At 67.6% G+C, this 54,455-nt stretch carries 54 protein-coding genes and 1 tRNA gene (2 of these 55 running past the window's edge); 27 read left to right on the forward strand and 28 right to left on the reverse strand.

Features of this window, described 5'->3' with window-relative positions:
• Positions 1-398, reverse strand: the 5' end (the start) of a protein-coding gene (adh, locus tag MKI84_RS05625) for an aldehyde dehydrogenase (protein ID WP_241617284.1). 1,120 nt of this gene lie to the left of the window's left edge; the window shows 398 of its 1,518 coding nt (coding positions 1-398); the start codon lies at positions 396-398; its stop codon lies beyond the left edge, outside the window.
• A 237-nt stretch (positions 399-635) separates the two neighbouring features.
• Between adh and MKI84_RS05630 the strand changes: the two genes are divergently transcribed.
• Positions 636-2,528, forward strand: a complete 1,893-nt coding sequence (locus MKI84_RS05630; RefSeq protein ID WP_241617285.1) for a sigma-54-dependent Fis family transcriptional regulator — start codon at positions 636-638, stop codon at positions 2,526-2,528.
• On the opposite strand, the gene mnhG is transcribed toward MKI84_RS05630, so the two are convergent.
• The 6 genes from mnhG to MKI84_RS05660 are packed head-to-tail and all read right to left on the reverse strand — an operon-like array spanning position 2,525 to position 8,579.
• Positions 2,525-2,911 carry a monovalent cation/H(+) antiporter subunit G gene (gene mnhG / locus MKI84_RS05635; RefSeq protein WP_241617288.1) on the reverse strand — a complete coding sequence of 129 codons (387 nt, stop codon included), beginning with the start codon at positions 2,909-2,911 and terminating at the stop codon, positions 2,525-2,527. The two genes, MKI84_RS05630 and mnhG, sit on opposite strands and share 4 nt — an antisense overlap.
• A complete protein-coding gene (locus MKI84_RS05640) occupies positions 2,908-3,189 on the reverse strand; it encodes a K+/H+ antiporter subunit F (RefSeq protein ID WP_241617290.1) in 282 nt (93 codons plus the stop codon). Before MKI84_RS05640 ends, mnhG begins: the two co-directional genes overlap by 4 nt.
• Positions 3,186-3,686, reverse strand: a complete 501-nt coding sequence (locus MKI84_RS05645; RefSeq protein WP_241617292.1) for a Na+/H+ antiporter subunit E — start codon at positions 3,684-3,686, stop codon at positions 3,186-3,188. The genes MKI84_RS05640 and MKI84_RS05645 overlap by 4 nt, the downstream gene beginning before the upstream one ends.
• 10 nt (positions 3,687-3,696) lie before the next feature.
• The gene (locus MKI84_RS05650; protein WP_241617295.1) at positions 3,697-5,331 is read right to left on the reverse strand and encodes a monovalent cation/H+ antiporter subunit D; all 1,635 of its coding nucleotides are present in this window, start codon (positions 5,329-5,331) and stop codon (positions 3,697-3,699) included.
• A 3-nt stretch (positions 5,332-5,334) separates the two neighbouring features.
• Positions 5,335-5,673, reverse strand: a complete 339-nt coding sequence (locus tag MKI84_RS05655; RefSeq protein ID WP_241617297.1) for a Na+/H+ antiporter subunit C — start codon at positions 5,671-5,673, stop codon at positions 5,335-5,337.
• Positions 5,673-8,579 (reverse strand): monovalent cation/H+ antiporter subunit A, encoded by a 2,907-nt coding sequence (locus MKI84_RS05660; RefSeq protein ID WP_241617299.1) that lies wholly within the window; start codon positions 8,577-8,579, stop codon positions 5,673-5,675. The genes MKI84_RS05655 and MKI84_RS05660 overlap by 1 nt, the downstream gene beginning before the upstream one ends.
• Before the next feature lie 88 nt (positions 8,580-8,667).
• Here MKI84_RS05660 and MKI84_RS05665 point away from each other — a divergent pair, with 88 nt between their 5' ends.
• Positions 8,668-8,895: a helix-turn-helix domain-containing protein gene (locus tag MKI84_RS05665; RefSeq protein WP_241617301.1), complete on the forward strand. Its 228-nt coding sequence runs from the start codon at positions 8,668-8,670 to the stop codon at positions 8,893-8,895.
• 62 nt (positions 8,896-8,957) lie between these two features.
• On the opposite strand, the gene MKI84_RS05670 is transcribed toward MKI84_RS05665, so the two are convergent.
• Positions 8,958-9,242, reverse strand: a complete 285-nt coding sequence (locus MKI84_RS05670) for an HdeA/HdeB family chaperone (RefSeq protein ID WP_241617303.1) — start codon at positions 9,240-9,242, stop codon at positions 8,958-8,960.
• A gap of 139 nt (positions 9,243-9,381) precedes the next feature.
• Here MKI84_RS05670 and MKI84_RS05675 point away from each other — a divergent pair, with 139 nt between their 5' ends.
• On the forward strand, positions 9,382-10,452 hold the full coding sequence (locus MKI84_RS05675; RefSeq protein ID WP_241617305.1) for an Lnb N-terminal periplasmic domain-containing protein: 1,071 nt from the start codon (positions 9,382-9,384) through the stop codon (positions 10,450-10,452).
• 222 nt (positions 10,453-10,674) lie between these two features.
• On the opposite strand, the gene MKI84_RS05680 is transcribed toward MKI84_RS05675, so the two are convergent.
• Positions 10,675-11,709 (reverse strand): glutamine synthetase beta-grasp domain-containing protein, encoded by a 1,035-nt coding sequence (locus MKI84_RS05680; RefSeq protein WP_241617307.1) that lies wholly within the window; start codon positions 11,707-11,709, stop codon positions 10,675-10,677.
• A 481-nt stretch (positions 11,710-12,190) separates the two neighbouring features.
• Here MKI84_RS05680 and MKI84_RS05685 point away from each other — a divergent pair, with 481 nt between their 5' ends.
• Positions 12,191-12,397 (forward strand): DUF2735 domain-containing protein, encoded by a 207-nt coding sequence (locus MKI84_RS05685; protein WP_241617309.1) that lies wholly within the window; start codon positions 12,191-12,193, stop codon positions 12,395-12,397.
• Positions 12,398-12,614: 217 nt separating this feature from the next.
• On the forward strand, positions 12,615-13,877 hold the full coding sequence (locus tag MKI84_RS05690; protein WP_241617312.1) for a serine hydroxymethyltransferase: 1,263 nt from the start codon (positions 12,615-12,617) through the stop codon (positions 13,875-13,877).
• Positions 13,878-13,898: 21 nt separating this feature from the next.
• Here the strand turns inward: MKI84_RS05690 and MKI84_RS05695 are convergent, their stop codons facing one another.
• Positions 13,899-14,759 carry an SHOCT domain-containing protein gene (locus MKI84_RS05695; protein WP_241617314.1) on the reverse strand — a complete coding sequence of 287 codons (861 nt, stop codon included), beginning with the start codon at positions 14,757-14,759 and terminating at the stop codon, positions 13,899-13,901.
• 227 nt (positions 14,760-14,986) lie between these two features.
• On the opposite strand from MKI84_RS05695, the gene MKI84_RS05700 reads away from it, so the two are divergent.
• The 4 genes from MKI84_RS05700 (at position 14,987) to MKI84_RS05715 (ending at position 17,440) form a co-directional block, all read left to right on the forward strand.
• A complete protein-coding gene (locus MKI84_RS05700; RefSeq protein WP_241617317.1) occupies positions 14,987-15,619 on the forward strand; it encodes a LemA family protein in 633 nt (210 codons plus the stop codon).
• Between the two features lie 11 nt (positions 15,620-15,630).
• Complete coding sequence (locus MKI84_RS05705; protein WP_241617319.1) at positions 15,631-16,434, forward strand: TPM domain-containing protein; 804 nt, start codon at positions 15,631-15,633, stop codon at positions 16,432-16,434.
• Between the two features lie 4 nt (positions 16,435-16,438).
• A complete protein-coding gene (locus MKI84_RS05710; RefSeq protein ID WP_241617321.1) occupies positions 16,439-17,050 on the forward strand; it encodes a TPM domain-containing protein in 612 nt (203 codons plus the stop codon).
• Between the two features lie 135 nt (positions 17,051-17,185).
• Positions 17,186-17,440 (forward strand): DUF2188 domain-containing protein, encoded by a 255-nt coding sequence (locus MKI84_RS05715; protein ID WP_241617323.1) that lies wholly within the window; start codon positions 17,186-17,188, stop codon positions 17,438-17,440.
• 135 nt (positions 17,441-17,575) lie between these two features.
• Here the strand turns inward: MKI84_RS05715 and MKI84_RS05720 are convergent.
• Positions 17,576-17,651: transfer RNA gene (locus MKI84_RS05720), tRNA-Ile, on the reverse strand.
• A 227-nt stretch (positions 17,652-17,878) separates the two neighbouring features.
• On the opposite strand from MKI84_RS05720, the gene MKI84_RS05725 reads away from it, so the two are divergent.
• Positions 17,879-18,604 carry an SIMPL domain-containing protein gene (locus tag MKI84_RS05725; protein WP_241617325.1) on the forward strand — a complete coding sequence of 242 codons (726 nt, stop codon included), beginning with the start codon at positions 17,879-17,881 and terminating at the stop codon, positions 18,602-18,604.
• 55 nt (positions 18,605-18,659) lie between these two features.
• On the opposite strand, the gene MKI84_RS05730 is transcribed toward MKI84_RS05725, so the two are convergent.
• A complete protein-coding gene (locus tag MKI84_RS05730) occupies positions 18,660-19,565 on the reverse strand; it encodes a diacylglycerol/lipid kinase family protein (RefSeq protein WP_241617327.1) in 906 nt (301 codons plus the stop codon).
• 145 nt (positions 19,566-19,710) lie between these two features.
• On the opposite strand from MKI84_RS05730, the gene MKI84_RS05735 reads away from it, so the two are divergent.
• The gene (locus tag MKI84_RS05735; protein WP_241617329.1) at positions 19,711-20,130 is read left to right on the forward strand and encodes a hypothetical protein; all 420 of its coding nucleotides are present in this window, start codon (positions 19,711-19,713) and stop codon (positions 20,128-20,130) included.
• Between the two features lie 70 nt (positions 20,131-20,200).
• On the opposite strand, the gene MKI84_RS05740 is transcribed toward MKI84_RS05735, so the two are convergent.
• Together MKI84_RS05740 and MKI84_RS05745 are read right to left on the reverse strand one after the other, a co-directional pair.
• The gene (locus tag MKI84_RS05740) at positions 20,201-21,568 is read right to left on the reverse strand and encodes a TrbL/VirB6 family protein (RefSeq protein ID WP_241617331.1); all 1,368 of its coding nucleotides are present in this window, start codon (positions 21,566-21,568) and stop codon (positions 20,201-20,203) included.
• 211 nt (positions 21,569-21,779) lie between these two features.
• Positions 21,780-22,742, reverse strand: a complete 963-nt coding sequence (locus MKI84_RS05745) for a tetratricopeptide repeat protein (protein WP_241617334.1) — start codon at positions 22,740-22,742, stop codon at positions 21,780-21,782.
• Positions 22,743-23,069: 327 nt separating this feature from the next.
• On the opposite strand from MKI84_RS05745, the gene MKI84_RS05750 reads away from it, so the two are divergent.
• The 3 genes from MKI84_RS05750 (at position 23,070) to MKI84_RS05760 (ending at position 26,540) form a co-directional block, all read left to right on the forward strand.
• Positions 23,070-25,301 carry a TonB-dependent receptor gene (locus MKI84_RS05750; protein ID WP_241617336.1) on the forward strand — a complete coding sequence of 744 codons (2,232 nt, stop codon included), beginning with the start codon at positions 23,070-23,072 and terminating at the stop codon, positions 25,299-25,301.
• 106 nt (positions 25,302-25,407) lie between these two features.
• Positions 25,408-26,091 (forward strand): Fe2+-dependent dioxygenase, encoded by a 684-nt coding sequence (locus MKI84_RS05755; RefSeq protein WP_241617338.1) that lies wholly within the window; start codon positions 25,408-25,410, stop codon positions 26,089-26,091.
• An 86-nt stretch (positions 26,092-26,177) separates the two neighbouring features.
• The gene (locus tag MKI84_RS05760; RefSeq protein ID WP_241617340.1) at positions 26,178-26,540 is read left to right on the forward strand and encodes a DMT family protein; all 363 of its coding nucleotides are present in this window, start codon (positions 26,178-26,180) and stop codon (positions 26,538-26,540) included.
• A gap of 6 nt (positions 26,541-26,546) precedes the next feature.
• Here the strand turns inward: MKI84_RS05760 and MKI84_RS05765 are convergent, their stop codons facing one another.
• The 3 genes from MKI84_RS05765 to MKI84_RS05775 form a co-directional block, all read right to left on the reverse strand.
• Complete coding sequence (locus tag MKI84_RS05765; protein WP_425353794.1) at positions 26,547-27,704, reverse strand: PQQ-dependent sugar dehydrogenase; 1,158 nt, start codon at positions 27,702-27,704, stop codon at positions 26,547-26,549.
• 163 nt (positions 27,705-27,867) lie between these two features.
• Positions 27,868-28,176 carry a hypothetical protein gene (locus MKI84_RS05770; protein WP_241617342.1) on the reverse strand — a complete coding sequence of 103 codons (309 nt, stop codon included), beginning with the start codon at positions 28,174-28,176 and terminating at the stop codon, positions 27,868-27,870.
• Positions 28,177-28,314: 138 nt separating this feature from the next.
• Positions 28,315-28,956, reverse strand: coding sequence for a glutathione S-transferase family protein (locus MKI84_RS05775; protein ID WP_241617343.1), 642 nt, complete (start codon positions 28,954-28,956; stop codon positions 28,315-28,317).
• A gap of 150 nt (positions 28,957-29,106) precedes the next feature.
• On the opposite strand from MKI84_RS05775, the gene MKI84_RS05780 reads away from it, so the two are divergent.
• The 4 genes from MKI84_RS05780 (at position 29,107) to MKI84_RS05795 (ending at position 32,916) form a co-directional block, all read left to right on the forward strand.
• Positions 29,107-30,309, forward strand: a complete 1,203-nt coding sequence (locus MKI84_RS05780) for a pyridoxal phosphate-dependent aminotransferase (protein WP_241617345.1) — start codon at positions 29,107-29,109, stop codon at positions 30,307-30,309.
• Between the two features lie 88 nt (positions 30,310-30,397).
• On the forward strand, positions 30,398-30,886 hold the full coding sequence (locus MKI84_RS05785; protein WP_241617348.1) for a DUF992 domain-containing protein: 489 nt from the start codon (positions 30,398-30,400) through the stop codon (positions 30,884-30,886).
• A gap of 144 nt (positions 30,887-31,030) precedes the next feature.
• The gene (msrP, locus tag MKI84_RS05790) at positions 31,031-32,035 is read left to right on the forward strand and encodes a protein-methionine-sulfoxide reductase catalytic subunit MsrP (RefSeq protein ID WP_241617349.1); all 1,005 of its coding nucleotides are present in this window, start codon (positions 31,031-31,033) and stop codon (positions 32,033-32,035) included.
• Positions 32,036-32,373: 338 nt separating this feature from the next.
• The gene (locus MKI84_RS05795; RefSeq protein WP_241617350.1) at positions 32,374-32,916 is read left to right on the forward strand and encodes a DUF2380 domain-containing protein; all 543 of its coding nucleotides are present in this window, start codon (positions 32,374-32,376) and stop codon (positions 32,914-32,916) included.
• A gap of 17 nt (positions 32,917-32,933) precedes the next feature.
• Here the strand turns inward: MKI84_RS05795 and MKI84_RS05800 are convergent, their stop codons facing one another.
• Positions 32,934-33,827 (reverse strand): LysR family transcriptional regulator, encoded by an 894-nt coding sequence (locus MKI84_RS05800; protein ID WP_241617579.1) that lies wholly within the window; start codon positions 33,825-33,827, stop codon positions 32,934-32,936.
• A gap of 47 nt (positions 33,828-33,874) precedes the next feature.
• Positions 33,875-34,861 (reverse strand): thioredoxin-disulfide reductase, encoded by a 987-nt coding sequence (gene trxB / locus MKI84_RS05805; protein WP_241617351.1) that lies wholly within the window; start codon positions 34,859-34,861, stop codon positions 33,875-33,877.
• 297 nt (positions 34,862-35,158) lie between these two features.
• On the opposite strand from trxB, the gene MKI84_RS05810 reads away from it, so the two are divergent.
• From MKI84_RS05810 to MKI84_RS05825, 4 genes are all read left to right on the forward strand, one after another.
• Positions 35,159-35,635 (forward strand): Lrp/AsnC family transcriptional regulator, encoded by a 477-nt coding sequence (locus MKI84_RS05810; RefSeq protein ID WP_241617352.1) that lies wholly within the window; start codon positions 35,159-35,161, stop codon positions 35,633-35,635.
• Positions 35,632-36,537, forward strand: coding sequence for a glycosyltransferase family 8 protein (locus MKI84_RS05815; protein WP_241617353.1), 906 nt, complete (start codon positions 35,632-35,634; stop codon positions 36,535-36,537). The genes MKI84_RS05810 and MKI84_RS05815 overlap by 4 nt, the downstream gene beginning before the upstream one ends.
• 90 nt (positions 36,538-36,627) lie before the next feature.
• Positions 36,628-37,251: a class I SAM-dependent methyltransferase gene (locus MKI84_RS05820; protein ID WP_241617355.1), complete on the forward strand. Its 624-nt coding sequence runs from the start codon at positions 36,628-36,630 to the stop codon at positions 37,249-37,251.
• Complete coding sequence (locus MKI84_RS05825) at positions 37,248-38,303, forward strand: ELM1/GtrOC1 family putative glycosyltransferase (RefSeq protein WP_241617358.1); 1,056 nt, start codon at positions 37,248-37,250, stop codon at positions 38,301-38,303. The genes MKI84_RS05820 and MKI84_RS05825 overlap by 4 nt, the downstream gene beginning before the upstream one ends.
• Here the strand turns inward: MKI84_RS05825 and MKI84_RS05830 are convergent.
• The 7 genes from MKI84_RS05830 to carA form a co-directional block, all read right to left on the reverse strand.
• Positions 38,294-39,358 (reverse strand): glycosyltransferase family 4 protein, encoded by a 1,065-nt coding sequence (locus MKI84_RS05830; protein WP_425353804.1) that lies wholly within the window; start codon positions 39,356-39,358, stop codon positions 38,294-38,296. The two genes, MKI84_RS05825 and MKI84_RS05830, sit on opposite strands and share 10 nt — an antisense overlap.
• Positions 39,359-39,378: 20 nt before the next feature.
• Positions 39,379-39,852 (reverse strand): transcription elongation factor GreA, encoded by a 474-nt coding sequence (gene greA, locus MKI84_RS05835; RefSeq protein WP_241617363.1) that lies wholly within the window; start codon positions 39,850-39,852, stop codon positions 39,379-39,381.
• A 138-nt stretch (positions 39,853-39,990) separates the two neighbouring features.
• The gene (gene carB, locus MKI84_RS05840; protein WP_241617366.1) at positions 39,991-43,323 is read right to left on the reverse strand and encodes a carbamoyl-phosphate synthase large subunit; all 3,333 of its coding nucleotides are present in this window, start codon (positions 43,321-43,323) and stop codon (positions 39,991-39,993) included.
• 189 nt (positions 43,324-43,512) lie between these two features.
• Complete coding sequence (locus MKI84_RS05845; protein ID WP_241617367.1) at positions 43,513-44,010, reverse strand: cupin; 498 nt, start codon at positions 44,008-44,010, stop codon at positions 43,513-43,515.
• Between the two features lie 55 nt (positions 44,011-44,065).
• Complete coding sequence (locus MKI84_RS05850; RefSeq protein WP_241617369.1) at positions 44,066-45,505, reverse strand: UdgX family uracil-DNA binding protein; 1,440 nt, start codon at positions 45,503-45,505, stop codon at positions 44,066-44,068.
• Positions 45,505-46,719 (reverse strand): putative DNA modification/repair radical SAM protein, encoded by a 1,215-nt coding sequence (locus MKI84_RS05855; protein WP_241617372.1) that lies wholly within the window; start codon positions 46,717-46,719, stop codon positions 45,505-45,507. The genes MKI84_RS05850 and MKI84_RS05855 overlap by 1 nt, the downstream gene beginning before the upstream one ends.
• 132 nt (positions 46,720-46,851) lie before the next feature.
• Positions 46,852-48,042 carry a glutamine-hydrolyzing carbamoyl-phosphate synthase small subunit gene (gene carA, locus MKI84_RS05860; RefSeq protein WP_241617374.1) on the reverse strand — a complete coding sequence of 397 codons (1,191 nt, stop codon included), beginning with the start codon at positions 48,040-48,042 and terminating at the stop codon, positions 46,852-46,854.
• 246 nt (positions 48,043-48,288) lie between these two features.
• Here carA and MKI84_RS05865 point away from each other — a divergent pair, with 246 nt between their 5' ends.
• Genes MKI84_RS05865 through MKI84_RS05875 form a run of 3 tightly spaced genes read left to right on the forward strand, consistent with a single transcriptional unit; the run spans position 48,289 to position 49,783 of the window.
• The gene (locus tag MKI84_RS05865; RefSeq protein ID WP_241617376.1) at positions 48,289-48,747 is read left to right on the forward strand and encodes a GatB/YqeY domain-containing protein; all 459 of its coding nucleotides are present in this window, start codon (positions 48,289-48,291) and stop codon (positions 48,745-48,747) included.
• A gap of 14 nt (positions 48,748-48,761) precedes the next feature.
• On the forward strand, positions 48,762-49,481 hold the full coding sequence (locus MKI84_RS05870; protein ID WP_241617378.1) for an AzlC family ABC transporter permease: 720 nt from the start codon (positions 48,762-48,764) through the stop codon (positions 49,479-49,481).
• A complete protein-coding gene (locus MKI84_RS05875) occupies positions 49,478-49,783 on the forward strand; it encodes an AzlD family protein (protein ID WP_241617380.1) in 306 nt (101 codons plus the stop codon). Before MKI84_RS05870 ends, MKI84_RS05875 begins: the two co-directional genes overlap by 4 nt.
• Before the next feature lie 4 nt (positions 49,784-49,787).
• On the opposite strand, the gene MKI84_RS05880 is transcribed toward MKI84_RS05875, so the two are convergent.
• Positions 49,788-50,363, reverse strand: coding sequence for an SRPBCC family protein (locus MKI84_RS05880; protein ID WP_241617382.1), 576 nt, complete (start codon positions 50,361-50,363; stop codon positions 49,788-49,790).
• Positions 50,360-50,698: an ArsR/SmtB family transcription factor gene (locus tag MKI84_RS05885; RefSeq protein WP_425353795.1), complete on the reverse strand. Its 339-nt coding sequence runs from the start codon at positions 50,696-50,698 to the stop codon at positions 50,360-50,362. The genes MKI84_RS05880 and MKI84_RS05885 overlap by 4 nt, the downstream gene beginning before the upstream one ends.
• A gap of 215 nt (positions 50,699-50,913) precedes the next feature.
• Here MKI84_RS05885 and dnaG point away from each other — a divergent pair, with 215 nt between their 5' ends.
• Positions 50,914-52,869: a DNA primase gene (gene dnaG / locus MKI84_RS05890; RefSeq protein ID WP_241617388.1), complete on the forward strand. Its 1,956-nt coding sequence runs from the start codon at positions 50,914-50,916 to the stop codon at positions 52,867-52,869.
• Positions 52,870-53,102: 233 nt separating this feature from the next.
• Positions 53,103-54,455, forward strand: partial view of an RNA polymerase sigma factor RpoD gene (gene rpoD / locus MKI84_RS05895; protein WP_241617391.1) — the 5' portion only. Its footprint extends 645 nt past the window's final position; only the first 1,353 of its 1,998 coding nucleotides appear in the window; its start codon is at positions 53,103-53,105; its stop codon lies off the right edge, out of view.

Below are 54,455 nucleotides of genomic sequence, written 5' to 3' on the forward strand. Positions count from 1 at the left end.
GCGCGGACGGCGCCGGCGAAATAGCGGAAATGGTCGATGGCGAGCGGCATGTCGGCGGCCGTGGTCTCGCGGATCGGCTTGCCATTGTCCCAGGTCTCGGCCAGCGCCAGCAGGTCGAGATTGGCCTCCATCACATCGGCGATCTTGTTGAGGATCAGCGCGCGCTCGGCGGCGGAGGTCTTGCCCCAGGCATCCTTGGCGGCGTGAGCGGCGTCCAGCGCCTTCTCGATGTCCGCGGAATCGGAGCGGGCGATTTCACAGATCTTGCCGCCGGTGACGGGCGAGGTGTTGTCGAAATAGCGCCCGTTCACGGGCTCGACGAACTTGCCGCCGATGAAGTTGCCGTAGCGGGCCTTGAAGGGGGACTGCTTGGTGATGGCGAGTTCAGGCTTGTTCATTGGTTCCTCCCAGGGTGGAGCCCATGAGATTGCACCGCCTGTGCCAGAGCTGTGCGGCGCTGCACAAAATCGTTACTGCAGGACGGGAAGGTGTTGGTATTGCTGGACGTCTCATTCCATTCTGGGATCACTCCACATCATGGGAATGGACGGCGTTCCAAAACTTTGCAACAACTGTCGGAGATAACAACAAGACCTGCGACATGTGTGGCAAATTGCAACACTCGGGAGGATCGCATGCGTCACGAGGACTCTTCGCGCACGGTGCTGGCCGCGCGACGCCAGTTCTTCGAGCATGGACGGCCGGAGGGGCCGCGCATGTCGGCGCTGGTATCGGCGCCGATCCTGCGCTCCTGGCAGCGCTGCGCCGCGCGCGGCCTCGACAATTCGGTGCTGCCGCGTCTGGAGCCGCTCACCGCCCATGAGTTCCTGGAGGCGTCGGAGCGCCACGAGAAGCTGCGGCGGCTGTGCCGGCCGGAGCTGGAAGGGCTCTATGCCGACGCCATGCAGACCGGCTGCGTGGTCGTTCTCACCGATGCCGACGGGCTGATACTCGACGCGCTCGGCCATGCCGACTTCGCCGCGCGCGCGGCGCAGGTGGCGCTGCGGCCGGGTGTCGGCTGGGGCGAGACCTCGACCGGCACCAATGCGGTGGGCACGGCGCTGGTCGAGGGGCGCCCGATCGCGGTGCATGGCGGCGAGCATTATTACGACCCGCACGCCATTCTGAGCTGTTCCGCCGCGCCGATCGTCGACCCTTACGGGCGCACCATCGGCGCGCTCGATCTCTCCGGTCCGGCGGCGGTCGACCATCGCCACGCGCTGGGGCTGGTGCGGCTGGCGGTGGAGCAGATCGAGCATCGCTTCTTCGACGAGGATTTTGCCGGGCGCCGCGTCCTGCGCTTCCAGAGCGACCGCGCCATGCTGGGCACGGCACGCGAGGGCATCATGGTGTTCGAGGACGACCGGCTGGTCGCCGCCAATCGCCATGGCCTGTCGCTGCTGGGCATGGACTGGTCGGCGCTCGGCCTGCGCCGGGCCGGCGAACTGTTCAGCCGGGTGCCGGGCGGTGCCGGCGAGCAGCCGCTGGTCGATGCCAGCGGCCGCGAGCTGTTCTGCCGGATCGACGGCGAGCCGGCCTCCCGCCCGCTGATGCGCGCGCCCGCCCTGATCGGCACCGACGAGGCGCCGCTGCTGCTGCGCGACAGCGACCGGCAGGCGGTGCAGCGCGCGCTGCGCATGGTCGAGGCCAATGTCCCCGTGCTGGTACGCGGCGAGACCGGCACCGGCAAGGAGATGGTCGCCCACGAGATTCACCGCCGCAGCACCCGCGCCGACGGGCCGTTCGTCGCGGTGAACTGCGCGGCGATCCCCGAGACGCTGATCGAGGCGGAGCTGTTCGGCTATGAGGACGGCGCCTTCACCGGCGCGCGGCGCCACGGCCGCAAGGGGCTGCTGCGGCAGGCCGATGGCGGGGTGCTGTTCCTCGACGAGATCGGCGACATGCCGCTGTTCCTGCAGACGCGGCTGCTGCGCGTGCTTCAGGAGCGCGAGGTGTCCCCGCTCGGCGGCGGGCGGCCGGTCAAGGTGGATTTCGCGCTGATCTGCGCCACCCATCGCGACCTCGCCGCGCTGGTGGAGGCCGGGACGTTCCGCTCCGACCTGTATTTCCGCATCGCGCACTACACCATCCAGCTTCCGGCGGTGCGCGAACTGCCGGACCGCATGGCGACGGTGCGCGACCTGTGGCGCCGCATTGCCGGGGACCGGCGGCTGGTGCTGTCGGCGGCCTGCGAACGGCGCCTCGTCGCCTATGGCTGGCCGGGCAATTTCCGCCAGCTGGTCGGCACGCTGCGCGTGCTCGCCGCCATGGCGCTGCCGCATGAGCCGGTGGGCGAGGACATGCTGCCGCCCGATATCGCCATGGGCGGAACGCTTGCTCCGCTTGCGGCGCCAATCGAGCGCGCGGCGGACGGGGAGGGGGAGCCCGAGGACCGCCGGCTCGGCGACATCACGCTCGACGCGATGCGGCAGGCGCTCGATGCCTGCGGCGGCAATGTCTCGAAGGCGGCGCGCCGGCTCGGCGTCAACCGCTCGACCCTGTATCGCCGGCTGCTGAACGAGGGTTAGGTCGTGCCCTCGCCGGGCCCGGCGCCTTCCGGCCGTCGCTTGGGCAGCGGCGGCACATTGGTGCGTCCTTCGGCGTGGTCGCGGTACAGCGCCGCGCGGGCCAGCAGCATGAGCGTCACCGGCGTGGTGATGGTGACGAACAGCGAGATCAGCAATTCGTGCACCATCGGCCGGCTGCGCAGCACGCTGAAGCAGATCATCGAGGCGATGAGGATGCAGCCCGCGCCGAGCGTGGCGCCAAGGCTCGGCGCATGGACGCGGGAATAGAACGAGCGCAGCCGCACCAGCCCGAGCGAGCCGAGGAACGCCACCCCCGCGCCGGCGACGACGAGGAGCGAGACCAGCAGCGCCGCCCAGAGCGGCAGGTCGGGTGCCTGGCTCATTCGATCACCTCGCCGCGCATCAGGAACTTGGAGAGCGCCACCGTGCCGACGAAGCCGAGCAGGCCGATGATGAGCGCCGCCTCGAAATAAAGCGTCGCGCCGCTGCGCATGCCGATGGTGAGCAGCAGCAGCATCGAGTTCACATAGAGCGTGTCGAGCCCGAGGATGCGGTCCTGCGCGCGCGGGCCGCGCAGCAGACGCAGCACCGCGCAGCCCATGGCGAGGCCGAGCAGCAGCTGGGCCAGGGTGAGCGACCAGCCGAGGATGAGCGCGCTCATTCGAAGATCTCCATCAGCAGCCGTTCGTAGCGCTCCTTGATCAGGCGCGTCCATTCCTCCTCGTCGACCAGATCGAGCACATGGAGCAGCAGCGTGCCGGTCGAGGATGTGTAGTTCACCCACAGCGTGCCCGGGGTGCAGGTCAGGATGATCGACAGCACGGCGAGGCCGTAATGGCTGGTCATGTCGAGCTGCACCGTCATGAAGCCGGCGTTCCGGTCGCCGTCGCGCCCGCGCAGGATGATGCGGGCCACGGCGAAATTGGAGCTGAACACGTCGAGGAACACCCGCCAGGCAAGGGTGATCATGGCGCGCGGCCGGCGCAGGCGCACCGGCTCCGGCTGCAGCGCGACCATGGACCAGGCGCCGCCGAACGCCACCAGCGCGCCGAACAGGATCTGCCCCGGCGACACGCTCTGGTTCATCAGCAGCCACATGGCCAGCAGCGCCAGGAACAGCTTTGGGTGCGGCAGGATGCGGGTCAGGATGCGGTTCATGGCGCGGCCCTCACGGTGTCGTGGCCGGGCGCATGGAGCGCGTGGTCGAGGTGCCCAGCACGTCGCTGGCATATTCGCTCGGCCAATGCAGCACCTGCGCGGTGGCTTCCATGTAGCGCATCGCCGGGCCGCCGACCGCCGTCATCGCGACGCACAGGAACAGCAGCGCGCCGACGGGGATCAACTCCACCGCGCGCACCGGTGGCAGCGTGCCTTCAGCCGGCACCCAGAGCGAGCGGATGCCGGTGCGGGTCATCGCGATCAGCGAGGCGAGGCCGGTGCCCACCAGCAGCACGACGAACGCCCAGTGCGCGAACGGAATCGCGCCGGCCTCGTTGATCAGCGCCGAGAGCATGGCGAATTTGGCGATGAAGCCGGAGAGCGGCGGCAGGCCGGCGAGCAGCACGGTGCAGGCGACGAAGGCGCCGCCGAGTATCGCCGTGGTGGCCGGGATCGCGATGCCGATCTCCTCCTCCTCTTCCTCCGCGTCGTCCTCGGCATCGCCGAACACTTCCATGGTCACCGCCAGCACGTCGGCGCCGGCGTCGCGCCCGCGCTCGATCAGCTCGATCAGCAGGAAGAAGGCGGAGAGCGCGAAGGTGGAGCTTGCCAGATAAAACAGCGCGCCGGAAATCACCGCGCTGTTCGAGGTGCCGATGGCGGCCAGCAACGTGCCGGAGGAGGCGAGCACGCTGTAGCCGGCGAGGCGCGACATCGACTGCGAGGCCAGCACCCCGATGCCGCCGAAGGCCAGCGTCGCCATGCCGCCGTAATACAGCCAGGTGATGCCGAAATCGGCGGACGCGCCCGCATCCTCGCCGAAGCACAGCAAAGCGAGGCGCAGGATCACATAGACCCCGACCTTGGTCATGATGGCGAACATCGCCGCCACCGGCGCGCAGGCGGCGGCATAGGTGGTCGGCAGCCAGAAGCTGAGCGGCCACATGCCCGCCTTCACCAGGAAGGCGACGCCCAGCACCGCGGCGCCGGCCTCCACCAGCGTGCGGCTCTGGTCGCCGAGCGCGGGGATGAGGCGGGCGAGATCGGCCATGTTCAGCGTGCCGGTGACGCCGTAGATCAGGCTCACGCCGACCAGGAACAGCGAGGAGGCGACGAGGTTGATCGGGATGTAGTGCAGCCCGGCCTTGACCCGCGCGGTGCCGGAGCCGTGCAGCACCAGGCCGTAGGAGGCGGCGAGCAGCACCTCGAAGAACACGAACAGGTTGAACAGGTCGCCGGTCAGGAACGCGCCGTTGAGGCCGGCGATCAACAGCAGGAACAGCGTGTGGAAGCGCGGCCCCGCCTTGTGCCAGCGCGCCAGCGCATAGGTCATGGCCGAGCAGCCCAGCACCGCCGTCAGCACCAGCATCATGGCGGAGAGCCGGTCCGACACCAGCACGATGCCGAAGGGCGGCGGCCAGCTTCCCAGCGGGTAGACGATGATGGAGGAGATGTCGGTCTCGGGGACGGCATTGGCGAACACCGCCAGCGTGACCGCGATCGCCAGCAGCGCCAGCAGGGTGGTGATGCTCAGCGTCGCCTTGAGCACGCGGCGGCGCTCGTCGAACAGCAGCATCGCGGCCCCGACCGCCAGCGGCAGCAGGATCGGCAGGATGACCAGATGATCGACCAGGGTGCTGCGCATGGTTCAGCTCTCCCTGCCGTCGACATGATCGGTGCCGGTGCGCCCGCGCGCGGCGAGCAGCACGACGAGGAACAGCGCGGTCATGGCGAAGCCGATGACGATGGCGGTGAGTACCAGAGCCTGCGGGATCGGGTCGGCGATCAGGGCCGCGTCGCCGACCGAGCCGGGCTTGAGGATCGGCGGGGAATCGACGCGCAGCCGCCCCATCGAGAAGATGAACAGGTTGACGGCATAGGACAGCAGCGCGAGGCCGACGATCACCTGATAGGTGCGCGGGCGCAGCAGCAGCCACACGCCCGAGCCGGCGAAGATCCCGATGCCGATGGCGAGCACCATTTCCATCACTCGCCCTCCATCGCCCGTGCGCTGCGCGTGGAGCGCAGCGACTGGTGGGCCAGCGCGATCAGGATCAGCACCGTGGCGCCGACCACCAGAGCGAACACGCCGAGATCGAACAGCAGCGCGCTCGCCGCCGGCACCTTGCCGATCACCGGCAGCTCCACATACTGGAAATGCGAGGTGAGGAACGGATAGCCGAACCACCACGAGCCCATGCCAGTGAAGGCCGAGGTGAGCAGGCCGAGCCCCATCCAGCGCAGCGGCAGCACGCGCAGATGATCCTCCACCCAGCGTGTGCCGCTCGCCATGTACTGCACCACGAAGCCGATGGAGAGCGTGATGCCGGCCGCGAAGCCGCCGCCCGGCAGATCATGCCCGCGCATGAACAGGTAGACCGCGAAGGTGCCGATGACCGGGAACAGCCAGAGCATGATCAGGCGCGGGATCAGCAGGTAGTCGCGGATGGTCTCGCCCGGCGCGCGGTCCGGCTCGGCATCGTCGAACGCGTCCTGATAGCGCTGCTGGGCGGGGGTCTCGATGCTCTCCTCCGCCGGGCGGAAGCGGCGCAGCAGGGCGAAGACGGTGAGCGCCACCAGGCACAGCACCACGATCTCGCCCATGGTGTCGAAGCCGCGGAAATCGACCAGGATGACATTGACGATGTTGGTGCCGCCGCCCTCGGTATAGGCGCGCTCGACGAAGAAGCGCGAGACGCTGGTCGGCAGCGGGCGCGTCATCATCGCATAGGCGAGAAAGGACAGCGAGGCGCCCACCGCGACCGCGATGGCGAGGTCGGCATAGCGGCGGAACAGCACGCTCGGCGGCGGGCGCGTCGGGTACACGTCCTCGATGCGCTGCGGCAGCCAGCGCAGGCCGAGCAGCAGCAGCACGGTGGTGACGATCTCCACCAGAAGCTGCGTCACCGCCAGATCCGGCGCCGAGAGCCAGACGAAGGTGATGCATGACACCAGCCCGGCACCGCCGAGCAGCACCAGCGCCGCGAGGCGGTGATATTTGGCCTGATAGGCCGCGCCGATGCCGCAGGCGATGCCGATCGCCCACAGCAGGGCGAAGCCGGGCGGCAGCGGCGTGCCCGCCAGATCACCGGTGCCGACCATGCCGCGCACATAGAAGGGCGACAGGCCGGCGACGACGGCCAGCGCCACCACGAGGCGCATCTGCGGCTGCAGGCGCCGCGTTCCGAGCGCATGCTCCAGCGCGCGGGCCCATTGCCAGGAGATGGTGGCGAGCACCTTCTCGAAGATGCGCTGGCCCTTGAGCTCGCGCACCAGCGGCGGCCCCTCGACCCCGCTGGCGAGATAGCGGCGCAGCAGCATGTACAGGATGATGCCGCCGCACAGGGCGATGACGCTCATGAGCAGCGGCAGGTTAAAGCCGTGCCAGATCGACAGGCTGAAGGGCGGAAGCTCCGGCCCGACCACGGAGCGCGCGGCATTGCGCAGCGGCGAGCCGACGGTGAGGTTCGGCACGATGCCGATCAGCAGGCAGATCAGCACCAGCAGCTCGATCGGAAAGCGCATCCAGTGCGCCGGCTCGTGCGGCTCGCGCGGCAAGTCCTTCGCCGGGGGGCCGAAGAACACGTTGAGGATGAAGCGCAGCGAATAGGTGACGGAGAACACGCCGGCCAGCGTCGCCCAATAGGGCAGGCTGTCATCGAGCAGCGAGCCGGTATGGTCGGCCACCGCCTCGGCGAAGAACATCTCCTTGGACAGGAATCCGTTGAGCAGCGGAACGCCCGCCATGGAGGCCGCCGCCACCATGGCCAGCGTCCCGGTATAGGGCAAGGCGCGGTACAGCCCGCTGAGCTTGCGGATGTCGCGCGTGCCGGTCTCATGGTCGATGATGCCGGCGGCCATGAACAGCGACGCCTTGAAGATGGCGTGGTTCATGGTGTGGAAGATCGCCGCGATCAGCGCCAGCGGGCTGCCGAGCCCGATCATCAGCGTGATCAGCCCGAGATGGCTGATGGTGGAATAGGCGAGCAGGCCCTTGAGGTCCTGCTGGAAGATCGCCGAATAGGCCCCGACCAGCAGGGTCAGCAGCCCGGTCGGCACGATCAGGTAGAACCACAGGTCGGTGCCCGCCATGACCGGCCACAGCCGGATCATGAGGAAGATGCCGGCCTTCACCATGGTCGCGGAGTGCAGATAGGCCGAGACCGGGGTCGGCGCCGCCATGGCGTGGGGCAGCCAGAAATGGAACGGGAACTGCGCGCTCTTGGTGAAGGTGCCGAGCAGGATCAGCACCAGCGCCGGGGCATAGAGGCTGCTCTCGCGGATCAGATCGCCCGAGTTCAGGATTTCATCGAGGTCGTAGCTGCCGACGATCCGGCCGATCAGCAGCGCGCCGACGAACAGGCACAGGCCGCCGGTCGCCGTCACGGTCAGCGCCATGCGCGCGCCGTCGCGGGCGGTGTTGTTGTGGTGCCAGTAGCCGATCAGCAGGAACGAGAACAGGCTGGTGAGTTCCCAGAAGAACACCAGCTGGATCAGATTGCCCGAGAGCACCACGCCGGCCATCGAGCCGGTGAAGGCCAGCAGGAAGGAGAAGAAGCGCGGAACCGGGTCCTCGGAGGACATGTAGTAGCGCGCATAGAGCACAACCAGCGTGCCGATGCCGTAGATCAGTACCGCGAACAGCCAGGCCAGCCCGTCCAGCCGCAGCGTGAAGTCGAGCCCAAGCATGGGCAGCCAGTCGAGCCGCAGCCAGACCGGAACGCCGGCCGGCGCGGCGAAGTACAGCCAGGCGAGAATGGCGCAGCACGTGACGGAGATGCCGCCAGCCAGAATGCCGGCGGTATTGCGCGCATTGGTCGGCAAAAAAACCGCCAGCAGGCTCCCCGCGAACGGCAGGGTCAGCACCACCAGAAGGAGAAAGCCGTCCGACATTCGCGTCAATGTCTCCTTCGGGTGGGTTGATATTGCATGATCTCGACCATTATGGTTGATTTGCCCCGGTCGAAGCAAGGCTCAAGCGATGGATTTGTCGCCCGAACAATGCCGCGCTGCACGCGGTCTTCTGGACTGGACCCAGGAGACGCTGGCGTGCCGTGCCGGGGTTTCCCGCAGCACCGTCCGCGATTTCGAGCGCCATCGGCATGTCCTGCACCGCGGCACCGAAACCCTGCTGGTGCGCACGCTGCAGGAGGCCGGGGTGATGCTGCTGCCGCCGGGCGAATACGGGCCGGGCGTGCGGATACGCTGACGCGGGACCGGCCTGCGGGGCGGGTGCTCCGCAGGGGACTTCTTCCGCCGGAGAGGGCGGGGCTATTCCCCGAACAGTTTGTCGGTCGCGGTGATGAGGCCGATGGTCGGGTTCCTGGCGCAATACTCGCCGAGTTTGCCGGCATTCTCGACGAAGCTGTCGGTGTCGATGACCGGCGGCGCATCGACATCCTTGTAATAGGCGTCGAGCCACGCCAGGGTCAGCATCATCTCGGTCTTGTCGCTGGCCAGGAATTCCTCGCAGGTTTCGGTCGACAGGTCGATCTGGGTGGCGAGGGCGGGCAGAGGCACGAGCAGGCACGCGGCAGCGAGAACCAAGTGCTTCATTGGAGCGTTCCGATCAGGGGCGCGCGCTTCATTGCGCGGACCGCACAATGTGGAAATAGCACAGCTTCCGCGTGCGAGATAAGGACATGTCGCGTCAGCTCGGCGGGCGTCGACGGGGCGGGCGGAAGGACGTGAATTGATGACATCAGCCACCCACGAGCCCGCATCCGCGCCCGCACGGCGCGCAGGACGGCAATGGCCGGGCCGGCTGGGCGCGGCCGTGCTCTGCGTTGCGGCGGTGGCGGTCGCGGCATGGTCGGCGCTGGCGGTGTTCTATCAGGCGCAGGGCGTTGGCCGCGGGCTCGGCTGGGCGCTGGTGGCGCTGGGGAGTGGCGGGGTGATCGCTCTCGCGGTGAGCGGCCGGCGGCTGCGCGCGCTGGGGATGCTGGCGCTGGGCGTGGTGCTGGTGGGCCTGTGGTGGGCGACCATCCGGCCGTCCAATGAGCGCGACTGGGCGCCCGACGTGGCGCGCGGGGTGACGGCGGAATTCGCCGGGCGCGAGGTGACCGTCCACAATATCCGCGATTTCGACTGGCGAACCGAGGACGAGGGCGAGCCGCGCTGGGAAACGCGGCGCTACGATCTCGACGACCTCGCCTCGGTCGACCTGTTCTCTTCCACCTGGGGCAACCCCGCGATTGCCCACACGCTCATCAGCTTCGGCTTTCGCGACGGCCGGCATCTGGTCTTCTCGGCCGAAATCCGCCGCGAGGCGGGCGAATCGTTTTCCGAAATCGGCGGGTTCTTCAAGGAGTTCGAGCTGGTGCTGATCGCCGCCGACGAACGCGACATCATCCGGCTGCGCACCAACCTGCGGCGCGAGGACGTCTCGCTTTTTCCGCTGAACCTGTCGCCGCAGGTGCGGGAGGCGCTGTTCCTGTCCTATCTCGAACTCGGCAACGAACTGGCGGCGCAGCCGCGCTGGTACCAGACCGTGACCACCAACTGCACGACGGTGATCTTCAAGCTGGTGCGCGCGATCGAGCCGGGGCTTCCGCTCGACTGGCGCATCCTGATCTCGGGCTACCTGCCGGATTATCTCTATGAGCGCGGCATCATCGCCGGGGGCGGCACGCTGGATGAGGTAAAGGCGCGGGCGCGGATCGGGGAGCGCGCGCGGGCAGAAGAGGGGGCGGAGGCGGGCGCCGCGGAAGGGCCGGCGGACGGGGCGATGGATTTTTCCGCGCGGATCCGGGCGCCGGCTCGCTGAGAATTGCGGGCGTGCGGGCACGCTCTCCGGCAGTCCGGCAGTCGGGCAGTCCGGCAGTCCGGCAGTCCAGCAGTCCAGCAGTCCAGCAGTCCGGTGGTCTGGCTTGGCGGCGTGCCGGAGATGGACGGCAACCTCCGTGACAAACGAAAACCCCGCCGCAGCTGTGACGCTGCGGCGGGGCTCTGTCGATCCGGCGCGGGGCCGGGCGTCACGTCACACGGCTCACGCCGCGGCGACGGCCTTGGTCGGGACTTCCGAAACGGTCTTCAGGATCTGGGAAGCGATGGCGTAGGGGTCGCCCTGGGAGTTCGGGCGGCGATCCTCAAGATAGCCCTTGTAGTCGTTCTTGATGAACGAATGCGGCACGCGGATCGACGCGCCGCGATCGGCGATGCCGTAGGAGAACTTGTTCCACGGCGCGGTCTCGTGCTTGCCGGTCAGACGCTTGTCGTTGTCCGGGCCGTAGACGGCGATGTGGTCCATCAGGTTCTTGTCGAAGGCCGCCATCAGGGCCTCGAAATAGTCCTTGCCGCCGACCGTGCGCAGATACTCGGTCGAGAAGTTGGCATGCATGCCCGAGCCGTTCCAGTCGGTGTCGCCGAGCGGCTTGCAGTGGAACTCGATGTCCACGCCGTACTTCTCGGTGAGACGGAGCAGCAGGTAGCGGGCCATCCACACTTCGTCAGCGGCCTTCTTGGAGCCCTTGCCGAAAATCTGGAATTCCCACTGGCCCTTCGCGACTTCCGCGTTGATGCCTTCATGGTTGATGCCGGCTTCGAGGCAGAGCTCAAGGTGCTCTTCCACGATCTCGCGGGCCACGTCGCCGACATTCTTGAAACCGACGCCGGTGTAGTAGGGGCCCTGCGGCGCGGGATAGCCGTGCTCGGGGAAGCCGAGCGGGCGGCCGTCCTTGTAGAAGAAGTATTCCTGCTCGAAACCGAACCAGGCGCCTTCGTCGTCAAGGATGGTGGCGCGGGCGTTGGTCGAGTGCGGGGTGACGCCATCGGGCATCATCACTTCGCACATCACCAGCACGCCGTTCTTGCGGGCCGGGTCGGGGTACAGCGCGACCGGCTTCAGAACGCAGTCCGAGCTGTGACCTTCGGCCTGCTGCGTGGACGAGCCGTCGAAGCCCCACAGCGGCAGTTCATCGAGCGAGGGAAAGTGGTCGAATTCCTTGATCTGCGTCTTGCCACGCAGGTTCGGGGTCGGCTTGTAACCGTCGAGCCAGATGTACTCGAGCTTGTATTTGGTCATGTCGGGTCTCTCGTAAGCTGAAGACGCGGGCTCTGGGGGCACGTCGAGGTGGCCCCGCCGAATGCCTGACACCATCTTAAGCACATCCCGTGCCAGCTTGGCCGCGCGCCGCCGCGCAGCTGGCAGGCGGCGGGAACCCGCGGGCGATTTAATCGTTTGGTTGCGAGGGATAGCGCGGGCGGAGCGGTGCGGCACTTTTTATTGGCCCGGCGGCGCGCGGGTGGGCAATGGCGGAGTCCGGGGCTGTCATTGAAATGAACAAAGTGCCCATGAACCGGGCGACGTGATTAAAAATCGGGCGGACTATTGTGAATCTCGAATCGAACCGCGAGATTTTTGTGCGCCTATTTTTTAGCCATTAGCTGACCACATAGCAGGCATTCAGTACGAATTTTCGTGGTTTTGTGCTATTGATCGCAGCAAAACATGTTATATGTGTCCAAACCTGACGCATTCCTGCGCTGCGTGAAAGGAGACAAAAATGAACGAAGCCATTCATGGTGAAGGCGCCAAGATCTATCAGTTCCCGCTCGGCGGCCGCGCCGGCGCGGCCAGCCTGACCAACTCCCGCCCTGAGAGCCGTTTCGCCCGCGAAGTCGCGGCGGTGAAGGCGATGGGCTCGGTGGTCGGCGACAGCTGGTATCACGACGAGGCGATTGCCGACGACAAGCCGCTTCGCAAGAGCTGAACAGCGGACAATGTCGAAAGACCGAGTAACAGCCACAGATCTTGACGGCTGAAGAGGGACGGGGATCATCCACCGTCCCTCTTTGTTTTTGTGCGCCCCGTTTTCGAGCGTCCTGTCCGCGCGCCTGCTGCTTTCGGCGGGCTGACGCCGCCATTCGGCCCGATGTTACAGTGCGGTTCGATCCGCCCGCATCCCGCCGAACTGGAACAGGCCCTCAATGTCGACGCTTCACGAAGGATATTTCTCCACGGGTCTGGACGCCGATCCGGAACTCGCCGCCTCGATTCGCGGCGAACTCGCCCGCCAGCAGGACGGTATCGAGCTGATCGCCTCGGAAAACCTGGTGTCCCGCCTCGTGCTGGAGGCGCAAGGTTCGGTGCTCACCAACAAGACCGTCGAGGGCCTGCCCTATGCGCGCTATTATGGCGGCGCGGAATTCGCGGACGCCATCGAGGCACTGGCGGTGAAGCGGGCGTGCGACCTGTTCGGCTGCCGCTTCGCCAATGTGCAGCCCCATTCCGGCTCCAACGCCAATGCCGGCGTGTTCCTCGGGCTGCTGGAGATCGGCGACACCATTCTCTCCATGGACACGGCGGCGGGCGGGCATATCAGCCACGGCCACCCCGCGACGCTGACCGGGCGCGACTACCGCATCGTGCGGTATGGCGTCAGTCGCGACAGCGAGCGCGTGGAACTCGATGAGGTGCGCGCGCTGGCGGTGGCGAACCGGCCGCGCATGATCGTGGCCGGCGGCTCGGCCTATGCCCGCGCGCTGGACTTCGCCGGCCTGCGCGCCATCGCCGACGAGGTGGGGGCGCTGCTGATGGTGGACATGGCGCATTTCGCCGGGCTGGTGGCGACCGGGCTTTATCCGCACCCGTTCCCCCATGCCCATGTCGTGACCTCCACGACCTACAAGTCGCTGCGCGGCGCGCGTGGCGGCTTCGTGCTGTGGAACGACGAAAAACTGAGCGACCGCATCAATTACGGCATCTTTCCCGGCGTTCAGGGCTCGGTGATGATGCACATCGTCGCCGCCAAGGCGGCCTGTTTCGGCGAGGCACTGCGGCCGGAATTCACCGCCTACAACGCCGCCGTGCTGGAAAATGCCCGCGCCATGGCTGCCACGCTGGTCGCGGCCGGGGTGCGGCTGGTGGCGGGCGGCACCGATTGCGGGCTGATGCTCGCAGACCTCACGCCGCTGGGCGTGACCGGCGACATCGCGGCCAAGGCGCTGGAGAAGGCGGGGATGGCGGTGAACAAGAATCAGATCCCGTTCGACACCCGTCCGCCGGAGGCCCCCTCGGGCCTGCGGCTCTCGGCCAATGCCGGCACCGCGCGCGGTTTCGGCACCGCGGAGTTCGAGGCGGTGGGCGGCTGGATCGCGCAGGTGCTGAAGGCGCCGGCCGACACGGCGCGACTGGCGCGCCTGCGCGAGGAGGTCCGCACCCTGTGCGCCCGCTTCCCGATCTACGGATAGCGGGGCATCAGGGGTTGGGCGTCAGAGCCGCGCCAGAAGCTCGGTCTTCTTGGCGATGAATTCCTCGTCCGACAGAATGCCCTTGGCCTTGAGATCGGCAAGGCGTTCCAGCGTGGCGAAGATGTCGTCGGCGCGGCTGCCCGGCGCGGGAGACGATGCGGGCACGGCTTCGCGGGCGGGCGCGGGCTCGGCCTGATAGACCGGCTCGCGTTCCTGGGCGGGCGCGGGCTTATCGGCAGGCGCGGGTTCCGGGGCGGGGGCGGGAGAGGCCGCGACGGTCCCGTGAGTGTGGGCGCCCTGTTGCGGTTCGCCACTGCGCCAGCCGGTGTCGATGCGCGGCAGGTTTGACAGCGACACCGTACCGAACTGGCTGGAGAAGCTGAGCAACTGGTCGCCGCCCTGCTGCTGCGAGACGCCGGAAATCATGTGCTCGCCGGTGTCGTAGACCGCCTGCGCGCCGGCCTTGTCGATCACCAGCCGCCGGGCGCCGGGGAAGAAGGCGTAGCGCAGGTCGTTCTGCGCGCCGGACGAACTCGGGCTGCCGAATTCCTCCGGCCACCACGCCCCGCCGGAAAAGCCGCCCGACCCCGTCGCGCGCGGCTCGGCGCCGAGCGCGGGGTTCTGGTAGAGCGCGTCGGAGATTTCGGTGCACAGCGTGTCGACCCGGTATTTGAGCCCCTGGTTGAACATGTCGCCGACCATGATCATGCCGCCGCGCGACCACTGACCCATGCCGCCGAGTTCGGGATGGCTGAACTGGGCCATGGTGCCGCCGCCGGCCGCCACCGCGCGCAGCAGCACCTCCGCCGCCTCGGTGCCGAGACCATGGCGGGCGGCGAAATCCTCGATGAAGCGCTGCCTCATGTTCTGTGTGTCGGTCATGCCGTATCGTCGACTTTCGTCCTGAGGCCGCGGTCCGAGAGCGTCCCGCCTTGCCCTGTCTGTCTTAGCCGAGACGGCACCGCTTCCCTAGCGCGAAAGCCATCGGCGGCTGTCAATGCGCGACACCGGCCAGTTATGCGCGGGGCCGCGACAGGCTGATGAACTCAAGCGCGCAACCTTCTATAGTCCGCTCGCGTTATGACGCCGCGTTTGTGAAAGGTCCCGCCATGTCCGCCGTTGCCCGGTCCCTCGCCGTCAGCCGCCCGCTGTGGCGCCGTCTTCTCGCTCCCCTGGTTCTGGCGGGCCTCGCGCTCGGCCTCGCCGGCTGCGGGGTCAACAACATCCCGACCAATGAGGAGAAGGCCAAGGCGGCCTGGAGCGACGTGCTGAACCAGTACCAGCGCCGGGCGGAGCTGATCCCCAACCTCGTCGAGACCGTGAAGGGCTATGCCCAGCATGAGAGCGAGGTGCTGACGCAGGTGACGGAGGCACGGGCCAAGGCGACCTCGATCAAGGTCGACGCCTCCACCATCACCGATCCCGCGCAGTTCCAGCAGTTCCAGCAGGCGCAATCCCAGCTCTCGGGCGCCCTCGGCCGGCTGATCGCGGTGTCGGAGGCCTATCCCGACCTCAAGGCCAACCAGAACTTCCTCGCCCTGCAGGCGCAGATCGAGGGCACGGAGAACCGCATCGCGGTGGCGCGGCGCGATTATATCGAGGCGGTGCGGGTCTATAACACCGAGCTGCGCACCTTCCCCGGCGTGCTCTGGGCCTCGACGCTCTACCGGGCCAACAAGCCGATGGAGACCTTCACCATTGCCGAGGAGCAGATGAAGGCGCCGCAGGTGAAGTTCAACTGAGCGGAGCGGTCGTGAACCCGCGCACCCGTTTTCCGGCGGCGCTGCTGGCGCTGGTGTTCTGCGCGCTGCTGGCGGCGCTTGGCCCCGCGCGGGCGGAGTTCGCCTTTCCCGCGCTCACCGGCCGGGTGGTCGATGCCGCGGCCGTGCTGACCCCCGCTGCCCGCGCGGCGCTGGAGGAAAAGCTCGCGGCGCAGGAGGGCGCGACCACCGACCAGTTCGTGGTCGCCACCGTGCCCTCGCTGGAGGGCACCTCGGTGGAGGAATATGCCAACCGGCTGTTCCGCTTCTGGAAGCTCGGCCAGACGGAGAAGGATAACGGCGTGCTGCTGCTGGTGGCGCCGAACGAGAAGCGCGTGCGCATCGAAGTCGGCTACGGGCTGGAGGGCGTGCTGCCCGACGCGGTGGCCAGCACCATCATCCAGACCGCGATCCTGCCGGACTTCCGCGCCGGCAATTTCGCGGGCGGCGTGGAGAAGGGCGCGGATGCGGTGATCGAGGTGCTGAACCTCGATCCCGAGGAGGCCAAGGCCCGCGCCAAGGCGGCGGCGGAGCCGGAGATGAGCCCGGACGACTGGTTCGAGCTGCTGTTCATCCTGTTGATGGTGGCCTTCTGGCTGTTCGTTTTCTACCGGCAGGCACGATCCGGCCATCTGCGCATGCGGCGCGGCGGGCGGGCCGGCACGCTGGCGGGCGGCGCGGCGGGCTGGGACTGGTCGCGCCGCAGCGGCGGCGGTGGCGGCGGATGGTCGGGTGGCGGCGGCTTTTCCGGGGGCGGCGGCTCCTCGGGCGGCGGCGGGGCCTCGGGGAGCTGGTGAGCGGATGTTGAGCGAGCAGGAACACGCGGCCGTCGCCCGGGCGGTGCAGGAGGCGGAGGCCGGTACGGCGGGCGAGATCCGCGTCGTCGTGCTGTCGCGCCCGCTGGCACGCTCGCCATTCTTCGGCCTGATGTGGGCGGCGCTGCTGGCGCTGCTGCTGCCCTGGCCGCTTGCTCTGTTCACCACGCTGAATACGCCGACCCTGCTGGCCGCGCAGGCCGGCGCCTTTGTGATTGCCGGCGCGGCGCTGATCCTGAGCCCGCTCGGGGCCTTCGTCGTGCCGCGCTTCGCCCGCGAGGAAGCGGGGCGGGCGGCGGCGGTGGATCATTTCCTCGCACTCGGCATGCACCAGACCAGCGGGCGCACCGGCGTGCTGATCCTGGTGGCGCCGGTCGATCATCTGGTCGAGGTGGTCGCCGACGAGGCGATCCATGGCAAGGTGGGGCACGAGGCCTGGCAGGGCGTGTGCGCGGCAGTGCTGGCCGGCGCCCGCGACGGCCGGCTTTGCGAGGGGCTGGCCGACGGTGTGGCCGAGGCCGGCCGCATCCTCGCGCGTCACGCCCCGCGCGGGCCGGACGACGCCAATGAATTGCCGGACCGCGTGATCGTGATGTGAGGCCGCGCGGGCGGCGAATCGGCAAGCCCGCCCGGACGCGGACGCCTATGGTCGCGGGGCGCGCGCGCCGCCCGCGTCCGCAGCCGGGAACCGGCGCGCGCGCCTGACCGTTGTCGCTGGCAAAGGAGCTGACCCATGACGCATATCCGCTACGAGATCGTCGAGCATGACGGGGGCTGGGCCTACAAGCTCGGCGACGTGTTCTCGGAAACCCACCCGACCCACGATGGCGCGCTGGCGGCCGCCCGCGCGGCGGCAACCCGGCAGGCCGGCTTCGGCGACACCCGGCCGATCGCCTATCAGGACCGCAACGGCAAATGGCACGAAGAGACGGTCAACGGCTCCGACGCGCCCGACGTCGAGGTGGAGGATACGGGCCGGAGCGGGTGAGGGGGGCGGACGATCGCTGCACATAGGCAGACGGCGGTCCCGATTTCACGGTCATGTCCGATCCCAATCGTTGGGAGGTTCGTTGGGGATGACGGACTGGATCGGTTGCGGCGGCAGCTAACTGATTGAGAAGAGTGGTGGGCCCACCAGGACTCGAACCTGGAACCAGACCGTTATGAGCGGTCGGCTCTAACCATTGAGCTATAGGCCCTTTCCGGGCGGTGGCCCGGCTGCGCGGGGTGGCGCGGGCGGAAACTAGCAAATGCGCTCTGCCACGCCAACAGTCCGCGCGCCGCCTTCCCCCACTTGCGCGGCTCACGCTCCAGCGACAGCGTGCGCGCGCCGCCCCATTGCCGCCGCTATCGGGCAGTGGTGTGCGCCAACGCCTCCATGCCGCCGCGTCAGCGGCCTGCCCGAATCCTTCAGGGAGTTCCCAAGATGATGTTTTCCCGAGCCGCTCTCGCCGCCGTCGCTCTCGTGGCGAGCCTGTCTCCGCTGGCGGCGCAGGATGTCGGCTCCACCATGCGCCGGCCGACCCTCACCGTCACCGGCGAGGGCACCGCGACCGCCGTGCCGGACATGGCGACCTTCTCCTCGGGCGTGGTGAGCGAGGCCAAGACCGCGCGCGAGGCGCTCGACGCCAATACCGGGCAGGTGGCCGGAATGATCGCGGCGATCAAGGAGGCCGGCATCGAGGCGCGCGACATCTCGACCTCCGGCTTCTCGGTGCAGCCGCAATACCAGCCGCAGAAGAAGGACAGCAGCGATGCGCCGCGCATCGCCGGCTATGAGGTGCGCAACACGGTGACCGTGCGCGTGCGCGACCTTGCCCGTCTCGGCGACCTGCTCGACAAGGTGGTCACCAGCGGCGCCAACCAGATCGGCGGCATCTCGTTCGATATCGCCGAGCCGCAGGCGATGCAGGAGGCCGCGCGCGTGGCGGCGGTCAAGGATGCGCGCCGGCAGGCCGAGATCATGGCGGAGGCCGGCGGCGTGCGGCTGGTGCGCATCATCAACATGGTCGGCGAGGCCGGCATGCGGCCGATGCCGCGCATGGCGGCGGCGCCGATGATGATGAAGATGGACTCGTCCGTGCCGGTCGAGGCCGGCGAGAGCGAGAGCCGCGCCAATGTCTCGATCACCTATGAGATCGAGCCGCGCTGAGCGCGCATGACCGGCGGCGCCGTCTCGCGGTGGCGGCGCGCCGGAGACTTTTCTCTCAGGCCGGACGGCTCGGCGTCGCCGGCATCAGCACCCGCAGCGCGCCGGGCGCGATGCGATAGTTGAGCGGCAGGTCCTCGCGGTCGAGCTCGCCATCGGTCGACACCCAGGCCCGGCGGCGCGCGCGCCGGTTTATCACGATCTCGGCGCCGGTCAGGCTGACGATGCCGGGATTGCCGCGCCAACTGTCCGTCACCATGTCCGCGCCCGCCTTCAGCTTGGCCAGCGCGCCGCGGTCTTCGGCGACATGGACTTCCAGCACGCCCTCGTCGAGCCGGCCGCGGCTCCAGCCCGGTCCGCTGAAGCGGTTGACCGTCACCAGCGCCGCGAAGGCGGTGAAGGTGCGGGTGTTGCCGTCCACCGTGACGTCGAGCGTCATCCGCCCCATGCGCCGCAGCGCGGTGAGGGCGGCAATGGCGACGACGATGAAGCGCCAGAGCTTCCAGTGGCGGGCGGCCTCCCGCGCCCGCGCCATCTGGCTGAAGAAGCCGATGCCGGAAATGGTGTGAAGCAGCTGCCCGTTCAGCGTCGCGAGGTCGATGGTGGTGGGGTGGCCGTGGGCCAGCGCCTCGACCGCCTTGTCGAGATCCAGCGGCACGCCGATATCGCGCGCCAGCAGGTTCATGGTGCCGAGCGGCAGGATGCCGAGCACCTTATCGGACTGGTGGAGGCTTCGGATGGCGAGGCTGACGCTGCCGTCGCCGCCGCCGACGATGATGGTGTCGTGCGGGCCGCTCCCGGCCTCGCGAATCGCCGGCGCCAGCTTCCTGGAATGCAGAAGCTGAACCACGACCTCCCGCCCGTCATGGCCGAGACGTTGCTCCACCATGGCGCGCACCTGCTCGGGGTCGCGATCGAGCATCGTGCCGGCATCGGCGTTCAGCAGAACCAGTATGTGACGCATCGGGGCTCCACGGGGGATGACGGCTGGCGCGGGTGACGCCTCGGGAAGGCCGGGAGGCCGGCTTCCGCATGGCGGGTCGCGTTGGCATTCGGTAGGATTGGTTACGGTGCGGGAGCCGATAGGGCGAGAGAATTTAGGTGCCAACATGGCGGAACCACAACGCGCGCCGGCGGACGAGGTTCGCCGGCATTTTCCGCTGGGGCGCGTGCGCGCCGGCATACTGGTGCTGGTGGCGCTCGGCCTGATTTCGGTTCTGGTCGGGCGCTGGCTGGCGACGGCGCTCTCGCTCGGCTTCGGCTGGGCGGCGGGCATCGGCATCGCCGTGGCGCTGATCGTGCCACTGGTGCTGAGCCGGCTGGACCGGCTCGCCTATTTCATCGTCGCGGGCCTGGTCACGCTGGTGGTCGCCTATGGGGTCTATGACTTCTCGCGCGGCCCGGTGGACCTGTCGCCGGAATGGGGAGCGCTGCTGGCGCTGGTGCCGACGGTGCTGCTGGCCGCGGCGTTCTGGGACTTCAGGAACCTGATGATCGAGATCCGGAGCTGGGCGGCGCAGCGGCTTTGAACGCGGCTTCGCCGTCCGGCGCGATCGTGACCGACCGGGCCGGACGGCGCGTTCGTTGATATCTTGTGCATCAGCCGCCGATCAGCGAGCGGCAGAGCGCCACGATTCCGGGATCGAAGGAGCGGGGATCCGACATCACGCCGACGCAGCGCGTCTTCTTGAGCGCGACATCGCCGGACCGATCGCCCGCATTGCCGCGCACCGCGGTGCCGGAGCCGCCGCCGGGCGTGCCGTTGCCATTCCCGGCATTGCCGCCGGAGCCCGGCGTGCCGCCCGAGCCGCCGCCGGGAAGGCCGGCGCCGGGATCACCGCCGCCCGGGATGCCGCCACCGGGCGTGTTACCACCGGGGGTACCACCGCCGGGGGTGCTGCCGCGCGGGCCGCCGATCGCCAGCCCGACATTGACGCTGGCGAGGCTGGAGCCGCCGACATCGACCGCCGCCGCGGTGCGCACGCCGCGCGGTCCGCCGATGCGGGCGCCGACATCGACATCCGCGACCTGGCTGCGGCTCGCGACCGTAGCGTCGGCCTTGGCGTTCACGCCGCGCCGGCCGAGTGCCGACAGGCCGACCCTGGCGTCGGCGAGGCCGCGATTGAGGCTGCGGGTGCCACCCACGGCGACGTCGGTATTGGCCGTCACACCACGTCGGCCGAGAGCGTTGGCCTTCGCCCGGGCTTCAAGCCCGCGCTGGCGATCAAGGCCGACCCGCGCATCGGCATTGATACCGCGACGCCCAAGGGCCGATACGTCGGCCCGCACCACGTCGCCGGTGTTGCGGCGGCTGACATCGACCGGCCGGGCGCGCTTGCGCAGCAGGTCGACCTGAATGCCGAACAGATTGAGGCCGGTATTGGCGAGACGGGACGGCGCGGCTGCGCCTCGGGTCGTGCTGCCCGCCGAATTGCGCCCGGCGGTGGTGCGATCGGATGCGCCAGCGACGGACGAACGGCCGGTGCCGGCGGTGGAGCCGGAGCCGGCTCCCGACGGCGAGGCGCCGGATGCCGAGGTCGAGGCGCCTGTGCCCGCGGAACTCGCCGTGTTGCCGGTCGCGGACGACACGGCGCCGCCAACATCCGAACCGATGCTGCCCACGGCGCGCCCGGCGGTGCTTACGGCGTCTCCCGTGCGGCTGACGGCTCCGCCGACCGCATCGCCAACTCTCGATGATCCGCCGGCAAGGCTGTCACCGGCATTGCCAACCGCATTGCCGACCCCGGAGACGGCGCCGCCCGCCGCGCGGCTGACGCCTGAAATCGCCCGGTCGGCGGTTCGGCCGACGCCGGAAACGGCGCCCCCGACCGCGCCGCCCAGCGAGCGGTCACCGCCCCGGGAGCCCGGCCGGGCGTCGAGCGGGGCTGTCGTCAGCGCCAGGCACAGGGCGGCAATGCCCGGCGCCAGTAGTTGAGAGGTCCTTCGTCCTTCATGGTCCTGCCACATGGCTATTCTCCTGGTTGTTGTACTCCACGTCATGGGTGATCGAATGTCTGACGCAAATGAACAACCGGAGATATCGCTTAAGGTTTCACCAAGTATTCGGGTTATTTCAGGAGGGTTACGTTGGCGAAAAGTAATTTAATACCTTGAAAATTACAAATAACACATAATAATGCATCTTTTTGTGCTATTTGCGCATTGGGCGTCTATTCGATTACCGCAGCCGGTCCAGCAGCCGGCGGATTTTCGCCTTGAGCGAGACGCGGCGCCGGGCTGGTGCTGGCGGCGTGGCCGAGGCGGGGGGCGCGGTTTCCCGCTCACGGGCGCGCTCGAAATGTGCGCGCGCGGCCGCCGCATCCGGCGCGCCGCCAAGACCCTCGGCAAGGCCGGCGGCATAGGCGCGCAGATCGGCCGGGTCGCCGCTCTCAGTGGCACGCTCCAGCGCCCGGAGCGCGAGGCGGCGCAATTCCGGCGCAGGCGCCTCGCGCAGCCCCTGCGCGACCTGCCGGCAGAAAGCGGGTACCCCGGCCTCCACCGAGCGGGCGAACCACGGCAGGGCGGCGGCGAGATCGCCCGTGCGCGCCAGCAGCAGGCGGGCATAGTCGAACTGGCCGCGATAATCCTCGCCCGCCGCACCCCGGCGATACCAGCGCAGCGCCGCGTCCGGCCGGGCCGGGCGGTCCCAGCCGAGCTCCAGATAACGGCCGATCATGGTCATCGCCTTCACATTGCCGCCGCGGGCGGCGCGGGCGTACCAGCGCAGAGCCTCGTGCCGGTCCGGCGCCACGCCGGAGCCGTGCAGCAGCAGCGTGGCGAGATTGAACTGCGCCCAGGCATGGCCGCCCTCCGCCGCCTGCCGGTAATGCCGCGCCGCCTCGCCGCGATCGATCGGCGTTCCCCAGCCGAGCTCGTGGCAGCGCCCGACCATGTTGATGCCCTCAAGGTTGCCGGCTGATGCGGCGACGGTGAACCAGCGCAGCCCGGCCTTGGGATCGCGCGGCACGCCATGCCCTTCAACCAGCATGCGGCCCCAGGCGAGCTGGGCATTGAGCAGCCCGTTGAGCGCCCCGGCCTCGACCCAGCGCGCCGCCTCCTCGGGGCTTTCACTGATGCGTTCGCGCAACACATCCGCGCCCATTCGTTTGAGGGCCGGGTAGGTAATCCATTCGTCACGCATGTGGGTTCGCTGCCGATCGCCGGTCCGGGGCATCGCGGCGCCGGGGCGCGTGATGCCGATTTTTCCTTATGTCACATAAGGTCGACCATAGTTGAGCGGCAAGAAGCACACTACTGTTTTTGTTTTTAATAATTAAAAACTGAGTGTTCGCCGTATTTTGACTCCGGCAAAATTAGAACAAATAAAAAACATAATGTTTGAAAGGGCTTAGAATCCTCGTTAAGAGCGAAAATACTTAATGAAGGTTGGGGTCTGGTAATGAACACCTTGAGGACACTGCGCGGGTCTGCGCCGAATGCTGCTTTGACAGCGGGGCTCGCCGCTACGATGTCGGCGTTCCCGCTGTTTGCGGCGAGCGCTCAGCAGGCGGCGCCGGCGTCGGCGGCCGGCGAAGAACTGCCGACCGTGACCGTGGAGGGCGAGGGCTCTCCGGCGAACACGCTCGAAGCCAGCACAGGCCTGTCGCGCCTGCCGGGCACGGTGCAGGACACGCCGCAGACGATCACCGTCATCACCCAGGAAACCATGCAGCAGCAGGGCGTCACCACGCTCGAACAGGCGCTGCGCAATGTTCCGGGCGTCACCTCCGGCATCGGCGAGGGCGGCGGCGGCATGAACGGCGACCAGTTCCGTATCCGCGGCTTCCAGTCCAAGGGCGACATCTTCATCAACGGCCTGCGCGACTATGGCGTCTATGTCCGCGACAGCTTCGCCTATGAGAGTGTCGAGGTGTTCAAGGGGCCGTCTTCCGAGAGCTTCGGCCTCGGCACCACCGGCGGCGCGATCAACACCACGCTGAAGCAGGCCCATATCGGCGACAAGTACGATTTCGAGGGCCAGCTCGGCATGGGCCCGCTCTATCGCGGCGTGTTCGACCTCAACAAGCAGCTCAGCGATACGTCGGCGGTCCGCATCGTCGGCATGGTCAACCAGCAGGACGTGGTCGACGTGGATCACGTCGAAGCCAACCGCTGGGGCCTGATGGGCGATGTCGGCTTCGGTCTCGGCACCGACCAGACGCTGCACATCAACTATCTGTTCCAGCATGGCGACCGCACGCCCAATTACGGCGTGCCGATCCTGACCCCGCGCTTCTCCGACGTGGCGAATTTCGGCTCGGTTGGCCAGCCGGTCACCGAGTTCGGCGTCCCCCGCAGCACCTTCTACGGCAAGGTGACGGACATGGACGAGACCGACACCAACATGCTGACGTTGAACTTCAAGAAGGAAGTCAACGACTGGCTGACCGTGACCAACGACACCCGGTTCGGCTACTACACCCGTGACTTCGCCACGTCGGTTCCGGGCTGCGGCACCGGCACCACCGAGGCGGCCTATGCGGCAAGCTGCACCGGCCAGTTCTTCGCCGGGCTCGATCCGGCGATCTCGTTCGGCGGCGGCAATCCCGGCTTCAACCAGGAGAGCTGGAGCGCCCAGAACGTCACCACCCTCATCGCCAAGTTCCACACCGGCGCGCTGCGCCACGAACTGGTGGCCGGCCTCGACCTGAGCACGGTGAGCGACGAGCGCACGCTGATCTCGGTGAACGGCTCCAAGGGCACCTCGACCATCTGGAACCCGGTCTACGCCAACACCACGGGCTATTTCCTCTATTCCAACCCGTGGGGCAATAACGGCCAGCGCAACACGCAGTCCACCGATTTCGGCGCGTTCATCAGCGACCGCGTGTGGTTCACCGAGCAGCTCTCGCTGCTGGCCGGCACCCGCTATGACAGCTATTCGAGCGACTATTCCTACTGGTCGACGACGGGCGGCGGCCAGATGGTCAACACCGACGCCACCACCGATTTCTGGAGCCCGAAAGTCAGCGTGATCTGGGAGCCGACGCAGTCCCAGACCTACTATGTGTCCTGGGCCAAGTCCTTCACCCCGCAGGGCGGCTTCCCGACCAATGACGTGACCCCGATCAACGGCGCCCAGCCCGATCTCGACCCCGAAGACAACGAGACCTGGGAAGCCGGCGCCAAGATCTCGCTGCTCGGCGGCAAGCTCGGCCTGACCGGCGCGGTGTTCCAGGTCGACAAGAGCAACACGTTCTATGTCGATCCGGTCACCGGCGACGACCTCGCCACCGGCGAGAGCCAGCGGGTGCGCGGCATCGAACTCGGCATCACCGGCATGATCACTGACTACTGGTCGGTGCAGGCGGGCTATGCCTACTACAAGGGTGAGATCACCGGCGCCACGACCGCGAACTTTGCCAATATCGGCAACGACATCCCGTTCCTGTCGCCGAACAACTTCACCCTCTGGACCACGTTCGAGCTGAACAAGATCTGGACCACCATCCCGGGCAAGCTTCTGGTCGGTGGCGGCGTGACCTATGCCGACGAGTACTACACCTCGTCCGCCAACACCGCGATCATCCCCGAGACCTTCTCGCTCGACGCGCTGGTGTCCTACCAGTGGGAGAACTACCGGCTGGCGGTCAACGCCTACAACCTCACCGACGAGCTGAACTACGCCTCGGCGTGGGGCAACCGCGCGGTGGTCGCGCCGGGCCGCTACGTGACGCTCACCCTGGGCGCCACCTTCTGACGGGCTGACCCGCCAGGACTGAAATGACCGTCAATTCGGGGGAAGGTCGGCCGCGCCGGCTTTCCCCCTCTTTTTCGTTCGGACCTCTTACGTTTCGGGCTTGCCCATGCTCATCCAGATCGCCGATATCCTCACCAAGGAAGAAGTCGCCCATTGCCGGCGTACGCTCGAAGCCTCCCCCTGGGTGGATGGGCGCGTGACCGCCGGCCAGCAGGCGGCGAAATCCAAGCTGAACCTTCAGATTCCGGTGGAGTCCAAGGAATCGGAGGAGCTTGGCGACATCATCCTGCGCGCGCTCGGGCGCAACCCGACCTTCAATTCCGCGGTGATGCCGCTGCGCGTGCTGCCGCCGATGTTCAATCGCTACGATGTCGGCATGAAGTTCGGCGCCCATGTCGACGGGTCGATCCGCTCGATCCCCGGCACCGGCATGCGCATGCGCGCCGACGTCTCCACCACCATCTTCCTCACCGAACCGGATGAGTATGATGGCGGCGAGCTGCTGATCGAGGACACGTATGGCGTCCATGAGGTGAAGCTGCCGGCCGGCCACGCCGTGGTCTATCCGTCCTCCAGCCTGCACAGCGTCAACGAGATCACGCGCGGCAGCCGCTGGGGCTCGTTCTTCTGGTCGCAGTCGATGATCAAGGATCAGGAGCGCCGCGCGATGCTCTACGACCTCGACCTCGCCATTATGACCACCCGCACCCGGCTGCCGGACGAGGACCCGGCGGTGCTCGGCCTCACCAATGTCTATCACAACCTGCTGCGCCACTGGGCCGAGCTGTGAGGAGCGGCCGCTCCGGTGACCGCAGGCCATTGACGTGCGGCGCGGCGGGGTGATGCTCGGAGCCGGTTCAACCGGATTCCCCGCCCATGCCCGCCTTGTCTTCCCTGCTGCCGCCCGCTGTGCTGCCGATCGTCCTGCTGTTCGCCTCGAACGTGTTCATGACCTTCGCGTGGTACGGCCACCTGAAGCACAAATCGTCCCCGCTGCTGATCGCGATTCTCGCGAGCTGGGGCATCGCGCTGTTCGAATATTGCCTCGCCGTGCCGGCCAACCGCTTCGGCTCGGCGGTGTATTCGACGGCGGAGCTCAAGACCATGCAGGAGGTGATCACGCTCGTGGTGTTCGCCGGCTTCTCGGTGCTGTGGCTCAAGGAGCCTCTGCACTGGAACCACCTGATCGGCTTCGCCTTCATCGCGCTCGGCGCGTGGTTCATCTTCCAGAAATGGTGAGCGGCCTTACTCGGCCGGCGACACCCGGAGCAGGCGGCCGGCGCCCGGATCGTCGGTGAGCAGCCAGAGCGCGCCGTCCGGGCCCTGACGCACGTCCCGGATGCGCGCCTGAAGGTCGGTGAGCAGGACCTCCTCGTCCACCACCTTCTCGCGCGCCGGGTCGAGCCGCAGCCGCAGCAGCCGCATGCCGGAAAGTCCCCCGGTGAACAGGTCGCCCTTCCATTGGCCGAGCAGGTTGCCGGTATAGAAGGCGAGGCCCGAGGGCGCGAAGGACGGGTCCCAGTAGCGCACCGGCTGTTCCATGCCGTCCTTGTGGGTGCCTTCGCCGATCGGCAGCATGGAATAGTCGCGGCCATAGGTGATGACCGGCCAGCCATAGTTCTTGCCGGCCTCAGGGTGGTTCAGTTCGTCGCCGCCGCGCGCGCCGTGCTCCATGGTCCAAAGCCGCCCGGTGGCGGGATCGAGGGCGGCGCCCTGCACGTTGCGGTGGCCGTAGCTCCAGATTTCCGGGCGCGCGCCCTGGCGCTCGCGCAACGGATTATCCGCTGGCACCGAGCCGTCCGGCAGGATGCGCACCAGCTTGCCGAGATGGTTGCCGAGGTTCTGCGCCTGATCGCGATAGGAGAATCGGTCGCCGAGCGTGACGAACAGCGAGCCGTCGCGGGCGAAGACGAGGCGGGAGCCGTAATGGTTCGATCCCGTGGCGGCCGGGCTCTGGCGGAAGATGACCTCGACATTCTCGATGCGGGCGGAGCCGCCGCTCTCGACGAGGCGGGCGCGGGCCACGCTGGTGCCGGAAGCGCCTTCGCGCGGCTCGGCATAGGAGAAATAGAGGACGCGGCTGGAGGTGAAATCGGGCGCCAGCGCGATGTCGAGCAGCCCGCCCTGTCCGCGCGCATAGACCGCCGGCAGGCCCGGCACCGGCGCGGAAACGGTGCCGCTGCGGCTGACGATGCGCAGCCGTCCCGGACGCTCGGTCACCAGCATGCGGCCGTCGGGCAGAAAGGCGAGGCTCCACGGGCTTGCAAGTCCCGTCGCCACGGTCTCGACGGACAGCGGGCCGGCGGAGGAGGGCAGGGTGACGGGCTCCTGCGCGCCAGCTCGGCCTACATCGCCGGCAAAACACAGGGCGGCCAGCGCCGCAATCGCGAAAAGGCGCCGCAATGGCCCCGGTCGTCCGTCGTGGGATAGGGCGATCAAGGCGCGCTCCGCTGCTCCTGCCAGTGATGCCCGGATAAATCATCCCGCGCGGATTCGGCCAAGACGCGGCGGCAAACAATAGCGTGAAGTCGGCTTCCGGCGACCGTGCCGCCGGGAGCCTTGAGGTTCAGCCGCGGCGCTGCCGGGACGAGACCGCGCGGCGGGAAGCGCCCATGGTGTCGCGCAGCATGTAGGTGGTGAGGCCGCACAGCGCGACGAAGGCGCCGAGCAGCACCGCGCCCATGGTCAGCCGCCCGCCGGAATCCGCCATGGCATTGATCTCGAAGGCCGATGCCCGCTGCAGGCCGAACATGCAGAGCACGGCCACGATGGCGAGCGTCAGGGACAATACAACGCCGGCCTCCATCAGGGCGCGGCGCAGGCGGCGGCCCGAAATCTTCGAGGCTTCGATCTGCGGGGCGGCAGTGCGCGGCATGAGATGGTCCTTCCCGATCGACAGGGCGTTGGGCGATTCGATGGGGAAGAAAGTGGCGGGCGAACGCGGCTCGCCTTGGTCCGCACTTGGGCGAGCCCGCGCCATTTCAAGGCGATTTCGCGGCAGCGTTAAAACATGTTAACGAATAGGCACCAAGGGCTTAGCTGGCTCGGGGTGCCAGTCGATCCCCACATGACCGGGTTCGGCCTCCACCCGCGCCAGCCAATCGCGCACCGCGGGGAAGCCATCGAGCGTGAAATCGCCCTCCTCGGCGACATGAGTATGGGCGTAGAGGGCGATATCCGCGACGCTCAGCGTGCCGTCCACGAAGAACGGGCGGCGGGCGAGATGACGCTCCATCACCCGGAGGGCGGCGTAGCCTTCCTCCATCCAGCGGTCGATGTCGTGGGTGCGCAGGTCGCGCCCGCCGCGCACCAGCTTCAGCCAGAACCGGGCGGCGGCGATGGCGGGCTCGTGCGAGTGCTGCTCGAAGAACATCCAGCGCAGCACCTCGGCACGCGCCAGCCGATCAGCCGGCAGGAACCGTGTCTCCTCGGCGAGGTAGACAAGAATGGCATTCGATTCGGCGAGGTGCCGCCCGCCGGGCAGCTCCAGCAGCGGCACGCGCCCTTCCGGGTTCTTAATCAGGAAGTCGGGCGTGCGGTTCTCCCCGCGCAGCACGTCGACATCGACCAGCTGGAACGGCGTGCCGAGCCTGGCAAGCAGCAGCCGGACTTTGTACGAGTTCCCGGAACTCTGCATGCCATAGAGTCGGAGCACGGAAACAATCCTGCGGCAAACCGCCCACAATCGGGCATCAACGACACACTATGCCACCAAGTTGGCAGCGGGCAGGTAGGTAAGGCCTTGCCCGCGCGCAAGGGCGGGGATAGTTGTCGCGCGCAAAACCCGCCATTACGGAGTCCGGCCATGAGCCTCGTTTCCGCCGCCATGAAGCGCATCAATCCCTCGGCCACCATCGCCATTTCCAACAAGGCGCGGGAGCTGAAAGCGGCGGGCCGTGACGTGATCGCGCTCGCGGCCGGCGAGCCGGACTTCGACACGCCGGACAACATCAAGGAAGCCGCGATCAAGGCGATCAACGGCAACCAGACCCGCTACACCGCGGTCGACGGCATTCCCGAGCTGAAGGCGGCCATCGTTGCCAAGTTCAAGCGCGAGAACGGCCTGACCTACAAGCCGAGCCAGGTCACGGTTGGCACCGGCGGCAAGCAGGTGCTGTTCAACGCCCTGCTGGCGACCGTCGATGCCGGCGACGAGGTGATCATCCCGGCGCCGTACTGGGTCAGCTACCCGGACATCGTGAACTTCGCCGGCGGCACCCCGGTCGCGATCGAGACCAAGCTTGAGGACAATTTCAAGCTCAAGCCGGAAGCGCTGGAAGCGGCGATCACGCCCAAGACCAAGTGGCTGATCTTCAACTCGCCGTCCAACCCCTCCGGCGCGGCCTATAACCGCGATGAGATGAAGGCGCTTACCGACGTGCTGGTGAAGTATCCGCATGTGCTGATCCTCACCGACGACATGTACGAGCACCTCGTCTATGACGACTTCGAGTTCGTGACCCCGGCGCAGATCGAGCCGGCGCTCTACGACCGCACGCTGACCATGAACGGCGTCTCCAAGGCCTATTGCATGACCGGCTGGCGCATCGGCTACGCCGCCGGCCCGGAGGAACTGATCAAGGCCATCGGCACGCTGCAGTCGCAGTCCACCTCGAACCCCAACTCCATCGCCCAGTGGGCGGCGGTCGAGGCGCTGAACGGTCCGCAGGACTTCATCGCCGCGAACAACAAGGTGTTCAAGGAGCGCCGCGACCTCGTGGTCTCGATGCTGAACCAGGCCAACGGGCTCACCTGCCCGAAGCCGGAAGGCGCGTTCTATGTCTATCCGTCCTGCGCCGGCGCGATCGGCAAGACCGCGCCGTCGGGCAAGCTGATCGCCACCGACGAGGACTTCGCGACCGAACTGCTCGACGCCGAGGGCGTTGCCGTGGTGCATGGCTCGGCCTTCGGGCTTGGCCCGGCGTTCCGCATTTCCTACGCCACCTCGACCAAGGATCTCGAAGAGGCGTGCCTGCGCATTCAGCGCTTCTGCGGTTCGCTTCGCTGAGGTATCAATGGGCGGTTGCTGGCAGTTTGCCGGTGACTGCCTGACAAGGCCCGCATGAGGCGCCTCGCGCCTCTCCATGGAGATCATCATGATCCGTAAGTTCGTTACGCTCGGCGCTCTCGCGGTTGCGCTCGCCGCTGGCGCCCTTTCCGCGACCCCGGCTTCGGCCCAGGGTATCCAGCGCGTTCAGGTCGGCACGCTTGAGTGCACCGGCTCGAAGTCGGTGAGCTTCATCATCGGCTCGAAGCGCACGCTTGAGTGCACCTTCATCAACCGCCGCGGCGTGCGCGCCTATTACGAGGGCACCATCCGCCGCTGGGGCCTCGATGTCGGCGTGACCGGCCGCAATGCGCTGGTGTGGGGCGTGTTCGCGCCGACCACCAAGCTCAACCCGAGCGACCTCGCGGGCAAGTATGCCGGCGTCTCCGGCAGCGTGGCGCTCGGCGTCGGCGTGGCCGGCAATGCCCTGCTCGGCGGCTCGCAGAACACCGTCGCGCTGCAGCCCTTCAGCGTCGAAGGCCAGACCGGCGTGAACCTTGCCGTCGGCGTCGGCAGCCTGTCGCTCCGCGCGCTCTGATCGTCCGCTTTCACGAATCCACGGCCCGGCGCGCGAGTGCCGGGCCGTTTTCGTTCCGCGCACGCCGAGTTGATCAATTCCCCTGTAATGGAAAGCGTCCGGCCGACGTATCTTCCCGGTAGCCAACCGATGAGGAAGAGGCCAATGCTGATCCGCCGCCGCCGGCCGTGGGAACTGCCCGAAAGTGCCGCCACCCCGGAATCCGTCTATCTCTCGCGCCGCCACCTGCTCGGCGGCATAGGGTTGGCCGGGGGGCTCGCCGCTGGCGCGCTGGCGGGTGTGGGCCTGCCGGAGTTCGCCCGCGCCGCGCCGCCCCCCGGCGATCCGGCGCTCGACCCGACCAACGACCTCTATCCGGCCAAGCGCAACGACGCCTACACGCTGGACCGGCCGGTGACGCCCGAGGACATCACCGCCAATTACAATAATTTCTACGAGTTCGGCTCCGAGCGCCGGAACTACCAGATCGCCGACCTCGCCGCGCGCATGCCGCGCCGGCCGTGGACGGTGAAGATCGACGGGCTGGTGGAGCAGGAGCGCGAGGTCGGGATCGACGACATCATCCGCGCCATGCCGCTGGAGGAGCGGCTGTACCGCCACCGCTGCGTCGAGGCGTGGTCGATGGCGGTGCCGTGGACCGGCTTTGCGGTGAAGGAACTGGTGGCGTGGGCGAAGCCGCTGTCGGGCGCGAAGTTCATCCGCATGGAAACCTTCATGAACCCGAAGGTGGCCCCGGCGCAGAACGGTTTCGTCTATCCCTGGCCCTATGTCGACGGCCTGACCATGGCGGAAGCGACCAACGATCTCGCCTTCTTCGTCACCGGCGTCTACGGCAAGCCGGCGCCCAACCAGTATGGCGCGCCGCTGCGGCTCGCCGTGCCGTGGAAATATGGCTTCAAGTCGGTGAAGTCGATCGTGCGCATCTCCTTCGTGGCGGAGCGGCCGGTCGGGTTGTGGGAGCAGGTGCAGGGCCGGGAATATGGCTTCTGGGCCAATGTGAACCCGGCTGTCTCGCACCCGCGCTGGAGCCAGGCCACGGAGCGGGACCTCGGCACCGGCGAGCGGCGGCCGACGCTGATCTATAACGGCTATGGCGAGCAGGTTGCCGGCCTCTATGCCGGGATGACCGGCGAGAAGCTGTTCATGTGAACCGGCGCGCGCCCGCATTCGGGCCGTCCTGAAAAGAAAAAAGCCGGACTCCGCAAGGAGCCCGGCGAGTCTCGCCGCGCAAAGGCGGCGAACCTTCCAGAGGGGAACAGCTAAAGCGATAAGCTTCAGCGTCACCCGTTCATATGATCAATTGGCGGGCAGTTTACAATCAAGTTTGCCTGCATGGCAGGCATGCGCATTTGCAGAGGTCCGTCATGGCGGTGGCATTGCCCGGTATTTGAGCGCCGTTGGCGCGCTCTCGCCATTCGGCAAGGCCCACGGGGCCGTGCTAGGCTGGTCCATGCTCCCCGGCAGAGGGAGACCGGAGGACCCGCCAGATGTACCCGCTGCATCCCCTTAAAGGCTGGCGTGCCGTGTCGGCGCTGCCGGCATGTGCGCTGCCAGCATGTGCGCTGGCGGTCGGTGCGCTGGCGCTGCTGATGTGCGCGCCGCTTCACGCCGCTTCGGCCCGGATCGCGGTCGTCGATATCGGCTTTACCGATTCGTCCGGCGAGGCGCGCGATCAGGCTGCCGTACATGGCGAGCGCCAGCGGGCGCTGACCGAGGCGCTGAGTCGGGAGGTGGCGGCTGCTGGCCAACTCGACACCGTGCATCTGGCCTGCGGGGAGGGCTGTTCGCTGGACGCGGCCGGCATTGAGGCGCTGCGCGAACGCGCAAGGAAGGCGGGGGCCGGCTTCGTGCTGGTGGGTAAGGTGCACAAGATGAGCACGCTGGTGATGTCAATGCGTCTTGCCGTGCTCGACACCGCGTCCGGCGATCTGGTTCTGGAGCGCCTGCTGAGTTTTCGCGGCGACAATGATGCCGGCTGGCGCCACGCCGGCGACTATGCCGCGCGCGAAGTGGTGTCGGCGGTACGCTGAGCGGGCCGGCGCCCGGCTCAGAAGCTCCAGCGCTGCGCCTTCGCGACGAGGAAGTCGCGGAACACCTGGATGCGCGCCACCGAGCGCATTTCCTGCGGGTAGACGAAATAGGCCTCCAGCGTCGGGGTCGGCCGCTCGGCGAAGAGCTGCACCAGCGTCGCGGAATCCTCCAGCAGATAGTCGGGGACGATGCCGATGCCGACGCCGCGCTCCACCGCGCGCTTGAGGCCGAGCACGTTGTTGACCGAGAGCGCGGGGACGCGGCCTTCCTGCCCGTCCTCGATGCCGGCGCGCTCCAGCCAGTTCAGCCCCTGGAAATAGGAGGGGATCGGGCCGCCGAGCAGGATGATGCGGTGCTTGTCCAGTTCGTCCAGCGTGCGCGGGTGGCCATTGCGCTTGAGATATTCCGCCGAGGCGAAGGCGTGGAAATGCACGGTGAACAGCTTGCGCTGGATCAGGTCCGGCTGCACCGGCTGGCGCAGGCGGATGGCGACGTCCGCCTCGCGCATGGCGAGGTCGAGTTCGTCGTCGGTCAGGATCAGCGTGATGCGGATGTCGGGATAGAGTTCGAGGAACTCGCCGATCCGTGCGGTGAGCCAGTGGGTGCCGAGGCCCATGGTCGTGGTCACGCGAAGCTCGCCGTTCGGCTTCTCGCGGCTGTCGGTCAGCTTGGCGCGAGCCGCCTCCAGCTTCATGAACACTTCGTGGGCCGTGCGGTACAGCAGGTCGCCCTGTTCGGTGAGGATGAGGCCGCGGGCGTGGCGGTGGAACAGCGGGATGTTGAGTTCCTGCTCCAGCGCGGAGACCTGCCGGCTCACCGCCGACTGGGAAAGGCCGAGGGCCTCGCCGGCATGGGTGAAGGACCCCGCTTCGGCGGCGACGTGGAACACTTTCAGCTTGTCCCAGTCCATGTCACGCGCCCGATTCGCCTTGTTTTCCATGTCCCCCCGCTTCCCGATCATTCCGCTGCCTGCGCCAATACCGGCTGGGCGTGCAGGAAGCGCTCGGCCTCCAGAGCGGCCATGCAGCCCATGCCTGCCGCCGTGACAGCCTGCCGGAACACGTCGTCGGCGACATCGCCGGCCGCGAACACGCCTTCAATCGAGGTGCGGGTGGAATCCGGGGCGGTCCAGACGTAGCCGCTCGGCTTGAGCTTGAGCTGCCCGGCGACGAGCTCCGTGGAGGGGGCGTGGCCGATGGCGATGAACACGCCATCCGCCGCCCGCTCATGGAACGCGCCGGTCTCGACGTCCTTCAGCACCACGCCCTTGACCTTGGGCGGGTCCTGCTCGCCCTTCACCTCATGCAGCGCGGCGTTCCACACCACCTCGACCTTGGGGTGGGCGAACAGCCGGTCCTGCAGGATGCGCTCGGCGCGGAAGCTGTCGCGCCGGTGCACGACGGTGACCTTGGCGGCGAAATTGGTGAGGAACAGCGCCTCCTCGACCGCGGTGTTGCCGCCGCCGATCACGATCACTTCCTTGCCCCGGTAGAAGAATCCGTCGCAGGTGGCGCAGGCGGACACCCCGAAGCCGCGATATTCCTGCTCGGAGGGCAGGTCGAGCCAGCGCGCCTGCGCTCCGGTGGCGAGGATCACCGTGTCGGCGATCCAGGTCTCGCCGGAATCGGTTTCCAGCCGGAACGGGCGCGACGAGAAATCGGCCTTGGTCACGATGTCGGTGACGATGCGCGTGCCCACATGCTCGGCCTGGGCCTGCATCTCCTCCATCAGCCACGGACCCTGGATCGGGTCGCGGAAGCCGGGATAATTCTCGACATCGGTGGTGATGGTGAGTTGGCCGCCCGGTTGCAGGCCCTGGATCAGCACCGGCTCCAGCATGGCGCGCGCGGCATAGATCGCGGCGGTATATCCCGCCGGACCGGAGCCGATGATCAGCACCTTGACGTGGTTCGCCGGGCGAGAAGCGGAGGAAGCCGCCGACATGGAAATGCTCGCAGGTTGCGGGCGGCGGAAGACCCGTCGCCGTAAGGAGAGTCCGGGTCAGATGGACGACGCATGCACCCGATGCAAGGGCAGCGGCCATCAGCCATGCGAAAATGTAGGGTCTGCCCGTTGCAACCGCAAGCGCGCTCCCGCTTATCCTTAAGTTTTCCAGAGGCAAGAACGCGCAAGGCGTGCACGAAACTCGCTCACGAAATAATATTGCGCTGCGGCACCGCTCCTTTATGTTGCGCGCCGACCATCGGCGCCCCTTCGGGTGGCCGTGAACGGAGACAATGCGTGGCCCGCCGCATCGACGCGATTGACCTGAACATCCTGCGCGAACTGCAGGCCGATGGCCGCATCACCAATGTCGAGCTATCCCAGCGCGTCGGCATTTCCGCGCCGCCCTGCCTGCGCCGCGTCCGGTCGCTGGAAGAGGAAGGCATCATCAAGGGCTATCGTGCCCTGCTCGACGAGAAGAAGCTCGGCTTCGACCTGATGGCCTTCGCCATGGTTCACCTCGTCAGCCAGGCCGAGGCGGACCTTTCCGCCTTCGCCGCTCAGGTCGAGCGCTGGCCGCTGGTGCGCGATTGCTGGATGCTCTCGGGCGAGACCGATTTCCTTCTGCTGTGCGTGGCGCCGGATTTGCGCACCTTCCAGAACTTCGTGCTGGAGCTTACCGGCGCGCCCAATGTGCGCAACGTGAAGACCGCGCTGACCCTCAAGCACGCCAAGAGCGCCCCCGTGGTGCCGATGGAAGAGGTGCAGCCGTGATCGTCGCCACCGCGACCGACACCACCTATGTCGAGTTCACCGCGGTGATGCTGGCCTCGCTCGCCGCCCATGCCGACGGCGAAGTGAGCGCGGCCTATGTGTTCTGCGACGGGGTGAGCGAGGACGAGAAGGCGAAGATGGCCGCGAGCTATGGCCGGCCGGACCTCGTTTTCGTCGACCTCACCGACGACATGACCCGGCATTTCGGCGCCCGCCCGGTCAATCACCACCTCTCGCGCACCGCCTATGCGCGCATCCTGATGCCGCTGAGCCTGGCGAACGAGACCGGCCGGCTGCTCTATCTGGACTGCGACACGCTGGTGAACGGCGCGCTCAGCCCGCTGGCGAAGCTCGACATGCAGGGTTTTCCGGTGGCAGCGGTGAACGACATCGCCCACCGCGTGCCCGAGCGCCACGCCAAGCGCAACCGCGATATCGGCCTGCCCGAGGACATGGCCTATTTCAACAGCGGCGTGCTGCTGATCGACCTTGAAGCCTGGCGGCGCGACAAGGTGTCGGAGCGCACCATCGCCTTCGCGCTGGAGCACCCGGAATTGCCGATGATGGACCAGGACGCACTGAACGGCGCGCTGCGCGGGCAGTGGCTGGCGCTGGACGACAGCTGGAACGTGCATCGCCGGTTGAAGAAGGGACGCTATGACGACGAGCCGCTCGACTGGTCGGCGGTGCGCATCATCCATTTCATCGGGCAGGTGAAGCCGAACTATGCCGATTGCGGACACCCCGCGCGCGACATCTATCTGCGCTACCGGGCGCGGACGCCGTTCGGTGGCGAGAAGCTGAAGACGCCGTGGGACCGCAAGATCGAGAAGCGGGTGCGCAAGCTGCGCCGCTTCATCGGTGGCATGAAGCGGCGCCTCGGGCTGGCGCCGGCGGGCTGAAGACGCACGCCCGATTCCGGCGGGGACTTGCCTGCGCCGCCGAATAGTTTACGCCATCTGCCGCACCACTCCCGCACTCATGGGCCGACCATGGAATACAGTCTCGTCAGTGAATATCAGCGGCTGCATTCCAACCACCGCTACGGCGCCACGGCGCGCCATGCGCTGGCCGACATGCTGCCGCACATACTGGCACTGAAGCCGGCCTCGCTGATCGATTTCGGCTGCGGCCAGAGCAATCTCGCGGCGCTGATCGGCGCCAAGGCCGGCATAGGCGAGGTGCATCGCTACGATCCCGCCATTCCCGAGATCGCGACCCTGCCGGACCATCAGGTCGAACTCGCCGTGAATGTCGACGTGATGGAGCACATTCCCGACGAGGAAATCGACGCGGTGCTGGCCAGCATTGCGAAGGCGGCGCGCCACGCGCTGTTCGTCATCGATATCGGTCCGGCCAAGCTGCTGCTCTCCGACGGGCGCAATGCCCATGTCTCTCAGCACGACGCGCCGTGGTGGCTGGCGCGGCTGAAGCCGCATTTTCCCGATGTGCGGGAGATGACCATCCACCGCCGCAACCGCGTCGCTTTCAAGACCTGGGACGCCGAACATCCGGTGCTGCCCTCGCTCGCCATCCGCCTGCGCGAGCGGGCGATCTACCGCACGATGAAGCTCTCGCGCTCCGCCCGCCGGGCGCTGGCGGGGAAGCGGCGGTGAAGGTTCTGGTTCTCCGGGACAAGAAGCCCGGTCACTTCAACCAGGCGGAAGGGGTCGCGCTGGCGCTTGGCCGCCTCGCCCCGATCGAGGTGGCGCGGCTCGACGTGCGGCCGTCCTGGTTCGCCCATGACGATATCCGCAAGCAGATCATGAAGCGCTGGGGCCGCGATGCGCTGGGCTGGCTGAAATCGATGTACGCCATCGACGCCGACGCGCTGGAGCGGCCGGACGTCATTGTCGGCTCCGGCCGCCCGACCATCGCGGCGGGCATCCTGCTGAAGCGGGTGTTCGGCGGCATTCCCTTCCTCTACTCCGGCGGCATTGGCGGCTACGACACGCGCGAGGTCAGCCTGATGCTGGTGGCCTCGCCCCGCGCGGCCGGCAATCCGCGCTCGGCCTATGCGCTGATCCCCTCTGTGATCGACCCTGACGCCTATGCCCCGCCGCGCCCGTTGCTCAGCCTCACCGACCTCAAGGGCGCGGAGATCGCGCTGCTGATCGGCGGTTCGGCTTATCGCAAGGAATATCCCGCCGGCGAATGGGAGGCGCTGATCCGCCTCGTTGGCGACATTGCCGCACAGTACGGCGTGCGCTGGCGCGTCTCGACCTCGCGGCGTACGCCCGAGGACGTGCACCAGCGCTTCAAGGCGCTGGCGGAGGCCGGCATCCTCGCGGAGTTCGTCGACTATCGCACCGCCGGACCGGGCTCGGCGCGGGCGCTGTTCGGCTGCGATGGCGTGGTGGTGACAGAGGATTCGATGAGCATGCTGGCGGAAGGCATCGCGGCGCGGCGGCCGGTGATCGGCCTGCGCTCGGCCAAGGTGCATGATGGCTATGCCAGCGAGGCGATCGCCTCTTGGGCGGTAGGACCGAGCCTCGCCATCCTGCCCATGGCAAGCGCGACGCCCGCCCAGTTCGCCGCGACGCTGACCTCGCTGACCCCGGCGCGCGGTGACTGGCGCGACCGGCTGGCGGCGATCATCGCGCCGGTGCTGGGGCTGGCTCCGCCGGAAGGCTACGTGCTGGAGCAGCCGCACGCCGCCTATCTCTGAGCCGCGCGCCAGACTTCTTCATAGACCGCGTTGATGCGTTGCGCCTCGACCTCGATGGCGAAGTCGGTGCGCGTCCGTTGCAGCGAGGCCGCGCTCCATGCCTCGCGAGCGGCCTCGTCCATATCGATGAAGGCGCTCATGGCGGCGCTCATGGCGGGGACATCGCCGGGCGGGATCAGGTTTCCCGTCACGCCCTCCACCACAAGCTCCGGGAAGGCGCCGACCGTGGTCGCCACCACCGGTACGCCCGTCGCCATGGCTTCCAGCGGGGTGACGCCGAAGCCCTCCCAGCGCTGCGGCGCGACATAGAGGTCGAGCGCGCGATACCAGTCCGGCGTCACTGACGTCGCGACCTCGCCGGGGAACAGGATGCGGTCCGCGAGCCCAGAAGCCGCGACGCGCGCCTTCAGGCCCTCAAGGAAGCCGGTATCCTTGCCGACGGCGCGGCCGAGCACCACACCGCCCCAGCCGGGGCGCGAGGGCAGGGCGGCGATGAGCGCGTCGACGAACACATCCGTGCCCTTCTGCGCGCGGATGCGGCCGAGACAGCCGATGAGGCGGAGTTCCGGCAGGCCGAGCCGGGCGCGCGCCTGCGCCTTGTCGGCGGGCGGGTGAAACACGGTGAGGTCGATGCCGTGGTGGATCACGGTCGAGGGCCGTTCGAGATAGGAGGCGGTGGCGGCGGAAGTGGCGATCACCGCGTCCATGCGCGCGATCTGGAACTTGGTCCAGCGCGTATGGCGGCGCTGCGAGGCGGAGGTGAAGACCAGCCTCAATTTCATGCGCAACAGGTCGCGCAGGATGAGGCCCGCCAGCATCTCGACATTGCGCCGCGCATGCCAGATGCGGGCGGGGCGGCCGGGCGGGGCGCGCCAGAAATGGCGCAGATCGGCGAAGGAGAGGCGCGGCAGGCCGGCGGCGAGGCCGGGGCCGAGCGCGGCGATGGAAATGTCGCGGGCCTGATACGGCACCACGCGTTCCAGCGTCGCGGTCACGCCCGAGAGGCGGCGCTTGAAATTCGGCGCGACAGCTTCCAGCCCCGCCGGATCCGGCACCACCTCCCGGTTCATGAGAATCAGACGAACTGAATCGCGGCGATTTCGTAGGAGCGGGCGCCCTTGGGGGTCACCACTTCCACGGAGGTGCCGAGCTTCTTGCCGATGAGCGCGCGCGCCAACGGCGAGGAGAGCGAGATACGCCCGGCCTTGGCGTCGGCTTCCATGTCGCCGACGATCTGCCAGATGCGCTCTTCCTCAGTGTCCTCGTCGATCAGCTTCACCGTGGCGCCGAACTTCACGATATCGCCGGACAGCTTGGAGATATCGATGATCTCCGCGCGCGAGAGCTTGTCCTCCAGCTCGGCGATACGGCCCTCATTGAGAGCCTGCTGTTCCTTGGCAGCATGATACTCGGCGTTTTCAGACAGGTCGCCATGCGCACGCGCCTCGGAAATGGCGTCAATGATGCGCGGGCGCTCCACCTGCTGGCGCTGCTTCAGTTCCGCTTCGAGGGCGGAGTGCCCACCGGCGGTCATCGGGATCTTTTCCATAGGTCTTTATCGGACCTCCCTTAAAAGCAAACGAAGCCCCCGCGAGGGACTTGGCTCCGGCCGTGTGGCCGGAGACAGGTCTCGCGCGAGGGGCTGCGTTTCGTCGTTCCCGGTCGCTGGCGTCGCCTTGCGGCGTGCTCAGCTTCCGTGCGTGAAGTAGTCCTGCAGGGCGCGCACTTCCAGATCACCGCCAATATAGGCCTTGATCCCACGCGCCGCTGCGATCGCTCCGGACAGCGTGGTGTAATACGGCACTTTGTGCAAGAGGGCGGCGCGGCGCAGCGAGCGGCTATCCGCAAGCGCTTGGGCGCCCTCGGTGGTGTTGAACACCAGTTGCACCTCGCCGTTCTTGATCGCGTCAACGATATGCGGGCGGCCTTCCAGCACCTTGTTGATCTTGATGCCGGGAATGCCGTGGTCGGCGAGAAAGCGCTGCGTGCCGGAGGTGGCCATCACCTTGAAGCCGAGCGAGACCAGAAGGCGCGCCGTCTCCACGATGCGGGGCTTGTCGTCCTCGCGTACCGAAATGAACACCGTCCCGGATTTCGGCACCTTCGTGCCGCCGCCGAGCTGGCTCTTGGCGAAGGCGACGGCGAACGACTTGTCGAGCCCCATGACCTCGCCGGTGGAGCGCATTTCCGGGCCGAGCACCGTGTCGACGCCGGGGAAGCGGGCGAAGGGGAACACCGCTTCCTTCACCGCCACATGGTCCAGCGTCTGCGCCTCCAGCCCGAACGAGGCGAGCTTTTCGCCGGCCATCACCCGCGCCGCGATCTTGGCGAAGGGCTGGCCCATCACCTTGGCGACGAAGGGCACGGTGCGCGAGGCGCGGGGGTTGACCTCCAGAATATGGATCGTGCCGTCCTTGATCGCGAACTGCACGTTCATCAGCCCGCCGACCTGAAGCGCGAGCGCGAGGTTGCGGGTCTGTGCCTCCAGCTTGGCGATGGTTTCCGGCGACAGCGAGTAGGGCGGCAGGGAGCAGGCCGAATCACCGGAATGGATGCCGGCTTCCTCGATGTGCTCCATGATGCCGCAGACGAACGTATCCGTGCCATCGGCGAGGCAGTCGACATCGACCTCGATGGCGTCCGACAGGTAGCGGTCGAACAGCAGCGGGTTCTTGCCGAGCAGCGTGTTGATCTGGCCGGTCTTGTCGTTCGGGTAGCGCGCCTTGACGTCGTTGGGCACCAGCTCGGGCAGAGTGCCGAGCAGGTAGTCGCCGAGCTGGCTTTCCTCGTGGATGATCTGCATCGCGCGGCCGCCCAGCACATAGGACGGGCGCACCACCAGCGGATAGCCCAGTTCCGCGGTGACGAGGCGAGCCTGCTCCACCGAATAGGCGATGCCATTGGCCGGCTGCTTGAGGCGCAGCTTGTCCAGCAGCGTCTTGAAGCGGTCGCGGTCCTCCGCGAGGTCGATGGCGTCGGGCGAGGTGCCGAGGATCGGGATGTCGGCCTCTTCCAGCGCGCGGGCGAGCTTGAGCGGGGTCTGGCCGCCGAACTGCACGATCACCCCGTGCAGCGTCCCGTTGGCGCGCTCGCGCTCAAGGATCTCGATCACGTCCTCGGCGGTCAGCGGCTCGAAATACAGCCGGTCCGACGTGTCGTAGTCGGTCGAGACCGTCTCCGGGTTGCAGTTGACCATGATGGTCTCGTACCCGGCATCCTTCAGCGCGAAGGCGGCATGGCAGCAGCAATAGTCGAACTCGATGCCCTGGCCGATGCGGTTCGGGCCGCCGCCGAGGATGGCGACCTTCTTCGCGCCGGTCGGACGCGATTCGTCGGCGGGGGCGCCGGCAAACGGCATCTCGTAGGACGAGTACATATAGGCGGTCGGCGCGGCGAACTCGGCCGCGCAGGTGTCGATGCGCTTGTAGACGGGGCGCACGTCGAGCGAGCGGCGCAGCTCCGAGACCTCGGCTTCATGCAGCTTCGCCAGCGTGGCGAGGCGCTGGTCGGAGAAGCCCATGGCCTTCAGCCGGCGGAACGCGCCGGCGGTCTTCGGCAGGCCATGCGCCTTGACCTTGGCCTCGGTGTCCACGATCTCGCGGATCTGTTCGAGGAACCACGGGTCGATCTTGCAGCCAGTGTGGATCTGCTCGTTGTCGAGCCCGAGCCGCATGGCCTGCGCGACCTGAAGCAGGCGATTCGGGGTCGGGGTGCCGATCGCGGCGCGGATGGCGTTCTTGTCGTCGCCCTGGCCGAGCCCCTCGATCTCGATCTCATCGAGGCCGGACAGGCCGGTCTCCAGCGAACGCAGCGCCTTTTGCAGCGATTCCTGGAAGGTGCGGCCGATCGCCATGGCCTCGCCGACCGACTTCATCGACGTGGTCAGCACCGGGTCGGCGCCGGGGAATTTCTCGAAGGCGAAGCGGGGGATCTTGGTGACGACATAGTCGATGGTCGGCTCGAACGAGGCCGGGGTGGCGCCGCCGGTGATGTCGTTGGCGATTTCGTCCAGCGTGTAGCCGACCGCGAGGCGCGCGGCGACCTTGGCGATCGGGAAGCCGGTGGCCTTCGACGCCAGCGCCGAGGAGCGCGAGACGCGCGGGTTCATCTCGATCACGATCATGCGGCCCGTTTCCGGGTCGATGGCGAACTGGACGTTGGAACCGCCGGTTTCCACCCCGATCTCGCGCAGCACCGCCAGCGAGGCGTCGCGCATGACCTGATATTCCTTGTCGGTCAGCGTCAGCGCCGGCGCGACGGTGATGGAATCGCCGGTGTGGACGCCCATCGGGTCGATGTTCTCGATCGAGCAGACGATGATGCAGTTGTCCGCCTTGTCGCGGACGACCTCCATCTCGTACTCCTTCCAGCCCAGCACGCTCTCTTCCACCAGCACCTCATTGGTGGGGGAGGCGTCGATGCCGCGCTCGATGATCTCGATATATTCGCTCTTGTTGTAGGCGATGCCGCCGCCCTGGCCGCCCATGGTGAAGGACGGGCGGATGATGGCCGGCAGGCCGATCTCGTCGAGGGCTTCCAGCGCCTGAGGCAGGGTCTTGATCTGGCGCGAGCGCGGGGTGTCGAGACCGATCTTGGTCATCGCGTCGCGGAACAGCTCGCGGTCCTCGGCCTTGTCGATGGCCTCGGCCGTGGCGCCGATCATCTCGACGTCATACTCTTCCAGAACGCCCATCTTGCGCAGCGACAGCGCGCAGTTCAGCGCGGTCTGGCCGCCCATGGTCGGCAGCAGCGCGAAGCCGCCGGGGATGGCATGGCGCTCCTTCGCGATGATCTTGGCGACGATCTCGGACGTGATCGGCTCGATATAGGTCGCATCGGCCAGATCCGGATCGGTCATGATCGTCGCCGGATTGGAGTTCACCAGCACGACCCGGTAGCCCTCGGCCTTCAGCGTCTTGCACGCCTGGGTACCGGAGTAATCGAACTCGCAGGCCTGTCCGATAACGATCGGGCCGGCGCCGATGATGAGGATAGTGGAAATGTCTGTGCGTTTCGGCATCGGATCCCGTGCGGCTCGCGCATTGCACCGGGCGCACGAAAAAGGACGCGTGGTCGACGCGTCCTGGGTGCACCCGGATCAGTTTGTTGGCGGAGGCCTACCCCGCAATTGGGGGCTTCCCTTAAACCAGATTCCTCCGGGGGGGAAGGGCGGTATGCGATACTGGCCCTGCAAGCCGTGCGGATCGGCTCAGCGCATCCACAGCCGCGTGAGCGCGCCCGCCGCGCCGCCGACCGGATCGGCGGCCGGAAGGGCGACGCCGGCGATGGTCTGCAGCGCCGCATGCAGGCGGCTCTCGTCGGGCCGCTCGATCTCGTAATCCTGCCCGGGAGGGTAGGCGCCGATCACCAGAAGGTCGCGGCTGGCGGCGAGCCGCTTGTGCCCGGTGCCGGCCGGCAGCACGAGGACGTCGCCGGCGGCAAGGTCGAACACCTCGCCATCCTCGCCGCCGAGCAGCACGCGCGCCGAGCCGCGGGCGATGGCCAGCGTCTCATGGGCGGTGGAGTGGAAGTGGTGGTAGTCGAAAATCCCGTTGCGCCAGCGGCAATCCCAGCCATTGGCGCCGATATGCGTCTCGATGTCGGTCGGATCGGCGCGCAGCACGCGGGAATAGATCAGCACCGGCAGTGAGGGGTTGTTGGGTACCCCTCCGGAGGACGGAAACAGGCGGCACCGGGGCTCGGGCATGAGCATCTCCTTCGCATCTTCCCTGACAAACCGCCCGTGCTCCGTTCGGGTTCCCTCACCCTGCCGCCCGCTCCGCCGCGGCCTTGAGATCGGCGACGAACTGCGCATAGGCAGCGTTCTGGGCCGCCGGGTCGGGCAGCCGCAGCAGATAGGAAGGGTGGGTGGTGACATAACCCGGCCGGCCCTCGAATTTCATCGGACCGCGCGCGCGGGTGACGGAGACCGGATGGCCGGCGAGCGCCAGAGCCGCGCTGGCCCCCAGCGCCACCACGAGGCGCGGCTGGACGAAATCCAGCTCCTGCTTCAGCCACCAGCGATAATGCTTCACCTCGCCGGACGTCGGGCTCTGATGCAGCCGCCGCTTGCCGCGCTGGACATATTTGAAATGCTTCACCGCATTGGTGAGGTAGAGCTGCTCGCGCGACAGCCCGGCCTCGCCCAGCGCTTTCATCAGCAGCCGACCGGCGGGGCCGACAAAGGGCCGGCCTTCCACATCCTCCTGATCGCCGGGCTGCTCACCCACAAGGGCGAGCGGCGCGCCGGCCGGCCCCTCGCCCAGCACGGCGCGGGTGCCGCCGGTGACGAAGGGCGGCGTGTCGCGCATCAGGCGGTTCAGCTCTTCCAGCGTGCCGGGGGCCTGTTCGCTCATGGCTTCCACCGCTTTTCTCGGATCGCGCTTGCGCGGCGCGCTCGCTTCTCGCGCGATCATGGCGTCAACGCGCGAGGCGGCGGATTGGACGAGGCCGGGGATGAGCTTTGCCTCCGGCAGGTTCGCCCAGTATTTCTTCGGCATCTCCTTCGTCATCATCGCGGTGTTGGTCCGCGCCGGGTTGAAGGTGCTCTCATAATAGGAGAGCCAGCCTTCCTCGAAGCCATCGCCCTCCGGCAAAGCGGGGCGTAACGCCGGCGGGCCGATGACGAGGCTGGTGCCATCCCAGCTCAGCGAGCCGTGCGGGGTCAGGATGCTCCAGTCCATGGCTGGAAAGCGCTTCACGAAGAAGCCGGCCACCGCTTCGACGATGAAATGCTCCGGCTCGAACCAGGCGAGGAAGCGCTCGCGGCCTTGGACCATGCCGGCGGAGCGGAAGCGCACGAAGGCGTGCATCTTGTGGATGTCCCGCCGCACCGCCTTCGCCATGCGCATCAGGCGGTGCACCAGCGGATCGGCGGGATTGTCGATGAGTGCCCGCTCGTCCTTCACCGTGCGCCAGATCAGCCGGTAGAGCAGGCCGTGGCGCTCCGGGTCGCCGTGGCAGAGCACCAGACCGATCAACTCGGTCACGGCGCGGGGCAGGGAAAAGGCCGGTGCCGCATGCGGGGCCATGGGCGGTGCGTCGAACAGGCCGGGAGCGCCGGTCGACCAGATCACCCGCTCCGGCGGCAGGCCCTCCGCAACAAGAGCGCGCACCGCGGCGCGGAAGCCCGCGGCATCGGCGCCGGGCGACAGGATGACCTCGCGCAGGGCGCCGGCAGGGGAGGCGAAGAGCGCGTCCATCAGCCGAACAACTCCATCTGCCGGGGTGCCGGCGCCAGACGCTCGCGCAGATCGGCGCGATCGGTCAGGCGCAGCGGGTGGTGGTCGGCGGTGATGAGGAAGGCACGCGCCCGCTTCACGCTGGTGGAGAGCCGGCCGATATCGTCGAGCCGCAGCCGGCCAAAACGGCGCGCCTTGAGGATGCGGTCCACCGCCCGCGCTCCGAGCCCCGGCACGCGCAGCAGCATTTCGCGATCGGCGCTGTTGACGTCGACCGGAAAGCGCTCGCGATGCTTCAGTGCCCAGGCGAGCTTGGGATCGATGTCGAGATCGAGCATGCCCTCGGTGCCGCCGGCGGCGATTTCCTCGACCGAAAAACCATAATAGCGCAGCAGCCAGTCGGCCTGATACAGCCGGTTCTCCCGGCGCAGCGGCGCGGGCTTCACCGGCAGCACGCGGCTCGCCTCGGGAATCGGGCTGAACGCGGAATAATAGACCCGCCGCAGTCCATAGCCGCGATAGAGCGTGGCGCTGGTTTCGAGCACCGTCGCATCCGTCGTCGCGTCGGCACCGACGATCATCTGCGTGCTCTGGCCGGCCGGCGCGAAGCGGCGCTTCTCCTCCCTGGCCTCGGCGATGCGCTCGGTCATCTGGCCCATGGTTGCACGGATGCGCGGGGCATCCTTCTCCGGCGCCAGCGATTTCAGGCTGGTCTCCGACGCCAGTTCGATGTTCAGCGACAGCCTGTCCGCCCACAGCCCGGCCTGTTCGACCAGCCACGGGCTGGCCTCGGGAATGGCCTTCAGATGGATGTAGCCGGCAAAGCCGTGCTCCTCCCGCAGCGAACGCGCTACCCGCATCATCTGCTCCATCGTGTAATCGGGCGAGCGGATGATGCCGGAGGAGAGGAACAGTCCCTCGATATAGTTGCGCTTGTAGAAGCCGAGGGTGAGCCGCACCACCTCGTCCACGGAGAAGCGGGCGCGCTCGACATTGGAGGAACGCCGGTTGATGCAATAGGCGCAATCGAACAGGCAGTAATTGGTGAGCAGGATCTTCAGCAGCGAAACGCAGCGTCCATCCGGCGTGTAGGAATGGCAGATGCCGGCGCCGGTGGTGGAGCCGATGCCGGTCTTCTTCGCCGCCCGCCCCGCCGAACCGGAGGAGGCGCAGGAGGCATCATATTTGGCGGCGTCCGCCAGAATGCGCAGCTTGGTCGCGAGGGTGTCGTCCACGGGAGTCTCCTCTCGTGTTCACTTTATGTTCTCGTTCTTCTTCGCGCAATCCGCCGCCTGATACCGGGCGCCGCGCATGAAAAAGGCCGGACCTTTAAGGGCCCGGCCTTTTCAACGCGCAGCGAAGGCGGCTCAGGCCGCCTTGTGCTTGGCGATCATCTCGACGAAGCGGTCGAAGAGGTAATGGCTGTCCTGCGGGCCGGGGCTTGCCTCGGGGTGGTACTGCACCGAGAACACCGGCTTGTCGGAGAGCGCGATGCCGGCATTGGAGCCGTCGAACAGCGAGACATGGGTCTCCTGCGCGCTGGCCGGCAGGCTGTCGCGGTCGACCGCGAAGCCGTGGTTCATCGAGGTGATCTCGACCTTGCCGGTGGTCATGTCCTTCACCGGGTGATTCGCGCCGTGGTGGCCCTGGTGCATCTTCATGGTGCGCCCGCCGACCGCGAGGCCGATCATCTGGTGGCCGAGGCAGATGCCGAAGGTCGGCACGCCGGCCTCGATGATGTCGCGGATCACCGGCACGGCATATTCCCCGGTCGCGGCCGGGTCGCCCGGGCCGTTGGAGAGGAACACGCCGTCGGGCTTCAGCGCGAGAATCTCCTCGGATGAGGCGGTGGCCGGCACCACGGTGACCTTGCAGCCGGCGCGGGCCAGCAGCCGCAGGATGTTGCGCTTGATGCCGTAATCCACCGCGACGACGTTATAAGCGGGCGCCTCCTGCCGGCCATAGCCTTCCGGCCACTGCCAGGGGGTCTCGTCCCAGGTGAAGCGCTGGGCGCTGGTGACCATGGGCACGAGGTCCATGCCGACGAGGCCGGGCCATTCCGCCGCCTGCTTCTTGAGCGCCGGCAGGTCGAACACGCCATCCGGTGAATGCGCGATCACGGCGTTCGGCATGCCGCCATCGCGGATCAGCGCCGTCAGCGCGCGGGTGTCGATACCGGAAATGGCGATGATGCCGCGTGCCTTCAGCCACTGGTCGAAATGGCGGGTGGCGCGGTAGTTCGACGGATCGGTGATTGCCGAATGCAGCACGACGCCGCGCACACCGGAGGCGCCGGCCATCGAGACGGTCTCGACGTCCTCCTCATTGGTGCCGACATTGCCGATATGGGGGAAGGTGAAGGTGATGATCTGCCCGGCATAGGACGGATCGGTCAGCACTTCCTGATAGCCGGTCATCGCGGTGTTGAAGCACACCTCGCCGACCGCCTCGCCCGTGGCGCCGAGGCCGAAACCTTCAAGCACCGTGCCGTCCGCGAGCACGAGAAGGGCCGTGGGAAGGGGTTCGGCCCACACATTGTCGTTGGCGCTGCCGCTCATGGTCTTGTTCCTTGCGTCTGTGTGGCCTAATTAGTCGGTTGCCGCGCCGGATGCCAGTCCGAAGACCGTGTATCTGCGCCTCACGAACCGTATAGCTGCGCGCAGCGCGCGGCTGGAGGGGGCGGAGCGGCGACCCGCCGCGAGGGCGCGGGGCGGAAAACCAGTGGCTTACCAGCGGTGGGACGACGCGCGGAACGGGACAGTTCCGCGGTGCGACCGCCGCGAGATCATGCGAAAGAGGCCGACGTGCTGCGGGACGCGATCAATACTTCTCTCAAGGATGCGATGAAGACGCAGGACAAGCGTCGCCTCGGCACGCTGCGTCTGGTGAACGCCGCGATCAAGGATCGCGATATCGAGGCGCGCGGCCATGGCCGGGATCCGCTCTCCGACGACGAACTGCTTGGCCTGCTGACCAAGATGATCAAGCAGCGCGAGGAGTCGGCCAAGGTCTATGACGAGGCCGGCCGCACCGACCTCGCCACCCAGGAGCGCGAGGAAATCTCGGTCATCCAGGTCTTCCTGCCCAAGCAGATGACGGAAGCCGAATCGCAGGCCGCCATCGCTGCCGTGATCGCCGAAATCGACGCGCACGGGCTGAAGGACATGGGCCGCACCATGGCGGCGCTGAAGGAGCGCTATACCGGCGTGATGGACTTCGGCAAGGCCAGCGGCTCGGTTAAGACCCTGCTCACCGCCGGCTGAAACGCTCCCTTCCCATGGACACGCCTCCCTCCGCGCGCGGGCCTGCCACGCTGACGCTTGCCGGCGCCTGGCGGGGCGCGCGCGCCATGGTGCCGGTGTTCATCCCGGTCTTCGTGTTCGGCGCGGCGTTTGGCGTCGCGGCGCATGCGGCCGGGCTGGAGGGCTGGGTCGCGGCGCTGATGAGCGCGCTCGTCTTCGCGGGCGCCTCGCAATTCGCGGTGCTGGATCTCTGGCAGTCGCCGGTGCCGTGGGTGACGATCCTGCTCGCCACCTTCGCCATCAATTCCCGCCATCTGCTGCTCGGCGCCTCCATCCGGCCGCTGACGCGCGGCCTGTCGACCTGGAAACGCTACCTGTCGATGACGCTGCTCAGCGATCTCAACTGGGCGGCGCTGATCTCGGCCGAGGCGCGCGGCGAGCGCGATCTCGGCTACATGGTCGGTGGCGGGGTGGCGATGTGGGTGGTGTGGCTGAGTGCGACCGTGATTGGCGGCGCGGTCGGCGACTTCACCCTCGCGGACCTTCAGCGCTACGGGCTCGATCTGGTCATGGCGGTGTTCTTCGCCACCACGCTGTTCGGGCTGCGCCGCAAGAAGATCGACGATCTGCCGTGGCTGGTGGCCGGGCTCGCCTCGCTGGCGGCGGTGTGGTGGCTGCCGGCAAACTGGCATGTGCTTGCCGGCGGCCTTGCCGGCGGCGTCGCCGGTCTGATCCAGTATGGGCGCCGGCCGTGAACACAACCGATGCGCTGCTGGTGATCTTCGCGATGGCGCTGGTGACCTATGGCACCCGCGCCGGTGGCATCTGGCTGGTCGGCTTCATGCCGATGTCGCCGCGCCTTGAAGCATTCCTGCGCTATCTCGCCGGCTCGGTGCTGGTGGCGCTGGTGGTGCCGGCGACGGTGCGCGGTGGCGCCGCCGCCTTCGTCGCGGTCGGCGTCACCTTGCTGGCCATGGTGGTGGTACGGCGGGGGCTGGTCGCGATGGCGCTGGGCATTCTCGCGGCGGCGCTGTACCGGGCCTTCATGGGCGCGTGAGCGCTCACTCCGCCAGCCGCGCCTCATAGGCCTCGCGATATTGCGCGAAAAGCGGCCACAGCGCGCTGCGCTCGCGCCCTTCCAGCGCGTCGGCGAGCAAGGTGAGATGGGCATGCCAGCCGCCGGCGACGCCGAGCCGCGTGCCGCGCGCGACCAGCCGGCGATGGGTGACGGTGAGGTGCACCTTGCCCCCGCGGGGGGTGAGTTCGAAGGTGACTTCCGATTCTGACGGCGTTCCCGCTTCCCAGGTGAAGCGCAGCAGCCGGTTCGGCTCGCAGGCCAGCACCACGCCTTCATTGTGAATCTCGCCGGCGAATTTGGCGAAGCGCTCCGGGGTCGGCTGGCCGGCGTTGAGCTCGCCATTGCGGAACACAAGGTCGACCTTGCCGCCCGCCGTCAGCTCCATCGGCCCGGCGGCGAGCCAGAGGCGGCGCTTGTCGGGCTCGGTGAGATAGGACCAGACCCGTTCCACCGGGCCGGGGAGCAGGCGCTCGAAGCGCAGCGTGTCGGCGGCTTCCTGCGTGGCATAGCCATTGGCGAGGTCGGAACTGGCAAGCTGGGTGTCGGCATGTGACGTCATGGCGTATCTCCCTTGCTGTCGTCCTCGCGCAGCAGCGCGTCGAGGACGTTGAGGCGTTCGGTCCAGAAGCGTTCGTAGAAGCGCAGCCACTCGCTGGCCTGCGCGAGCCGTGCGGCATCGAGCCGGCACAGATGCTGGCGGCCCTTCACCTCACGGCGCACCAGCCCGGCCGCCTCCAGCGTGCGGATATGCTTGGAGGCGCCGGCGAGCGACATGGCGAAGGGCTCGGCGAGCTCGCCCACCGTGCGTTCGCCGGTGGAGAGACGCCGGAGCATGTCCCGCCGTGTCGGGTCGGCCAGGGCGTGAAACACGAGATCGAGGGGTGAGGCGTGCATTTGTTCAACCATGTGGTTGAATATCTGCGCATGCGCCGAAACTGTCAACCAATAAGTTGAATATCGCGGTCGCGAGATGCCGGTGAATAACGGGGATTGCGGGCGGAGCGGTCAAACGCCACTTCAGTGCTGGCGGGGATGGCGCGATATGCCGGATCGGCCCGTCTCTTGCCTGCTGAAATCCGGCAAGATGTGAGAAGAGAATCGCTCCCGCCATGCGCTTTCCGCCCTCGTTCCTCGACGAGATACGCACCCGCCTCCCGCTGTCGGAGGTGGTGGGAAAGCGCGTGCAGCTCAAGAAGCAGGGCCGGGAGTGGCGCGGGCTGTCGCCCTTCAACGCCGAGAAGACGCCGTCCTTCTACGTCAACGACCAGAAGGGCTTTTATCACTGCTTCTCCTCCGGCAAGCATGGCGACCAGTTCGACTTCCTGATGGAGACCGAAGGCCTGCCGTTTCCCGAGGCGGTGGAGCGGCTTGCCAATATGGCGGGTGTGCCGATGCCGGTGCAGTCCCGCGAGGAAGAGGTCCGCGAGAATCGCCGCAAGACGCTGCACGAGGTGATGGAACTCGCCGCGCAGTTCTTCGAGGCGACGCTGCAGGGCCGCGCCGGGGCGCGCGGGCGCGGCTATCTCAATGATCGCGGCCTCGGCGCCCCGACGCAGGCACGCTTCCGGATCGGCTACGCCCCGGCCGAGCGCTACGCGCTCAAGGAGGCGCTGGGGGCGAAGGGCGTGCCGGTCGAGGACATGGTGGAAGCCGGCCTGCTGGTGGCGGCCGACGACATTCCCGTGCCCTATGACCGTTTCCGTGACCGCGTGATGTTTCCGATCCACGACCTGCGCGGGCGGGTCGTGGCCTTTGGCGGCCGGGCGCTGGAGAAGGAGGTCTCGGCCAAGTACCTCAATTCGCCGGAGACCCCGCTCTTTCACAAGGGCTCGCTGCTCTATAACGGCTTCAACGCCCGCGCGGCCGCCCACAAGGGCGCGCCGATCATCGTGGCGGAAGGTTATGTCGACGTGATCGCGCTGGTCGAGGCGGGCTTTGCCGGCGCCGTCGCCCCGCTCGGCACCGCGCTGACCGAGGAACAGCTCGCTTTGCTGTGGAAGATGGCGCCCGAGCCGCTGCTGCTGTTCGACGGCGACAAGGCCGGCCGGCGCGCCGCATGGCGGGCAATGGACCTTGCCTTGCCCCATCTCAAGCCGGGCATGAGCCTGTCCTTCGGCCTTCTGCCCGACGGGCAGGACCCGGACGACCTGATCCGCGCCGGCGGCCGGGAGGCACTCGATGCCGTGCTGCGCGACGCCCGCCCGCTGGCCGAGGTGCTGTGGAGCCGCGAGCTTGAAGGCGCGAGCACCGACACGCCGGAGCGCCGCGCCGCGCTGGAGGCGAGGATCGGGGAAATCGTCCGGCTGATCGGCGACGAGACGGTGCGCAAGCATTACCGCGCCGACCTGATGGAGCGCTTCCGCCGTCTGTTCGCTCCGGCGCAGGGCGACGGCTGGCGCGAGCGTGGGCAGGGCGCGCGGGCGAATGGTGGCCGTCCCGGCACTTTTCGCGCGGGTCAGCGGCCCGGCCGCTTCGGCGGGCGCGATGGCGCGGCCCGCGAGCCGATCGGCGTGGCGGGGGAGGGGATGCGCCGCTCGGCCCTGCTGCGCGGTGCGGCGGCGGAAATTCCGCGCAACGAGGCGCTGCTGCTGTTCGCGGTGATGAATCATCCCTGGCTGCTCGATGGCGCGGCAGAGGAACTGGCGGAGATCGCTTTCCTGAACAAGGAGACGGCCGAACTGCGCCGCGTGCTGCTCGACGCCCATGTCGAGGGCGACACCGACGACCCGGAGCAGCTGGCGCAGCGGATCGCCTCCGCCGGCTTCGGCCCGCTGGCGGCGCGGCTGTCGGCCCTGGCGGTCGCGCGGCATGACTGGCCGGCCTTTGCCGACGCCGCCCGCAGCGATGTCGAACTTTGGTGGCATCAGCGTCTGGTCTTGCACCGGCGCGGTCACGCTCTATCTAAGGACCTGAAGGAAGCTGAGAAACGGCTCGCCGATGAACCGACCGATCTCAACTGGGCGCGCTTTCTGGACGTACAAAGACAGCTCGCGGCACTTGACGGAACCGAAGCTTTGGTAGAGGGGTTCGGCGCCGCGTCGGGTCGTCCGGCGCGGTCGATGTAGCAGCCCTTGGGTCGCCCGCCCGCGTGCGTCAAATACGCCGTGGAGCGTGTGGCCCTGTTTGCGTCGGTTCTTCGCCGGTTGGCGAAGGCCGATTTCTGGGTGGTCCGGTGGGCTGCGGGTACGGTTCTTGCCGGATCCGGGTGACCGGAACGCCGGTCGATCAGGCGGCGCCGTGACGACGGCCGCCGGTGGATGCCGGAGGCGAAGGCTTTCGGTGGTTGAGGAGCACACGCATGGCGAAGCAGGCAGCGGAAGCGACGGAAGCCCCCGAGAAGGACGGCGACGCCCCCGATAGCCCGTTGCTGGACCTTTCGGACGCCGCTGTCCGGAAGATGATCAAGCTCGCCAAGAAGCGGGGCTATGTCACCTATGACGAGCTGAACGAGGTTCTGCCTTCCGACCAGAACACCTCGGACCAGATCGAGGACATCTACGCGATGCTCAACGAGATGGGCATCAATGTGGTCGAGGCCGAAGAGGCCGAGGGCGAGCAGGAAGAGAACGCGACGAGCGAAGCCGCGGACGACGAGGAAGAGTCCGGCGGCGAGCTGGCCGAATCGGCGCCGCGCGCGGTCATCCGCTCCGAAACCAAGTCCGAGCCCGGCGAGCGCACCGACGATCCGGTGCGCATGTATCTGCGTGAGATGGGCTCGGTCGAGCTTCTGTCCCGCGAGGGCGAAATCGCCATCGCCAAGCGCATCGAGGCCGGCCGCGAGGCGATGATCGCCGGGCTGTGCGAGAGCCCGCTGACCTTCCAGGCCATCATCATCTGGCGGGACGAGCTGGTCGAGGGCAAGGTTCTGCTGCGCGACATCATCGATCTTGAGGCCACCTATGCCGGGCCTGAGGCGAAGAACGGCCCGATCGTGGAAGGCGGCTCGCTGGCCCCGGAAGCCGAAGAGGAGCGCGAGCCCACGCTCGGTGAGACCATCGCTTCCGACGACGATGACGACATGGAGAACTCCCTGTCGCTCGCGGCCATGGAAGCCGAGATCAAGCCGAAGGTGCTGGAGACCTTCGACCGCATCGCCGACGCTTACAAGAAGCTGCGCCGCCTGCAGGACCAGAACGTCGAGTCCAAGCTCAAGAACGAGACGCTTACGCCGTCGCAGGATCGCAAGTACAAGAAGCTCAAGGACGACCTGATCGTCGATGTGAAGTCGCTGTCGCTCAATCAGGCGCGCATCGACAACCTCGTCGAGCAGCTCTACGACATCAACAAGCGCCTCGTGTCGCTTGAAGGCCGCCTCATGCGTCTGGCCGAGAGCTTCGGCGTCTCGCGCGAGGACTTCCTCAAGCAGTATCAGGGCTCCGAGCTTGATCCCAAGTGGATCAACCGTGTGAAGAACCTGACCTCGCGTGGCTGGAAGGGCTTTGTCGGGCAGGAACTCGACGGCATTCGCGACCTGCGCTCGAACATCCATACGCTGGCGACCGAGACGGGCCTGGAGATCCAGGAATTCCGCAAGATCGTGCAGATGGTGCAGAAGGGCGAGAAGGAGGCCCGGCAGGCCAAGAAGGAAATGGTGGAGGCCAATCTGCGCCTCGTCATCTCCATCGCCAAGAAGTACACGAACCGCGGCCTG

Source organism: Ancylobacter gelatini, assembly GCF_022601675.1.
Lineage (GTDB): Bacteria > Pseudomonadota > Alphaproteobacteria > Rhizobiales > Xanthobacteraceae > Ancylobacter > Ancylobacter gelatini.

Excerpts from the sequence above, each read along its gene's own strand:
- MKI84_RS05630 (WP_241617285.1), top strand. The coding sequence starts at position 636 with ATGCGTCACGAGGACTCTTCGCGCACGGTGCTGGCCGCGCGACGCCAG.
- mnhG (WP_241617288.1), bottom strand. The coding sequence starts at position 2,911 with ATGAGCCAGGCACCCGACCTGCCGCTCTGGGCGGCGCTGCTGGTCTCG.
- MKI84_RS05640 (WP_241617290.1), bottom strand. The coding sequence starts at position 3,189 with ATGAGCGCGCTCATCCTCGGCTGGTCGCTCACCCTGGCCCAGCTGCTG.
- MKI84_RS05645 (WP_241617292.1), bottom strand. The coding sequence starts at position 3,686 with ATGAACCGCATCCTGACCCGCATCCTGCCGCACCCAAAGCTGTTCCTG.
- MKI84_RS05650 (WP_241617295.1), bottom strand. The coding sequence starts at position 5,331 with ATGCGCAGCACCCTGGTCGATCATCTGGTCATCCTGCCGATCCTGCTG.
- MKI84_RS05655 (WP_241617297.1), bottom strand. The coding sequence starts at position 5,673 with ATGGAAATGGTGCTCGCCATCGGCATCGGGATCTTCGCCGGCTCGGGC.
- MKI84_RS05660 (WP_241617299.1), bottom strand. The coding sequence starts at position 8,579 with ATGTCGGACGGCTTTCTCCTTCTGGTGGTGCTGACCCTGCCGTTCGCG.
- MKI84_RS05665 (WP_241617301.1), top strand. The coding sequence starts at position 8,668 with ATGGATTTGTCGCCCGAACAATGCCGCGCTGCACGCGGTCTTCTGGAC.
- MKI84_RS05670 (WP_241617303.1), bottom strand. The coding sequence starts at position 9,242 with ATGAAGCACTTGGTTCTCGCTGCCGCGTGCCTGCTCGTGCCTCTGCCC.
- MKI84_RS05675 (WP_241617305.1), top strand. The coding sequence starts at position 9,382 with ATGACATCAGCCACCCACGAGCCCGCATCCGCGCCCGCACGGCGCGCA.
- MKI84_RS05680 (WP_241617307.1), bottom strand. The coding sequence starts at position 11,709 with ATGACCAAATACAAGCTCGAGTACATCTGGCTCGACGGTTACAAGCCG.
- MKI84_RS05685 (WP_241617309.1), top strand. The coding sequence starts at position 12,191 with ATGAACGAAGCCATTCATGGTGAAGGCGCCAAGATCTATCAGTTCCCG.
- MKI84_RS05690 (WP_241617312.1), top strand. The coding sequence starts at position 12,615 with ATGTCGACGCTTCACGAAGGATATTTCTCCACGGGTCTGGACGCCGAT.
- MKI84_RS05695 (WP_241617314.1), bottom strand. The coding sequence starts at position 14,759 with ATGACCGACACACAGAACATGAGGCAGCGCTTCATCGAGGATTTCGCC.
- MKI84_RS05700 (WP_241617317.1), top strand. The coding sequence starts at position 14,987 with ATGTCCGCCGTTGCCCGGTCCCTCGCCGTCAGCCGCCCGCTGTGGCGC.
- MKI84_RS05710 (WP_241617321.1), top strand. The coding sequence starts at position 16,439 with ATGTTGAGCGAGCAGGAACACGCGGCCGTCGCCCGGGCGGTGCAGGAG.
- MKI84_RS05715 (WP_241617323.1), top strand. The coding sequence starts at position 17,186 with ATGACGCATATCCGCTACGAGATCGTCGAGCATGACGGGGGCTGGGCC.
- MKI84_RS05725 (WP_241617325.1), top strand. The coding sequence starts at position 17,879 with ATGATGTTTTCCCGAGCCGCTCTCGCCGCCGTCGCTCTCGTGGCGAGC.
- MKI84_RS05730 (WP_241617327.1), bottom strand. The coding sequence starts at position 19,565 with ATGCGTCACATACTGGTTCTGCTGAACGCCGATGCCGGCACGATGCTC.
- MKI84_RS05735 (WP_241617329.1), top strand. The coding sequence starts at position 19,711 with ATGGCGGAACCACAACGCGCGCCGGCGGACGAGGTTCGCCGGCATTTT.
- MKI84_RS05740 (WP_241617331.1), bottom strand. The coding sequence starts at position 21,568 with ATGTGGCAGGACCATGAAGGACGAAGGACCTCTCAACTACTGGCGCCG.
- MKI84_RS05745 (WP_241617334.1), bottom strand. The coding sequence starts at position 22,742 with ATGCGTGACGAATGGATTACCTACCCGGCCCTCAAACGAATGGGCGCG.
- MKI84_RS05750 (WP_241617336.1), top strand. The coding sequence starts at position 23,070 with ATGTCGGCGTTCCCGCTGTTTGCGGCGAGCGCTCAGCAGGCGGCGCCG.
- MKI84_RS05755 (WP_241617338.1), top strand. The coding sequence starts at position 25,408 with ATGCTCATCCAGATCGCCGATATCCTCACCAAGGAAGAAGTCGCCCAT.
- MKI84_RS05760 (WP_241617340.1), top strand. The coding sequence starts at position 26,178 with ATGCCCGCCTTGTCTTCCCTGCTGCCGCCCGCTGTGCTGCCGATCGTC.
- MKI84_RS05770 (WP_241617342.1), bottom strand. The coding sequence starts at position 28,176 with ATGCCGCGCACTGCCGCCCCGCAGATCGAAGCCTCGAAGATTTCGGGC.
- MKI84_RS05780 (WP_241617345.1), top strand. The coding sequence starts at position 29,107 with ATGAGCCTCGTTTCCGCCGCCATGAAGCGCATCAATCCCTCGGCCACC.
- MKI84_RS05785 (WP_241617348.1), top strand. The coding sequence starts at position 30,398 with ATGATCCGTAAGTTCGTTACGCTCGGCGCTCTCGCGGTTGCGCTCGCC.
- msrP (WP_241617349.1), top strand. The coding sequence starts at position 31,031 with ATGCTGATCCGCCGCCGCCGGCCGTGGGAACTGCCCGAAAGTGCCGCC.
- MKI84_RS05795 (WP_241617350.1), top strand. The coding sequence starts at position 32,374 with ATGTACCCGCTGCATCCCCTTAAAGGCTGGCGTGCCGTGTCGGCGCTG.
- MKI84_RS05800 (WP_241617579.1), bottom strand. The coding sequence starts at position 33,827 with ATGGACTGGGACAAGCTGAAAGTGTTCCACGTCGCCGCCGAAGCGGGG.
- trxB (WP_241617351.1), bottom strand. The coding sequence starts at position 34,861 with ATGTCGGCGGCTTCCTCCGCTTCTCGCCCGGCGAACCACGTCAAGGTG.
- MKI84_RS05820 (WP_241617355.1), top strand. The coding sequence starts at position 36,628 with ATGGAATACAGTCTCGTCAGTGAATATCAGCGGCTGCATTCCAACCAC.
- greA (WP_241617363.1), bottom strand. The coding sequence starts at position 39,852 with ATGGAAAAGATCCCGATGACCGCCGGTGGGCACTCCGCCCTCGAAGCG.
- carB (WP_241617366.1), bottom strand. The coding sequence starts at position 43,323 with ATGCCGAAACGCACAGACATTTCCACTATCCTCATCATCGGCGCCGGC.
- MKI84_RS05845 (WP_241617367.1), bottom strand. The coding sequence starts at position 44,010 with ATGCCCGAGCCCCGGTGCCGCCTGTTTCCGTCCTCCGGAGGGGTACCC.
- MKI84_RS05850 (WP_241617369.1), bottom strand. The coding sequence starts at position 45,505 with ATGGACGCGCTCTTCGCCTCCCCTGCCGGCGCCCTGCGCGAGGTCATC.
- carA (WP_241617374.1), bottom strand. The coding sequence starts at position 48,042 with ATGAGCGGCAGCGCCAACGACAATGTGTGGGCCGAACCCCTTCCCACG.
- MKI84_RS05870 (WP_241617378.1), top strand. The coding sequence starts at position 48,762 with ATGGACACGCCTCCCTCCGCGCGCGGGCCTGCCACGCTGACGCTTGCC.
- MKI84_RS05880 (WP_241617382.1), bottom strand. The coding sequence starts at position 50,363 with ATGACGTCACATGCCGACACCCAGCTTGCCAGTTCCGACCTCGCCAAT.
- MKI84_RS05885 (WP_425353795.1), bottom strand. The coding sequence starts at position 50,698 with ATGCACGCCTCACCCCTCGATCTCGTGTTTCACGCCCTGGCCGACCCG.
- dnaG (WP_241617388.1), top strand. The coding sequence starts at position 50,914 with ATGCGCTTTCCGCCCTCGTTCCTCGACGAGATACGCACCCGCCTCCCG.